We start from the raw sequence: 57,671 nt of genomic DNA on the forward strand, positions 1-57,671 counted from the left end.
CCATGACGTTGGCCTCGTGGACGAACTCATCGGCAAGTGCTGGCATGGCGAGGGCGGTGAGGATGAGCAGGCCGGCGATGAAGCGCATCTGTTCTTCTCCCTGTAGATTCGTGGTTTGAAGACTGTCTTTATGTAAACGTACTTGGCGAATGATGTCCCGGCTAGGGAATGTGCGTAGAGATGGGCTGTTTTTTAGGAAAAATAGCTTCTTCTTGATGGGTAGATGTGAGATGATGCTGTCGGTGGCAGGGTGGGGTGTTTTTGTGCGTTTAGAGAGATTGATGAGGCGGGCGTATCCGTCGGTTTGGGTCTGTTTGGCTTTGTGCCTGTAACTGGAAGGAGAATTGAGATGAAGACGCAGACGGTATCGGTGTTGGCTTTGCTGGCGGCGGCGGGTCAGGTTTCGGCGGCGGAGTTGTTTCGGGATGAGATGATCAATGGCGGGGGCTGGGGCGTGAACGCGACGGCGGATACGCAGACGACGTTTGGTTTTAATTACGGTGCCCAGGGGATTCCTGAGGCGCCGAGCAGTCTGGGTGGGGATGTGCCGACGGCGGGTTTGCGGCTGGCGGCGAATATCGTGACGCCTGCTGAGGCGGCGCTTATGTCGCTATATCCGTTGGGTCAGAACTTCACGGGTCAGTATCGGCTGCGGTTTGATGCGTGGATGAACTACGACGTGAACGAGCGGATCAATGGTGGAGCGATCGGCACGACGGAGTTTCTGGGTGGTGGCGTGGGGTATGACAACGCGTCGACCGATCTTGGCCCGGGTGCACAGCTGATCGCGACGGGTGAGGGCGGGTCGGGCTCGGACTGGCGGGCGTTTGATGAGGGGCTATTTCTTCCTACTGAGGCGATGAAGGCGGGTTCGCGGAATGGGTTTGTGCCGTATTACGCGGACTTTCTGCCGGGTGTGGTCCCGCCCGGGGGTCAGGCGCAGGATGCGTTCATTCCGGGTGTGGCTGGCAGCCCGGGTTTTCAGTGGATTACGTTTGAGTTCAACGTGACGGGTAGTGAGGTGACGGTGAACATCATCAAGCCGGGTGGGGATGTGCTGCCGATCGTGGATATCCCGACGGACAGTTCGGGGACGGACGGGAACATCATGCTGTTCTACGCGGACTTTTTCTCGTCGGTTTCGCCTGCTCCGGACCTGATGTTTGGGCTGATCGACAACGTGGTGGTGACGGATGTGATTCCGGAGCCGGCGTCGGTGGCGTTGTTGGGGATGGGCGGGTTGGCGCTGCTTCGGCGGCGTTGATCGGGTTGGATCTGGTTTACTGAGGACTTGCCAAGCAGAAAGCCCGGCCGTTGGTGGCCGGGCTTTTTTTATCCGCCATGCGGGCCCCGCTGGGTGTTGGCGGATGTGCAGCGGGGCCCGTTTCTCCCCCTCCTACCCCCTCCACTTTCCCACCCCGCCCCCTCTCTCCCTCTCCCTTTCTCCTCCTTCCACCACCCCCGCCCCCCTACGCCCCCGGTTCTCTCCCTCCCATCGAGGGGATGGTTCAGCGGCGAGTGAGGATGCCCGCGAGTCCGAGGGCGAGGAGTGTGAAGGTGGCGGGGTTGGGTATACAGAGGATGTCGAGGCCGACGTACTGGTCTTTGGTGGTGCCCGAGGCGAGACCGTTGCGCAGCCAGAGAGCGCTGAGCTCGTTGGTGCTGTCCATGAGGTCGGTGGAGAGTGTCCAGAGTTCCTGTTCGGCGATACCTGGGCCATCGGTGGTCCACTGCCAGCCGGGATTTGGCATCAGTTCGCCGAGGGGATCGAAACTGGTGATGTTGAGTCTCCAGTTGCCGGACGTGGGGGGCGTGATGAGTTCGGGATCGATGGTGAAGTTAATGGGGACATCGATGGGGAAGTACCAGATTTCGGTGATGAGGAAATCGGATGGCGGGTCGGAGAACTGGGCGTCTTGGATGACGCTTTTCTTCTTGCGGTTGACGGATTTGATGTAGCAGAGGGTTGAGACCTGAACCTGATTGATGACGGCTTTCTGGGAGCCGGACCCGGTGTTTTTGAGTTGGATCCATTCGCCATCGGGTTGCGGACTCAGGGTGAAGCGGTAATCGGTCTTGGTGTTGTTCTCGTAGGTGCCCTGTTTGATTTTCTGGCGCTGGCCGGGTGTCTTGACGAGTTTGGCGTTGGTGCCTGCGGCGGTGATGGCGTCGAGGCGGTTGAGGTTGTCGCCTTTGATATCGATGGTGACGGCTTTGAGTTTGTTGGCATCGGGGTTGTTGGTCGCTCCGAGCCAGATGGACTGGTCTTCCTGGAGGGTGAAGGAACTGGTGTTGAAGGTGTCCCAGTAGGGGTTGGCTGGGTCGGGCTTGGCATTGGGTGGCGCATCGGTGCCGAGGTGGTAGTAGATCTCCTTGGCAGCGAGGGCTGATGTGGCCGTGAAGGCGATGGTGATACAGGCGGCGAGGAGTATCTGGCAGACAGCGCGGGTGTTCATGGTGGCTCTCCCAGTTGGCTAGCCGTCTTGGCGGCGGCGGGTTGTTGAGATGGCGAGGAGTTTGGTCAGCAGCCAGGCGGTGGTGGTGGGTTCGGGGATGGGGGTGAGGGTGACATCGCTGAGGTAGGCGACTTTGCCGGCGGCGTGGTCGTCGAGGGTGAAGCGGAGCTGGGTGCTGGTGAGGTTGAGGCGTGCGGGCTGATCGATGGTGATCGTGCGGGTGACTAGTCCGGGGGTGGTGTTTGGGACGTGGTCGATCTGCTGGTTGTTGAGGTAGACCGTCAGGTCCTGGCCCCAGGTTTCGGACATGTCGACCTGGTAGGAGAAGATGAAGGGGCTGGCTGGGGTATCGAGTTGCTGGTGGAGGTGGATGGCGGAGCCGGTGGTGAGTTTGACCCGGTTGCGGCCGAGGTGGTGGGCGAGGGTGGCGGTTCCGCGGCCGGAGGCGTCCCATCCCTGGAGGGTGTTGAGGGCGCCGCCTATGAGTTTGTTGTCGTAGTCAGGGGTGATCTGGTTTAAGACATCACCTCGGCGGACGGGCCAGGGGATGTAGTTGCCGCCAAGGTCGCCGTAGTAGTGGACGCGGGTTTGTGTGGGTCCGGCGTAGGTGTAGTACCAGGTCTGGTTCGAATGGGCTCGGTCGCTGGCGTGCCAGTAGCCGGTGTTGGGGCTGATGTTGTGGAAGGGGCCGTTGTTGGAGAGGGCGGATGCGCCCTGGTGGTGGTTGCCGAGTGAGACTTCGAGGAGGGTTTCGACGTCGAGTTCGTAGGAGGCGTAGTGCTGGTGGGGGAGTCGCCAGTCGTCGAAGCCGGCGTAGACGAGGTTGTTGACGAAGGATCTGGCGGCGGCGAGGTGCATCTGGCCGTCGGCGTCGTAGCCGGAGGTTTGGGCGTAATTGGCGTCCTGGAGCCAGGTCAGCCCCGTGCCCGTGTCGTAGATGAGGCCGTGTCCGCGGTCGAGCAGGGCTGCGTGTGTCTGAGAGAGAGACCCTGCTGCGAGGAGCATGGCGGCGACGGCTTGTGTGCATCTACGGCTGGACCTGGTTCCCTTCTCCTGGGCACGGGGAGCGGACCTGGCGTTTGGTTGGGGTGGCGGGTTGTGGGTGTCGGCGGGCATGGTGGATCCCAAGCGGATGTCTTTGGGATAATTAAGTCTTTAGTTTAGGTGCGCGCCGGGGTGTGTCGATGCGGATTTATCCGTAAGTGGTTTGTTGTAGGGGGAGTTATGGATGCAAGGGAGTGGGAGGGGGTGGTGATTCGGGGGTGGTGGGGTGTTGGTTGGGTGGCGGGAGGTGGTTTGGAGTCAGAAGGTTGAACATATGGACTTGTTTTATTCGCTTTTGGTCAAGTCTTCCAAAACCGTCTCAATCAATTGAAGCCTACCATCAGTTAGGCCATCTATTTTTTTACGGTCAGCAATACATAGAGGTTTGATAAATCTGTCAAGCCACCACTTAAGATCATCACGGAAGAAGAATCGTGCTTCAGAATGATCAATTGTCTCTGCTAGCCACAATCTCGATATCTTCTCTAGGTGGCTAATGATTACTAGTGTTGAGTAAGAGGGAATATACTTTTCTGTATATGATGTGCCCTCTCTCTGTATAACCTCTATCATCTCGCTCTCCTGTTCAATCAATGGAATTGATCTACATGATTCCATGTGTGATCGAACCATCAATTGCGCAGACTGTATTCGGTGATCTGTCCATTCGTTGAAAACTTGGAGCAGAGTGCTGGTCTTCTGAAGACTCGAGCTTGTTTCAATCTGCTGACGTAGAGCTATCGCAGACTTCTCTGAGGATTTTGCATTGGCATTCAGCTCTTTTATCTGATTCTTTAGTTCGCGACTCTGGATGATGAGTGAGTACGCAACTAGTAGTAATGCCAATCCACCAAACAGCGCATTTGTAGCACCAAACTGATCACCGAAAGTACCTCGGTTGGATTCATCATCCCAGTAGTAGACTATGGCTGGGGTCAATAAAAAGAGACAACAGACTATGAGGAGCGTTGTTGTCAGCGCGACCCAAGTGCCAATCGACTTCATAAAAGCCTATGTAGCCGTTAAGCTCCATAGGCCTATTAGTGTGTTAATAATCCATGTCCATGTCGTCCATGCCGGCGGCGGGCTTCTTTTTCTCCTTGATTTCGGAGATGACGGCGTCGGTGGTCAGGAGGAGGCCGGCGATGGAGGCGGCGTTTTGGAGGGCGACGCGTTCGACCTTGGCGGGGACGAGGACGCCTGCCTTGAGGAGGTCGGTGTATTCGCCGTTGAGGGCGTTGAAGCCGTCGTTCTTGCCCTTGGCGTCTTCGACGTTCTTGCAGACGACGGAGCCGTCGTGTCCGGCGTTTTCGGCGATCTGCTTGATGGGCGCTGCGACGGCGCGTCGGATGATTTCGACGCCGATCTGCTCGTCGCCGACGAGGCCTTCGATCTTGTCGAGGGCTTTGCGGGCTCGGAGGATGGCGGAGCCGCCGCCTGGGAGGATGCCTTCTTCGACGGCGGCGCGGGAGGCGTGGAGGGCGTCTTCGACGCGTGCCTTCTTCTCCTTCATCTCGGATTCGGTGGCTGCACCGACGTTGACCTGGGCGACGCCACCGGCGAGCTTGGCGAGGCGTTCCTGGAGTTTTTCGGCGTCGTAGTCGGAGGTGGTGTTTTCGATCTGTGCCTTGATGGCGTCGATGCGGCCTTTGATGGCGGAGGACTTGCCGGCGCCTTCGATGATGGTGGTGTTGTCCTTATCGATGACGACCTTCTTGGCGCGGCCGAGGTCGGAGAGCTCGAGCTTTTCGAGGTCCATACCGAGTTCTTCCATGACGGCGTTGCCGGCGGTGAGGACGGCGATGTCATCGAGCATGGCCTTGCGCCGGTCGCCGAAGCCCGGGGCCTTGACGGCGACGACCTTGAGGATGCCGCGGAGCTTGTTGACGACGAGGGTGGCGAGGGCTTCACCATCGATGTCTTCGGCGACGATCAGGAGCTGCTTGCCGGCTTCGGCGACCTTGCCGAGGATGGGCACGAGGTCCTTGGCCGAGGAGATCTTCTTCTCGTGGATGAGGACGTAGGCGTCTTCGAGGACGGCTTCCATGCGGGCGGTGTCGGTGACGAAGTGGGGGCTGAGGTATCCCTTGTCGAACTGCATGCCTTCGACGAGGTCGACGGTGGTGTCGAGGGAGGAGCCTTCTTCGACGGTGATGACGCCGTCCTTGCCGACCTTGTCCATGGCTTCGGCGATGATCTTGCCGATCTGTGCGTCCTGGTTGGCGGAGCAGGTGCCGACCTGGGCAATTTCTTCGGAGGAGGTGACCTTCTTGGAGGCCTTGGCGAGCTCGGCGACGATGGCGTCGACGGCCTTATCGATGCCGCGCTTGATCTGGTTGGCGTTGGCGCCGGCGGTGATGTTCTTGAGGCCTTCGGTGAAGATGGCTTCGGCGTAGACGGTGGCGGTGGTGGTTCCGTCGCCGGCGTCCTTGGAGGCCTTGGAAGCGACTTCCTTGACCATTTGTGCGCCGATGTTTTCGACGGCGTCTTCGATCTCGATTTCCTTGGCGACGGTGACGCCGTCCTTGGTGACGGTGGGCGAGCCGAAGGATTTTTCGAGGATCACGACGCGGCCGGAGGGGCCGAGGGTGACTTTGACGGCTTTGGCGAGCTTGGCGACGCCTCGGCGGATGGCCTCGCGTGCGTCGGTATCGAACTTGATGGTTTTTGCAGCCATGGTGGTTGCTCCTTTGGTTTGGTTGGTGTGGGAACCCGGGCCGACACGGCCCGGCTCACCGGTTACTGATTGGTTGTGACTATCTGGCGGTCACGGATTGGTTTACTCGACGATGGCGAGGACTTCGGATTCGTCCATGACGAGGTAGTCTTCGCCTTCGATCTTGATTTCGGTACCGCCCCACTTGGAGAGGATGATGGTGTCGCCTTCCTTGACCTGGAAGGTGGACTTTTCGCCGTTGTCGAGGGTCTTGCCGGGTCCGATGCGGACGACCTTGGCCTGCTGGGGCTTTTCTTTGGCGGATTCGGGGAGGAAGATGCCGGAGGCGGTTTTTTCTTCGGCTTCTACGCGTTGGACGAGGATTTTGTCACCGAGGGGTCGAACTTTCATGGGTCTCTCCTGTTGAGAAGGTTGTTGGGAAGGTTTCTTCGTTACGAACGAATGGTTAGTTGTTCTGGAGTTCGGGCCAGTTGCCCTGGTAGCGTCGGTCGATGAGTTTGCGGATGACGGTGAGGAGGGCTTCGATGCGGACGGGGAAGTTGAGGACGGAGAAGGCGCCGAGTTGGAGGGCTGCGTTGACGTAGCGTTGGAAGGCGGCGGCGTCGAGTCGCTGGTTGTTGACGACGACGATGGGGGGTGCGTCGGGTCGTCGGTGGAGGACTTCGAGGAGCCAGAGCCCGCCAGACTCGGGGGAGGCGGTTCCGCCGGTGGGTCGTTTGTCGGGGTGTCGTGGGGTGGCGAGGTCGATGAGGGCGGCGTGGAGGGTCTGTTTTTCGGCGAGTTCGAGGGCCTGGTGGCCGGACTCGGCGTGGAGGGGGACGAATCCCTGGGGTTTGAGGAGTCGGGACAGAGGGGTGGCCCAGTCGGCGTCGGCCCGTTGGGGGTCTTCGGCGAGGAGGACGTTGAAGCGCGGACTGTCTGGGGAGGTCCCGAGCATGGTGAAGAGGCTGCAAGGGTGGTGCCAGTTGGCGGGCGGGGTGGGGGTGGATGTAAGTCATGATTTGGCATGAAGATGTGGTTTTAGTGGCGTTTGCGGCGATGCCTGTATATAGATGCGGGCTGCCGGAGGGTGTGGCGGGTGTGGCGGTGAGGTGTCGTTTTGGCAGCGGAGGCGGGGAGGCGTTTTGGTTCTGTGGGTCCTCCTTCGGCGGATGTGCCACACGCTTCACGGGCCCAGCTGGCTTGTGGACTGCTTTGTGTCGGTTGACGCGGGGGTGGGGGTGGGGATGATCTCTGGCGGCTGGGGTGTGACCGGCCGGGTTCGGGATTCAGGAGCTGTTTTGCTGAAGCTGAGCGTGATCATTCCGGTGTTCAATGAGGAGGCGACGATCCGCGAGCTGGTGGAGCGGGTGTGGGCGGTGGATCTGGGTGGTGTAGGTGATGGGGGTGTGTCGCTGGAGGTGATCGCGGTGGATGATGCATCGGGGGATGGGTCGGTTGGGTTGCTGGCTGCGCTCGAGGCGGAGGGGAAGTGTGTGGTGCATCGTCATCCGGTGAATCGGGGGAAGGGTGCGGCGATACGGACGGGGGTGTCGCGGGTGACGGGGGACTTTGTGGTGATTCAGGATGCGGACCTGGAGTATGACCCGGCGGAGTATCCGAAGCTGCTGGGGCCGGTGGTGTCGGGTGAGGCGGATGTGGTTTACGGGTCTCGTTTTCTGGGTCGGTCGGGGGAGGGGTTTTATGGTCGGTGGCATGCGTTTGGGAATCGGGTGCTGACGTGGACGTCGAATCGGTTTACGGGGCTGGGTCTGACGGACATGGAGACGTGTTACAAGCTGTTTCGTCGTGAGGTGCTTCAGGCGATCGACATCGAGGAGGATCGGTTCGGGTTTGAGCCGGAGATCACGGCGAAGGTGGCGAAGCTGGGTGTGAGGCTTGTGGAGGTGCCGGTGTCTTACGATGCGCGGTCGTACAGCGCGGGGAAGAAGATCGGTTGGATGGATGGGGTGGCGGCGCTTCGTTGCATTGCGAAGTACAGCTTGTCGCGTGGGTGAGTGAGTGGTTGTTTGAGGGGGTGTGTTTTTGCGAGGCGGTTTGTGCTGGCGTTGTTTGTCGGTGCGCACTAGACTCGGTGTTCGGAGTGCCCGGTGTTCTGGGTGGATGCTCCTTGTTTCATGTGTACCTTTCTTACTTGCATCAGGAGGTCGCGATGAGCGGCTATACGACGGCGGACATTCGTAATCTGGCTTTGGTGGGGCAGCAGGGATCTGGCAAGACGACGTTGGCGGAAGCGATTTTGTTTTCGGCGGGTGCGATCGGTCGTGCGGGGACGGTTGAAGACGGCTCGACGGTGAGTGATTTCACGGAGGAAGAGAAGCATCACGGTCACAGTCTTTTTGCGACGTTGGTGAGCGCGGACCATCACGGGGTGCACCTGAATCTGATTGATACGCCTGGGTCGCCTGACTTCATGGGCCAGGCGATTGGCGCGCTTCCGGCGGTGGACACGGCTGCGTTGGTGGTGGATGCGAGCAAGGGGCTGGGTTCGATGGGCCGTCGTCTGATGGCGACGGCCAGCGAGCAGCGGTTGTGTCGGATGATCATCGTGAACAAGATTGACGCGGAGGGTGTGGATCTGGCGGGGTTGGTTGAGCAGATCCAGAAGGTTTATGGCAAGCGTTGTCTGCCGGTGAATCTTCCGGCGGAGGGTGGGAAGAAGGTGGTGGATTGTTTTTTCCACACGGATGGGGAGAGCGATCTGGGGCCGGTGTCGGATGCTCACACGGCGATTATTGATCAGGTGGTGGAGGTGGATGAGGACCTGATGGCGACGTATCTGGAGAAGGGTTCGGTGGAGCCGGGTGAGCTTCACGAGGCTTTCGAGGAGGCGCTTCGTGAGGGTCATCTGATACCGGTTTGTTTTGTGGCGGCTCGTCCGCATGGGTCGCCCGATGAGCCGGTGGGGGTGAAGGAGCTTGTGGAGGTGCTGGAGAAGCTGGCACCGAATCCTGCGGAGGGGAACCCGCGGCCGTTTGTGCGTGGTGATGATCTGGATCATGAGATTCATGCGGACCCGGATCCGTCGAAGCACGTGCTGGCGCATGTGTTTCAGGTTCGGATCGATCCGTTTGTGGGGAAGATCTGTCTGTTCCGGGTGCATCAGGGGACGGTGACGCCTCAGAGTCAGGTGTTTATTGGTGATCCGAAGACGGGTGAGAGCAAGAAGCCGTTTCGCATCGCTCACCTGGTGAAGGTCCAGGGTGGCAAGCACAGCGAGGTGGAGGAGGCGATCCCGGGTGATCTGGTGGCGGTGACGAAGATTGAGGACGTGCACTTTGACGCGGTGCTTCACGATTCGCATGATGAGGATCGGATTCATCTGCGGCCGATCAAGTTCCCGGAGCCTTTGACGGGGTTGGCGGTGCTGCCCAAGAAGCGAGGGGATGAGCAGAAGATCGCGGATGCTCTCAGCAAGCTGCAGGAGGAAGACCCGACGTTTACGGTGACGCGGGACAGCGTGACGCATGAGACGGTGATTCATGGGTTGGGTGAGTTGCAGCTTCGGGTGGTGCTTGAGGAGCTGAAGAACCGTTACAAGGTGGAGGTGGAGACGAAGGTTCCCCGGGTGGCTTATCGTGAGACGATCACGAAGAAGGCTGAGGGGCATCATCGTCACAAGAAGCAGACGGGTGGTGCGGGGCAGTTTGGTGAGGTGTATCTGCGTGTTGAGCCGTTAGAGCCGGGTCAGGGGTTTGAGTTCGTGAACGACACGTTTGGGGGATCGATTCCTCATCAGCTGATTCCTGCGATCGAGAAGGGGGTTCGTCAGGCGTTGACGGAGGGCGTGATCGCGGGTTATCCGATGCAGGATCTGCGTGTGAGCGTGTATGACGGGAAGCATCACCCGGTGGATTCGAAGGAGATCGCGTTTATCACGGCGGGGCGCAGGGCGTTTGAGGATGCGGTGAACAAGGCGGGTCCGGTGTTGCTGGAGCCGTTGGTTGAGGTGGAGGTGGTGGTGCCGGATGCTCATCTCGGCGACATCACGAGTGATTTGTCGTCGAAGCGTGGTCGCGTTCAGGGCACGGACATGGTGGGTGTGGGTCAGATGTGTTTATCGGCGTTGGTTCCGTTGGCGGAGCTATCGAATTACCAGAGTGAGTTGCGGAGCGTGACGGGTGGTCAGGGCAGTTTCACGATGACGATGAGTCACTATGCCCCGATGCCTGCGCATGTGCAGGAGAAGGTCGCTGCGGAGAATCGCAGTGAGGTTGCGAGCGCGTCTTAGAGGTTTTGGACGCGCTTTTGAGCGCGCACATGTATTTTTGTGCGCTTGATCGCGTGGAATGCTCAAGCAATTGCGTGATCGCTGCCGATGTTTGAAGCGTGTTCGCATCGTGTTGGTGCGGACGTTACGAACAGACCCTGGCATCGTCTGACGAGCCGCACGAAAGGGACTTGCAATGGCTAAGAAAGCAGCCAAGAAGAAGGCCAAGAAAAAGGTCGCCAAGAAGAAGGTCGCGAAGCGCGTCGTGAAGAAGGCAGCCAAGAAGAAGGTTGCGAAGAAGAAGGTCGCGAAGAAGCGTGTCGCCAAGAAGAAGGTGGCTAAGAAGAAGGTCGCCAAGAAGAAGGTAGCGAAGAAGAAGGTCGCCAAGAAGAAGGTTGCTAAGAAGAAGGTCGCGAAGAAGAAAGTTGCCAAGAAGAAGGTAGCCAAGAAGAAGGTTGCTAAGAAGAAGGCGAAGAAGCGTACGGCGAAGCGTCGCTAAAGCCTTTGGCTCTGATGAGCCTGACTTGTTGATTTGATGCCTGGTAGGCCCTCGATTGGCGGGGGCGACTCGACAACCGAGCACCAGACGATGCCCGGCGGCCTCACAGGAGGCCGCCTTTTTTATGGGTTTTGGGGCTGTGGGCGGGGTTTTTCAGGCTCTAGGGGTGAGGTTATCGAGGACGGCGTCGGCGGCGAGTTCGGCGAAGGGGGTGTTGCCGAAGGCGTCCTTGATGCGTTGGTAGGTCTGGCGTTGCCGGGCGACGGCTTCGGGGTTTGAGAGCAGTTGGTTGACGGCGTTGGTGACGGGTTTGGGGTTGCCGAAGTGGGGGATGAACTCGTCGACGACGCGTTGTTGTCCGAGCCACTCGCTGATGAGGTTGGGGAGTGAGTAGGTGCGTGTGGTGGTCATGAACCGGCCGATAAAGAGCCACGTGAGATAGCGGACGTTGTAGAGGACCACGGTGGGGGTGTTGTGGGCGAGGGCTTCGAGGGTGGCGGTTCCGGAGACGATGAGTGCGGCATCGGCCCAGTCGAGGACTTCGTGGGTGTGTCCGACGATGAGGTCGGCGTAGCCGTCGAGGGCTTTGGTGCTGGGGTGGTTATTGAGCTCTTCGGCTCGGCGTTCGTCGCTGGCGGGGATGATGACGTGGAGATCGGGGTGTTGTTCGCGGATGGCCTGTGCAACCTCGGTCATGGTTTGCCAGTTGAAGGCGATTTCGGCGGCTCTTGAGCCGGGGAGCAGGGCGAGGTTCTTGGAGGCGGGTTTGTCGAGGGCGGGGTGGTGTTGGGGCGTGTGCTGGCGGGTGTTTTCGAAGAGGGGGTGTCCGACGTAGGTGGCGGGTACGCCACGGGCCTGGAACCAGTCGGGTTCGAAGGGCAGGAGGCAGAGGACCTGGTCGGTGAGTCGTCGGAGTTTTCGGATGCGCCACTGTCCCCAGGCCCAGAGTTGGGGGGCGACGAGGTGGATGATGCGTGCGTTGGGTTGGGTTTGTCGGGTGGCCTGGCAGATAGACCAGTTGGCGGCGGGGCTGTCGATGGGGATGACGGCGTCGACGTGGTTGTTTTCGAGCCAGGTTTTGAGTCGTTGGAGTCTGCGGCGGTGGTCGACGACCTTGCGTGCGGCATCGAGGAGCATGGCGGGGTCGTCGGAGGTGTTTTCGATGAGGTTGGCGCCGGCATGGGCGAGTTTTGGGCCGCCCAGGGCGTGGCACTGGATGTCTGGTTGTCGTTGTTTGAGGGCGGCGACGAGGCTCTGGCCGAGGTTGTCGCCTGAGGGCTCGAAGGCGGTGAGGAGGATGGATGGCGGTTGTGGCATGGGGGTTGTTTGGGTTGCCGTGCCTTTGGAATACCGGAGGTGGGACTCGAACCCACAAGGTGTTGCCACCAGCGGATTTTGAATCCGCCGCGTCTGCCAATTCCGCCACTCCGGCGCGGGTCTGGATTGTAACCGGGTGTGGGGGGAGGCGGGGCGTCTCGTGGCGGGGCTGGTTGGCTTAGACTGTGCGTCGATGTCGGGTTCGTTATCAGATTCTGGTTCTTCGGCTTCTTCGGGTCGTGACGCGGCGATGGAGGCTTTGCGGTCGTCGCCTTTGTGGCGGGTGCTGGGGGTAACGCGTCAGTTGCTGCTTCCGATTGATCTGGACACGGTGCTTCGTCAGGTGGTGGATGTGGCCTGCGGGGTGTTGGAGGCGGATCGGGCGACGGTGTTTCTTTATGACGATGGGGCGCGGGAGCTGTATGCGCGGGTGGCGAAGGGGGCGGATGAGATCCGTTTTTCGATCGATCAGGGGATTGCGGGGCATGCGCTTCGGGAGCGGGAGATCGTGAACGTGCCGGACTGCTATGCGGATCCGCGTTTCAATCAGGCGATCGACAAGGCGACGAACTACCGGACGCGGAGTTTGTTGACGGTGCCGCTGATTGCGGACGGGGATGTGCCGGTGGGGGTTTTGCAGGTGTTGAACAAGGAGGGCGGGCCGTTTCGGGAGTCGGATGAGGCGTTGGCGGAGATTTTGTCGACTCAGTGTGCGGCGGCGGTGCAGCGGGCGATGCTGATTGAGGATCGGGTGATGCGGGAGAAGCTGGAGCGCGATCTTTCGATCGCGAGTGACATCCAGCAGCGGACGATGCCTGAGGAGGTGCCTCAGATTGAAGGGTATGAGTTGTTGGGGTGGAGTCTGCCGGCGGAGCAGACGGGGGGTGATACGTATGACGTGGCGGTGCTGGATGCGAAGCGGATGACGCTTTTGTTGGGGGATGCGACGGGTCATGGGATCGGGCCGGCGCTGAGCGTGACGCAGGTGCGGAGCATGTTGCGGCTGGCGCTTCGGCTGGATGCGGATCTGGATACGTTGGTTCGTGAGATCAACGCGCAGGTGTTGGAGGATCTGCCCGATGAGCGGTTTGTGACGGCGTTTTTCGGGGTGTTGGATTCGGAGCGGCATTGTGTGCGGTATCACGCTCCGGGTCAGGCTCCGATACTGCATTACAAGGCGGCGGAGGATGCGTTTGTGCGGCTGGACGCGACGACGTTCCCGCTGGGGATCCTGGATGAGATTGCGTTGGAGGATGCGGGGTTGATCGAGATGGCTGAGGGGGATGTGCTGGCGGTGATCAGCGATGGTGTGTTTGAGTATCAGGATGCTTCGGACAAGCACTTCGGGACGGATCGGACGGAGGCGGCGATTCGGAAGGGGTATGTCGGTGGGTGTGCGGGGATGCTGGCGGCGATTCGGGAGGACGTGGCGGCTTATGCGGATGGGGCGGTGCAGAACGATGACATGACGGTTTTGCTGGTTCGTCGGCAGCTGGCTGGTGAGGGTGATCTGTCGTGAGCGGTGAGGGGCCTTATCTGTCGGCGGTGGTGCCGTTTGGTTATTCGGATTTCACGGGTGAGGGGTTGTTGCGGCTATACAAGCAGATGGGTTGTCGGACGATTCAGGTGCAGCGTCATCCGGAGGCGACGCCTGGGGCGAAGGATCTGAAGCGGAAGGTGGAGGATGCTGGGCTGGTGGTGGACTCGCTGCATGGTCGGTTTGGGCGTGATTTGGATCCGTCTTCGGCTTCGGCGGCGGTGCGTGCGGAGACGATACGCGTGGCGATTGCGGACGCGGCGTACATGGCGGAGTTGGGAGGCGGGTTTGTGGTGCTGCATCCGTCGACCACTGGGGAGACGACTGATGTTGTAGAGCGTCGGGGGCGGCTGGTGGATTTTTTGAACGAACTGGCGGGTCCGGCGTCGGATTACGGGGTTCGGTTTGTGTTGGAGAATCTGCCGCCTGAGTATCCGTTGGGCGGGGATGCGTTGGATTTGGTGGAGGTGCTGCGGCGGGTGGATCGGGAGGTGTTCGGTCTGATTCTGGATACGGGTCATGCGAACATGGCTGCGGATGTGGCGGGGCAGTTTCGGTTGATGATGGAGGAAGGGTTGTCGGCGATGCATGTGCATGACAACCTTGGTTCGCTGGACAACCATCTGTGGCCGGGTGAGGGTTCGCTTGACTGGGGGCTGGTGTCGGATCGGGTGGGTGTGTTGGGGGCGATTCCGTTGGCGGTGGAGTTGTTTCCGACGGAGCGGGAGCTTGCGGAGCGGGTTGGTCGTGGGGAGGGAGAGGCTGTTAAGCGTTTGCTGGGGCTGGGTTTTTAGCGTTTCTATCTATTTGCGAGGGGGTTATGCTTGTTATGATTATGGCCATGGCGTGTATGGGTCGTGGTGTTCCTTCGTGGATGGACTCGGTATGGGGCGCGTGACAACAAAATGGCGTGGTGGGGTTGTGGCGGGGCTGCTGGGTCTGTCGCTGGCCTGTGGTGGCAGCGTGGCGTTTGCGGAGAGGGGCGAAGCGCTTCAGTTGGCGGTGGCGACGGCGGCGGATGGGCCTGCTTATCCGGTGAGTCGCGTGGAGGTGGTGTATGAGGCGGCGCACCCGCAGCATCCGGGTTTGGAGGTGGTGTTGGGTGCGGAGGTTCGGTTGACGCCGACGCCGACGGGGTATGTGGCGGAGCGTCCGGATGATCTGGTAGACGTTTTGACCCTGGGCGAGTTGGGTGGGGCTCGTGGGGTGTCACTTCATGCGTCGGCGATTCTGATGATCAGCCGGACGATCGCGGAGAGCCTGAATGATGTTGGGTTGGTGGGGGTGTATGTGGCGCCGGATGAGGCGCAGTTTGATCTTTTTGGGCGGGACCTTCGGGGCGAGGGTGATGTGTCGCTTCGGATGGTGGTGTCGACGAGTGTGGCGGGATCGTTCATCACGGTGGCGACGGATCAGGATGGTGAGAACAGGCGAGAGAATGCGGAAGAACATGCTTGGATTCCGGCTGGTTCGCCGGTGCGGCCTTGGGATGGTGAGGGTGAGCGGTCGGATTTGCTGTGGGTGAATCGGCTGGAGGATTACGGGTTTCGCTTGAATCGGCAGGGTGGGCGTCGGGTGGATGTGGCGGTGACGGCGATTGAGGATGATGAGGGTGAGCCGGGGGTGGAGCTTGAGTATCTGATCACGGAGGCGAAGCCGTGGCGGGTGTTTGCGCAGGCGGCGAACACGGGGACGGAGCAGACGGATGAGTGGCGAGAGACGTTCGGGTTTTTTCACAATCAGCTGACGGGTCGTGACGATCAGTTGTCGCTGACGTACTCGACGGCGGGTTTTGATGAGAGCCATACGTTGACGGGTTCGTATGCGGCGCCGTTTGAGCGGGGGAGTCTGTGGGGGTATCGGGGGACGGTGCTGTACAGTGTGTATGACGCATCGGAAGTGGGTCTGAGCGGGGCGAATTTTTCGGGTGAGACGATCAGCGGTTCGGGCGAGGCGTCGCGTCAGATTTTTCAGCGGCGGGATTTTTTCGTTGATGCGTTCGGGGGGGTTAGTCTGCAGTCGCAGGAGACGGAGAACGAGCTGGCGGCGACGGATATTCAGGAGCTGTTTCTGATTCCGGAGGTTGGTTTGCGGGCGGAGGCTCGTCGGCAGACGGAGTCGATTTTCGGGCAGGTGAGTCTGGGGTGGAATGTGCCGGGTGTGAATGGGGAGGATCTGGATAATTTTGGTCGGACAGGGGCGGATGACGCGTGGGCGTTGGTGCGTTGGAGCGGGTTTGCGAGTTTTTACCTGGAGCCGTTGCTGGACCGGGCTGCGTGGGAGGATCCGTCGACGCCTGAGACCTCGACGCTGGCTCACGAGGTGGTGGTGCGTTTTGATGGTCAGCACGCGATGGGCTACCGTCTGATCCCTCAGCAGCAGATGACGGTGGGGGGCATGAACACTGTTCGCGGCTATCCGGAATCGACGATTGCGGGTGATACGGTGGTTTTCGGGTCGGTGGAGTATCGTTTGCACACGCCACGATTGCTTGCCGTGTCTTCCGATCCTGCCCAGCTTCCCATTTTGGGGCAGCCGTTTCGGCTGGCCCCGCCTCGGGTTTACGGGTATCCCGACTGGGACCTGGTTTTTAAGACATTTCTTGACGCAGGCGCTACTTATAACTCCGAGACAGCAGGATCGGACGGTGGTGACAGTCTTTTAGGGACTGGGATTGGCGTTGAGTTATCTGTGAAGCAGACTTTACAGGTGCGGGTGGATTGGGGGATTGGCCTGAAGGACGTGGATTCGGCGGGCTATTCGGCGGGCAGCAATCGATTTCATATCCAGGCTGGTGTCGTTTATTGAGCATTGCTGCGTAGCCAGTTGTTGGAAGGAAGTGTTTTATGAGCCGACCGCGACTGAGTGAGGGGCTTATCTGGCGTTATGTCTCCCGACGGGTGCCGTTTGCTGTGGCTATGGCTGTGGCGGCGGGTGTGGGCGGGTCGGAGGCTGTGGCTTCGCCTGAGGTGAATCAGGTGGTGGCGGGGAATGTGTCGGTGGCTCAGCAGGGGGCGTTGACGGAGATCACGGCTAGCAACAACAGCATCATCAACTACAACAGCTTCAACATCGCGGTGGATGAGACGGTTCGGTTTGTGCAGCCGAACGCGCAGGCGCGGGTGTTTAACCGGGTGGTAGGGCCTGGTGCCTCGCAGATCGATGGTCGGTTGGAGGGGAACGGTCGGGTCTACCTGGTGAACCCGAACGGGATTTTCTTTGGCAGTCAGGCGGTGGTGAATGTTGGGGAGTTGCACGCGGCGGCGGGGCGGATGACGAATCAGGATTTCCTCAACGGCGTGGAGAGCTTCACCGCGTTGGGCGGGGTGGTCCGGAATGAGGGGATGATTCAGGCGGATGTGGTGAGTCTGCTGGGTCGGCGGGTGGAGAACCTTGGGACGATTGTCGCGCCGCAGGGGACGATCACGATGGCGGCGGGTGACAGCGTGCTGATTACGCGGCTGGGCAGCACGGTGATGGCGAAGATCGACGCGAGCGCGGTGAGCGCAGCGCAGGATGCGGCGGTGCTGAATGAGGGGACGCTGGAGGCGCAGGGCGGTATGGTGCGGATGGGGGCCGGGGATGTGTTTGCGCTGGCCGTGCGTCAGAACGGGGTGGTGAAGGCGTCGGAGGTGGTGGTTGAGGGCGAGGGGCGTGTGGAACTGGATGGAGAGGTGCTGACGGATGGGGGATCGTTTGTGGCGACGGGGAGGACGCTTTCGGGGTCGGGCCTGGTGGATACGACGGGTGTTGAGGGTGACGGGCTGGCCATTTTTGCGGCGACGGACGGGACGCTGACGCTGCCGGAGGTGGTGGCGGGTGACGTCGGTGTGGAATCGGACGTGGAGGTGATTCAGGATCAGGTGCTGACGGCGAGCGGCTTGGTGCGGCTGACGCAGACGGATCCGACGGGGCGCGGGGTTCGGATTCAGGCGGGGCTGGAGGCGTCGGGGCTGGTGGTGGATTCGGCGACGAATCTGCAGGTGTCTGCGGCGGTGGCGACGGATGGTGGGGTGTTGGACCTGCGTGCGGGCGAGGTGCTGGGTCTGACGGCGGGGCTGTCGTCGAATGGCGGGGACATCTTGCTGACGGGTGGCAGTTTCGCGGATACGGGGCTGGGCTCGATCGATGGTCGGGGTGCGTCGGGTGATGGTCGGGTTGGTATCGAGATGGAGCAGTTCGCGAGTCTGCCGACGACGTTTTCGGGTGACTTGCAGGTGGTGTCGGATCGGATCACGGTTGGGCGTTCGGTGGTGGCGAACGGGTCGGTGGACCTGACGGGGGATCAGGGTTTAACGGTGACGGGGCTGGGTTCGATCGTCTCCACGGGTGAGGCAGGCGTGAATCTGTTGACCGACGGGACGCTGGTGGTTCGCGGTCTGGTTCGGAGTGATGGTGGGGTGTTGATGGGGGCTCGGGCTTATCAGTTTTCGGGTGGCGGGCTGATTGATGCGGGTGATGGGTCGGTCGCGGTGGTGGGTTTGGATACGGGTGTGCTGCGGGTGGGTGACGGTCTGGCGTCGTCGGGTGAGGGGGACGTGGTTTTCGGGACGCAGGCACTGGAGCGGGTGTCGGCGGGTCGGCTGGTGGTGGGCAGTTCGTACACGTTGACGCGGGTGGGGCATTTGGTTGATGGTGAGACGGGTGAGGGTTTGGCGGCGGGTACGGATCTCGTGTTGTGGGGTCGGGAGGTTGAGGTGGCGGGATTGGCTGGTGGGGGGATCGATCTCGGGTCGGGGGTGCTTGAGATTGAGGGTGTGGATTCGGTGGAGGTGTTGGCCTCGCTGCGGGCGGAAGAGGTGAGCCTCGCCGGTGATGCGGTGGGTGTGTCGGCGGGGGTGGTGGGTTCGGTTGTGTCGGTGGATGCGGGCGTGCTGACGATGCGGGATGGCGGGAGCCTGGGTGAAGCGGGCACGACGCTGGTTGGTGTAGAGGCCGATCGTCTGGCGCTCCTGAATGGTGTGGTGGCGGCGCCTCCTTTGGTTGAGGCGGATTCGGTGATTACGCCTGCGGTGTTTACGGGTGATGTGGTTGCGTTGTCGCCTGTGGCGGGCGGGGCGATCGCGTTGGATGAGTTTGTGTCTGGGGATGGGTTCGGGGTGGATCAGGCGCTGCTTGACCGGATCGATGCGCGGGAGCTTCGGATCGGTCGGACGGACAGTGGGGCGTTGACGCTTGGCGCGGTCACCGTGCATCCTGAGACGGCGCTGGTGCTGCGGACGGGTGGTTCGATCGAGGTGGGGGATACGCCTGCTGCGGTGAACGTGGCGGGGGCATCGTCGCTGGTGATGGAGGCGGTGAGCGGGATTGGTTCGGAGCTGGCGGTGACGACGGATGTGTCTGATCTGACGGCGCGTACGTTGGCGGGTGGGATACGGATTGAGAATCTGCAGACGCTGACGGCGCTGGATCTGGATGCGGGGTTGAGTGATATCTCGCTGAACGTGGCTGGGGATGTGCTAGATGGTGACTTGTTTGTGGATCTTCGTGGCGGTGTCGCTGAGCTGACGGCGGGGACGATTGATCTGCTGCAGACGCGGGTGTCGACGCTTCGTTACAACGGCGTGGACCAGGGGGTGACGGGTACGGGTGGTCGGCTGAGTGTGGTGGGTGATATCACGGGGTTTGCGTTTGCTTCGACGTTGGAAGCTGCGCTTATTGAGGCGACGGGATCGATCTTTGATCTGGTGCTGGAGGTGCCCGAGGCTCGGGTGTTTGCGGGTGGCGACATCGTGAGCAGTCGGATCGATGCGACGGGGCTGATTGAGTTGATTGCGGGTGGTGACATTGATTTTGTGGAGGCGGCGGCGGGGACTCGGCTGATCGCGCGGGCTGGTGGCCAGATCATCAACTCGCGGCTGACGGCGGGTGAATCGATGCATCTGGAGGCGGATTCGATCGGGACGCCCTTTACGCCACTGATCGTGGACACGCCTGTTTTGACGGGTGAATCGCGGAACAGCTGGGCGCATTTTGAGACGCCTGGGTATGGGGGTGCTGCTTCGGACGGGATGTTGTCGGTGGCGTTCAAGGCGATGGAGACGATGCGTGTGCTGACGGAGATGTCGGTCATGCAGTCGGGGGACTGGGTGGCGGACACGGTGGAGATCGATGCGGCGGGCGGGCTGACGATGAATGGGTTGGTGTCGGCGAGTGGGTCGAACACGATCCTGCTGTCGACCGAGGGCGTGATGACGCTGACGGGTGATGCGGTGCTGGATTCGGCGTTGGCCGGTGGGGACATTGTGATGATGGCGTCGGGGATGGAGATCGAGCCGGGTGCTAGGTTGATGGCGGGTGAGGGTCGGGTGGCGATGATCCCGATGGCCGGGATGGGTGTGACGTTGGGTGCGGACGCGGAGGGGAGTGAGTTCCAGGTGGGGCAGGGTGAGCTGGACATGGTGGAGTCGGCGTCTGAGATTCTGGTCGGGTCGATGGACAGTGTGTGGATGCGCGTGGGGTCGGTGGATACGGGTGAGATCGATCTGATGCTTGAGAGTGGCGGGGTGATCGATGAGATCGTGGATGACAACAGTGTGAAGCTGCGGACAGCGGGTCGGCTGACGATGGTGGCGGGTGCGGAGATCGGCCGGGATCCGGAGGGGGATGGTTCGACGTATGAGGAAGCGGATAGTTACGAATCGGGTGTGTCGGCTTATGAGGCACTGGATATTGAGGTGGCGCGGCTGGATGTGTTTGTGACGGGTTCGGGTAAGGTGAGTCTTGAGGATGTGGGCGGGTTGACGGTGGAGGAGATCTACACGACGAGCGGGGATATCTACCTGGTTTCGACGGGAGAGATTGTGGCGTTGGACGTGACGGCGAACAGTGACATTCAGTTCACGTCGCAGACGGGCGGGATTGCGGTGGGTCGGATGCAGGCGTCGGAGGGTGTGAATCTTTCGGCGGTGAACGGGAACATCGTGGCGGCGGCGGGTGTGCCGGTGCAGCAGATCGTAGCGCCGACGACGTCGATGACGGCGCGGAGTGTGGGTACGGCGGCGACGCCGGTGCAGACGGCGGTGGGGCAGATGTCGGTGACGACGACGGGCAATCAGAATCTAGCGCAGACGGGTTCGCTGAATGGGCTCAATCTGAATGCGGGCGGCGGTTCGGTGAATCTGAATGTGGCGGGTTCGGTGCTGGATGGGGACCCGGGCGTAGACCTGAGTGGTCGTTCGATCAGCGTGACGGCGGATGCGTTTGGTGCGCCGAGTCAGCCGTTGCAGGTGAACGGGACGACGCTTGAGGTGGACACGTCGGCGTCGAACGGGTGGGTGAGTGTTCAGGATGTGGGTGGGAATCTGCGGAGTGCGAATCTGAAGTCGGGCAGTGGTGGGATTCAGGTGGAGACGAATTCGCCTGGGGCTCGGATCACGACGGATGGTGGCGGGCCGGTGTCGCTGGATCAGCCGTTGGATGTGGGTGATGACCTGCCTGACGAGGCGACGGCGGAGGAGCCGGATGGTCCGGGGATTGATTTTGATGAGCCGTTGTGGGTGGTGGGTGACTTTGCGGAGCGTGAGGGTTGGCTGGCGGATCACGAGCTGCTGCGTGATCTGAGCGAGGCGTGGGGTGAGCGGCTGGCGTTTTACATTGAGCAGGCGCTACAGGCTCGGGGTGAGCGGACGGCGGGGGTGAGTGAAGAGGTGAGTGACGCGGAGATGCGGACGCTGATTGCTCAGGGTCTGGAGTTCTTCTGCCAGGGATTGCTGGAGCGGTTGGAGCTTGAGGAGGGGGCAGGCGGCGAGCCGATTGCGAAGCTGACGCTGGTTTACGAGCTGCAGAAGAACGTGTCGAACCATCTGACGCTGGTGCAGAAGAAGCGGCTGCGGACGCGGAATGGGTCGGAGCCGATGATCACGGCGGAGGATCTGGATGATCTGCTGCAGCTAGCGGCGGAGCGGATTGTGGATCGGATCATTGATGATGCGCCGACGGGGATGATGGGTGTTCGGGGGTAGGGGTTAGTTGCTGGAAAATTCATCTGTGATTCTTTGACGCCGTGCGACTTCCTGTTTTCGCCAGTACTCGTCGGTGAGGTTCCCGCGTAGTTCCGGGTGCAGGAGGCGGAAGACGATGTCTTCGTCACGGCTCCAGTTATCGCCAGTCTGGGTACCACCGTCATCGACCCTGTTTGACCCGATGCTATAGATGCTGACGCGGCTATCGAGCTTACTGTAAAGCACTGGTTGGTCAGAACTCGCGTAAGGATCTCGTGGGATCGGCAAGTCAAGATCAGCAAGCGAAGACGGCCAGCGGCCGGTTCGTAGTCTGTAGCGTTCGACCTGTAGTGCGGTTTCTGTCGTGACCTGTAATGCAAGCCATTGTTGGAGGGTTCGTACGAATGCGTGAAATGTTTGTCGATTATCTGATATCTGCGTGTGATAGAGATCAATCAGTTCGTAGGCAGAACCAGCTTGAAGGCAGACATCGTATTCTGACAAGTGTGTTTTTGCGGTCTCTGCGAGGTGAGCAGTAAGTCTGCCGGGAGCAAGCGTGTTCCAGGTTAACTGTGGTCTGGTTTGCCAAGCAAGTCTACTGGTGAATGCGTCGTCGCCAAACTGAGCCGACATTTCTGTGTTGATACTGAGTGATACGAGGTGCTCGTTAGCAGCGTAGAGATCTGGTGACCTTTCCCCCTGAACCTTGTCCGGATGTTGTGGGAGGCTTCCCACGTTCTGGACGCCATCAGGAAGGAAAGATCGATGAGCAGGAAGCGTCATTCGGCGGAGGAGATCGTGAACAAGCTGCGTGAGGCCGATGTGCTGCTGGGCCAGGGCCGAACGGTGGCTCAGGCGTGCAAGCAGCTGGGCGTGGGCGAGCAGACGTACTACCCCTGGCGTCGGGAGTACGGGGGGATGAAGGTCGACCAGGCCAGGAAGTTCAAGGATCTGGAACGCGAGAACGCACGACTCAAGAAGCTGCTGGCCGAGTCGGAACTGGACAAGGCGATTCTGCGTGAGGCCGCGGCGCTAAAACGCTGAGCCCGACGCGTCGTCGCCGGGTGGTCAGCGAAGTGATCGATCACCTGAAGGTGTCGGAGCGTCGGGCGTGCAGGGTCTTGAGGCAGCAACGGGCGGTGCAGCGTTACCTGCCCATCGAGCGGGATGACGAGGGTCCGCTGACGCGGCGGATCGTCGCGTTAGCGGCCATGTATGGACGGTACGGCACGCCGAGGATCACGGCGTTACTGAGAGAAGAGGGCTGGCACGTGAACCACAAGAGAGTTGAGCGCATCTGGCGTCAGGAGGGTCTGAAAGTCCCGAAAAGACAACCTAAACGTGGCCGGTTGTGGCTCAATGATGGATCGTGTGTGAGGCTACGACCAACGCACAAGGACCATGTCTGGGCGTACGACTTCGTCCAGACGAGAACGCACGACGGACGCCCATTCCGGGTGCTGGCGATTGTGGATGAATACACCCGCGAATGCCTGGCATTGGACGTGGATCGACAGCTCAAGAGTGACGATGTCCTTGAGCGGTTGGCGTGGCTCATGGCGACGCGGAGCGTCCCTGAGCACATCCGCTCAGATAACGGCCCGGAATTTACTGCGAAGGCCGTGCGGGGCTGGCTTGAGCGTGTGGGTGTCCAAACACTCTTCATCGAACCAGGGTCGCCTTGGGAAAACGGCTACGTGGAGAGCTTCAACGGCAAGCTGCGTGACGAACTGCTCAACGGCGAGCACTTCTACACGCTCAAGGAAGCGAAGGTCCTGATCGAGCAGTGGCGGCGACATTACAACACCCGTAGGCCCCACTCGGCCCTGGGCTATCGCCCGCCAGCACCCCAAACCATCACTGCAGAGCCGGGCTCCGCTACGCTCCGCCCGGCTCTGCAAACAAGCCTCGGTCTACCGTAGACTGTGGGCTGAATCGTGGGGGAAGGTCAGTCGCTCGTGTTCGGCCGTGGGTCTTTGTCCGAGTAAGGGCAATGATCCGCTAATAGCCGGCACTGATTTGAATGTTGGGTCGTTCTTCCACGCTTCGATGATCGCTCCGGCGGCTTCAAGCCATAGCGTTCATTTTTGAACGTATATGTCTATTTCATCTTCCCCTGAGTCGGGGGGTGGCTCTCTGGGCGTGAACTGCTGATTAAAGTCAACGTCGGTGGCCCAGGAGTAAAGGCTCTGGATCGGCTTGATCTCTCGTTCTGCCATCATGTCTGTGATCTGCTGGGCAGCGGCCTTGCCACGCCAATTCAGCCATGCGGCGTAGGTGAGCGGGAGGATCAATGTGAGAATCAGCAGAGCCGTGACCGTCCTGAGGCTCCATCTGATGAAGGTCCCAAGTCGGGTACGGCGTCGTCGAGGGAATGTAGAGGCGAAGTCGGGCATGCGGGCTCCCTTCGGAAGTATCACCAGCGTAGCTTGAGGGCTCCCTGGAAGCCATGGATCGGTATGCTTTGGTTATGGCTAAACGGCGAGCGCGGATTCAGAGTGGGCGGGCCTGGGGGACGTTTGTGGTGTCGGTGTTGGTGGGGTTGTTGGTGGTGGGGGTGGATGTGGTGGATGAGCGGTTCTGGGGGCCGTTGGAGCGGTACAACTATGATTTGTTGTTGCAGATGCGGGGTGAGGTGCCGGCGGTGGATGATCGGCTGGTGCTGCTGGGGTTGGACAATCGGATCGAGGCGTTTTTCGAGGGGGTGCGGGAGAACTGGGAGGATGAGGACTACGCGGGGTTGCTTGGGGTGGATGAGCCGCCTGCGGATGATGCTCAGTTGTTGCGGTTGGCGCATGGGTATCTGATGGAGACGCTTGGCGATCTCGGGGCGTCGGCGGTGGTGTGGGATGTGGCGTTTGATCGGTTGACGGGGCGGACGGAGCGGGGGCTGGAGGCGGCGTCGGCGGCGGATGGGGTGATGGCTCGGGGGCTGGCGGCGGTGCCGAGTTATCTGGCGGTGGAGGGGCGGCTGGTTTCGGAGCGGGAGGATGCGCTCATTGCTCGGTTGGGGCGTGCGACGGCTGGGGTGAGGAACCCGTCGCTGGAGCGGTTGGCGTTGATTGAGCAGATGGCGGTGGGGTCGCAGGCGGACGTGGCGGATGTTTGGCCGGTGCCGTTTTTTCGGATTGGTGATCTGCGGCCTCATCCGTTTTTTGCGGAGCGCGCTGATGGTGGTGGGCACGTGGCTTACACGCTTGAGCCGGACGGGGTGGTTCGGCGTACGCCTGTGTTGACGTTTGCGAACAACAGGCTGTTTCCGTCGCTTCCGTTTGCGGCGGTGCTGCGGGCGCTGGATCCGACGGGTGAGGGGTTGTTGAAGCGTCGGATTCGGTTGAGTGATGACGGGTATGTGCTGCCTATTGGGGCCGATCGGGAGGTTGTGATCCCGGTGGATCACGAGGGGCGGATGTGGATCAACCTGATTCCGGACTGGCTGGAGCGGGTGCAGTATCAGTCGTACTACACGACTTGGGAGTCGCTGGCGCAGTTTCCGGAGGACTTTGAGGAGACGTTTCGGGGGAAGATTGTTTTGATCGGTGAGACGGCGACGTTCACGAATGATCTGGTGACGACGCCACTGGACTTTGATCTGCCGGGTGCGATGGTGCTTTACAACGTGATGAACACGGTGCTGACGGAGCAGTTCATTTCGCCGGTGCCGCGATGGGTGGTGACGGGGCTGACGGTGTCGCTGACGTTGCTGTTGGGGGGCGTGTATCTGCTGCGGAGCGCGTGGTTGTCGATTGTGGTGACGGCGACGGTGATGGTGGGTTTGTTGGTGGCCTCACCTGCTCTGTTTTATGTGGGTTCGACGGTGTTTCTGCCGGTGGCGTTGCCGTTGCTGGCGGTGGTGTTGGCGGCGTCGGTGGCGACTCTGGCGGCGCTGGGTCGGGCTTATCGTTGGGCGACGCGTTTGTCGACGATTCTGAGTCGGTTTGTGTCGCCGGCGTTGCTGGAGGAGTTGTATCGGCATGGGGTGACGCGTCAGTCGTTGGCTCCGGTACGTGAGGAGATCACGATTCTGTTTGTGGATATCGCGGGGTTTACGTCCTTGACGGACGTGACGGAGCCGGAGGAGATTTCGGAGTTTCTGACGGTCTGGTACGAGGAGGCGATGGCGATACTGGTGGAGAATCACGGGACGCTTGACAAGTTTCTGGGGGATGGGGTGCTGGCTTATTTCGGGGCTCCGGAGCCGTTGGAAGACAAGGCGGTCTGGGCGGTTCGGGCGGCTTTGGCGCTTCAGGCAAGGTTCGATGAGATTTCCGGGAAGCTGTCGCGGTCGCGGAAGCGGCTGAAGATACGTGCCGGTTTGTGCACGGGTTACGCGACGATCGGGTATCTGGGTGGGGATCGGTTTGCGGCTTATACGATCCTGGGTCGTCCGGTGAACATGGCGGCTCGGCTGGAGCAGAACTGCCGGCCGGGGAGCGTGACGATCGAGAAGAAGACGTGGGCGCACGTGGATGGGCGGTTCGAGATGGAGGAGCTCGAGCCGATCCATGCGAAGGGGATCGAGCGTCCTATTGAGGCGTGGAAGGTCGTTCGTGAACTTGGTCCGGATGAGCGGTTTGGTGAAGATCTCGGCGACGAATCTTAAGCAGATTCGCTAGGATTCCCGATCGTATTTCGTATGGTTCTGGTCGGCAGGGTGGTGGAACACCTGCCTGTTTGTTGAGCGTGAGAGGAGCGTGCGGTTTTCCGCACAGGAGAAAGTCATGCTGAATCAGGAAGGTATCGGTGCGCGCGTCGCGCCTGGGTCGCTGGAGCGTCTTGAGGAAAGGATGTTGTTTTCGGCGTCGCCTGTTGATGGGATGGAGATGGGCGGGCATGGGCCGACGTGTGGTTGTTGCGGGTGTGGGGGGCTTGGCGGTGCGGCTACGGTTCATCACATGGGGGATGGTCATGGTCACAGCCATGATGAGGTGATCCGGACGGCGAATGGGTTTGAGGTGTTTATGGACGAGGCGGTGCCGGAGGACGTGCTGTCTGCGTACCTGGCGTCGGTGGGTGCGGATGGTTCGACGAGCGCGGGCGGGGAGACGTTGTTTGGTCTGGATGAGGTGCCGGTGCTGAGCAGCCTGCCGTCGTCGAACATGACGATCTACCTGGATTTCAATGGGCATACGACGTCGGGGACGGAGTGGAACAGCTCGTTCAATGGTGGTTCGGCGTTTACGACGCCGGCGTACTCGGTGGACGATGATGTGACGACGTTTAGTGAGCTGGAGCTGGATCGGATCAGGGATATCTGGGCGCGGGTGGCGGAGGACTTTTCGCCTTTTGATGTGAACGTGACGACGGCCCCCCCCGCATTGGATGATCTGCGATTAAGTGGTGCGGGCGATCAGGCGTGGGGGGTGCGTGTGGTGATTGGAGGGGACAGTCACGACTGGTATCGGAATACTGGGCAGAGTGCGGCGGGTGGTGTGGCGATTGTGGGGTCTTTCAACTGGCGGACGGATACGCCTACGTATGTGTTTGAGGACAATCTGGGGAATGGGGTGGAGAAGTTTGTGGCGGAGGCGGTGTCGCATGAGATTGGGCACACGCTTGGGCTGCGGCATCACGGGCAGGTGGGCAATGAGTATTACGGCGGGCATGGGAACTGGGCTCCGATCATGGGGAACAGCTACTACGAGTCGGTGACGCAGTGGAGTGCGGGGGAGTTTGCGAATGCGAATCGGTCGACGCAGTACGACGTGGATCTGATTGGCAGTGGGCGTGAGGGGGTATTTTTCAGGGCTGACGATCACGGGAATGATTTCAACTCGGCGACGCATCTGGGGACGGGTGTGATCGATGTGAGCGGTGTGATTTCGAACCGTGATGATGTGGATGTGTTCGGGTTTGTGACGGATGCGGGGGTGTTGAACTTCACGGTGGACGCGTTGGGTGAGGAGGCGAACTTGGATGTTGGTGCCTGGCTGTTTGATGTGAGTGGCGAGGTGCTGGGTGTCTGGAACGATCCGAGTTCGATGGATGCGGAGATCGAGATCGAGGTGGCGGGCGGGCAGTTGTACCTGGTGGTGGATGGTGTGGGGACGGGTGATGGTCGCGAGGGGTATACGGATTACGGGAGTATCGGGAGCTATCGGATTTCGGCGGAGGTGACGACGCCTGCGAGTTTGTTCGGGGATCTCAGTGGTGACCTGATGGTTGATGCGATGGATGTGGATCTGTTGTCGGAGGTCATTCGTGAGGGTCTTGAGGTGGAGGGTTCTGATCTGAATGGGGACGGGGCGACGGATCAGAAGGATCTTGAGTTCATGGTGACGCAGTTGATGGGCTCGCTGGTGGGTGATGCGAACCTGGATGGTTGGGTGAACATCCTGGATTTGTCGATTCTGGGCGATCGGTTTGGGGAGTCGGTGGGTGGCTGGTCGGAGGGGGATTTCAATTCTGACGGGGTGGTGGATCTGGAAGACCTGTCGTCACTGGCTTTGTTCTACAACAAGACAGCAGAGAGTCATGGTTTGGGAGCGGCGATGGCGGCGGCGATGTCGGACCCGGTGTGGTCGGGGATGAACGGGCCGGTGATCGCGTCTGCGATGGAGACTCCTGCGCAGGAGGCCGGGGTGGTGGTGCAGACGCAGGTGGTTCAGGAGCAGGTGGCGGATCAGCGGGTGCAGGCGGTTTCGGCGTGGGCGACGCAGCGGGCGGAGCTGGCCGCGGATGTGCAGCGGCTGAGTCTGTCGGCGGACTGGCTGGAAGCGGATGAGGATGTGGAGGAGGTGTTTGGGTTGTGGGGGCTTGCGGCCTGAGTGGGTGAAGGGGGTTTGACGGGTGGCTGGGGTGGGGCGTAGCCTCCGGGCCGTTTGGTTCGGAGGCTTTGATTTCAAGAGGTTCGGTTATGTCGTTGATTGATGCTCCTCGTTTTCGTTTGGCTCATCTGCCAACGCCTTTGGTTGCTGCGAGGCGTTTGAGTGAGGCGTTGGGTGGTCCGGAGGTGTGGCTGAAGCGTGACGATCTGACGGGGCTGGCGGGTGGGGGGAACAAGACGCGGAAGCTGGAGTACAGCGTGGGTCGGGCGTTGGCGGAGGGGTGTACGGATCTGGTGACGGAGGGGTCGATCCATTCGAATCACTGTCGTCAGACGGCGTCGGCGGCGGCGAGGGCGGGGCTGGGTTGCCATCTGGTGTTGAATGCTGAGACGGTGCCGGAGTTGCCTCAGGGGAATCTGCTGCGGGATCGGTTGTTCGGGGCGGGGTGTCATTTTGTGGGTACTGGCTCTGAGCGTGCGTCGAAGGTGCATGAGGTGGCGGCGTCGTTGAAGCAGGCGGGTCGGAAGGTGCTGGTGATTCCGACGGGGGCTTCGGACGAGACGGGTTGTCTGGGGTATGCGTCGGCGGCGTTGGAGTTGCAGCATCAGTTGTGGTCGCAGGAACTGGACGCGGACTGGGTTTATACGGGGTCGTGCAGCGGGGGGACGCATGCGGGCTTGATGCTGGGGCAGTGCTGGTATGGGCTGGAGGTGCCGGTGCGGGCCGTGCTGGCGGCGGGGGTGGCGGAGGAGGAGCGGGAGCTTGTGCATGGCCTGGCGACGCGGGCGGGTGAGGCGGCGGGGCGGGCGATTGCGCTGGATCGGGAGATGGTGATCTGTGATGACAGCCAGGTGGGGCAGGGGTATGGGATCGCGACGGAGGCGTGTCTGGAGGCGATCGGGCTGGTGGCGAAGACGGAGGGGGTGCTGCTGGACCCGGTTTACAGCGGGAAGGCGATGGCGGGGCTGGTGGCGGATGTGCGTTCGGGGCGTTTGTCGGTGGGTGAGCGAGTGGTGTTCATTCACACGGGCGGGCAGGCGTCGCTGGATGGGAAGGTGGATCAGTTGCTGCCCTTGTTGGGGGATTAGGGTTCGCTGGTTTTAGGGTTGGCTGGGGGTTTTCGAGCCTTGTTGGGGTTGGGGCCGATATCTCGTACAGCGTACGGAGCATCGGCATGTCGCAGACGGCTGACAAGGCCCCGATAGTGGGCGATGAGGCTCGTGTGGCTGAACTGCTTGAGGCGGGGGAGGCGGTGGGTGCGGCTGAGGTGCTGGATGGTTTCGAGCGCGTGGAGGAGGGGCTGGGGCGGCGGGTGCTGGATGGTTTGATACGGGGTGCGGCGTGGGAGCGGGCGGCGGGGTTGCATGAGCGGTTGGGGGTGGTGTCGGATGAAGATCGGCTGAGCCTGAATCTGTGCCGGAACCTGGCGATGCTGCAGCGCTGCCGGGCGGGGGTGTATCGGCGGGTGTTCCGGACGGCGGCGAGGACGGTGTGTCGGCTGGTCGCTGGTGCTGATGGGGTGCGGTCGGTGGAGCAGCTGGATCTGGTGGGGCAGCGGGTGTTGCTGGGGGCGGAGGCTGATCCGTTGGGGGAGGTGGCGAAGGTGGTGCCGGTGATTGAGCCGGCGCTGGCGGAGGACAAGCCGCTGATGGTGCTGGGGATGCGGGATGGGCATGTGCTGGACTGGGTGGCGAAGCGGCTGGCCGGGGCGGGGAGCGGGTCGTCCTCGGCGGTGCGGGCGGTGTCGCCTGTCTACGTGCTGGATGTGCATCCTGAGTTGCTGATTCAGGTGTTGATGTTGCATGACTGGTCGGTTGAGGGATCGCCTTTAACGGCGGCGAATTTCCATTGGTTGGTGGGGATGGACTCGGCGGAGCAGTATCGGCGGCTGCTGGATCGGCGGCCGAGTCTGCCGGTGAGCCGGTCGGTGTTGTGTTTGTCGCCTCTGATGGAGGATCAGCGGGTTTTGGTTGAGGCTGTGAACCGGGGGATCGCGGATGAGATCGATGCGATGGAGTCGGGGGTGAAGGCGTTGGCGGCTTCGCGGACGCGTGAGCATCTGCTGGATGTGTTGGGGGAGAGGCCTTCGCGTCGGCCTAGGGTGCTGGTGATGGCGTCGCTGTTCACGACGGTGCTTCGTCATTCGGCGGCGGATGTGGCGGCGGGGTTTGAGGCGCTGGGCTGGGAGGTGGAGACGTTCATCGAGGGCTCGGTGGATGAGCGTTTTGGGTATCGGGGTTTGTGGCGACGGCTGCTGGCTTTTGAACCGGATGTTGTGTTTGTGATCGATCGGAATCGGGCGGAGTTTGGGGATCTGCTGCCTGAGCCCTTGCCGGTGGTGAACTGGGTGCAGGATCATCTGGCGCATCTGTGTAACCAGCAGGCGGGTCGGGGAGTGGGGCTGCGGGATTTCGTGCTGCTGGCGAGTCGGCCGACGTTTGTAGAACGGTATGGGTATCCGGAGCGGCAGTGCATCGATCTTGGGAAGCTTAGTCGGGTGCCGGCGCTGCCTGAGCGGTGGTCAAGTGATGGGGCGGATCTGGTTTATGTCTCGAATGCGTCGCGGGCGGGTGAGGGTTTGATTGAGACGCTGCGGGAGCAGTTGGGGGAGGCGGAGGCTTTGTTGGCGGTGGCGGAGTCGACGGCGCGGGCGATGATGGCGGTGTATGTGGCGGGGATGTCGATCGACAGCACGCGGGTGGTGATGGCGATGCTGGACGAGCAGGCTGAGCTGGCGGGATTGCACTGGCCGAATGCGGAGGCGCGGCTGGTGGTGCGGGATCTGCTGTGGCTGCCTGTGAACGATGCGTTGTATCGTCAACAGGGGCTGGGCTGGGCGGCGGACGTGGCGGAGGCGGAGGGGCTGCGGCTGGAGATTTATGGCGAGGGTTGGGAGGCGCACCCGCGTTTTGGCAAGTATGCGCAGGGCCCGATCGGGTATGGGGAGGCGCTTGAAGTGCTAACGCGTGGGGCGAAGATAAATCTGCGGCTGGAGCCTTATCCGGCGCTGGCGCATCAGCGGATGATTGATGGGTTGTTTGCGGGCGGGTTTTACCTGAGTCGGTCGTTTGGGCCGGAGCGGTTGTTTACCGCGTTGCTGGGGCTCGTGGATGCCGAAGCGGGCGAGGGAGTGGGGACGCTGGCTGAGGCGCGTGAGCGTGTGGGTGGTGAGGTTGCGGAGCGGCTGGAGCGGTTGGTCGCTGGGTGCCGGGCTTGCTACGACGAGGCGCCGGGTTGGGATCCGGTGGCGGCGGGTCGGATCAGTGAGCGCCTGGGCGTGTTGCGATCGGGGGAGGCGGCGCTGCCTGGGTTGGAGGCGGTGAGTTTTGTGGATGAGGTTTCGCTGGCGGAGCGGCTGCGTCGGTTTGTGGGGGATGCGGATGAGCGGGGGCGGGTGTTGGAGCGGCAGCGGGCGGTGGCGGTGGAGCAGTTTGGCTACGTGGGCGGGCTGAAGCGGGTGCTTGGTGAGATACGGGAGCGGGTGGCGGGAGAAGCTGTGCTTGATGAGAGGCGCTGCGCATGAAGATCAGTTATGTGATTGTGACCTACAACCGGATTGATGCGCTGCGGCGGACGCTCAAGCGGCTGCACGCGTTGGTGGCTTCGGGTGAGGCCCAGGACATCTGGGTGATCGACAATGCGTCGGAGGATGGGACGGCGGAGGCGGTGGCGGCGGCGTTTCCGGATGTGCATCTGATTGCGCGGGCGTCGAATGGTGGTGCGTGTGCGCGGACGGATGCGGTGGGGCGTGCGACAGGTGATTTGCTGGTGTTTCTGGATGACGACAGTTATCCGTTGCCGGGTGTGGTTGAGGCGGCGGTGGAGCGGTTTTTGCGTCAGCCGAGTCTGGGGTTGCTGGGCGGGGCGATCGAGCTGCCGGACGGGTCGGGCGAGGCTTCGGCGTTGCCGGTGGTGCCGGTGGCGTGCGGGATGGTGGCTCGTCATGCGGCGCTTCAGGAGGTGGGCGGGTTTGATCGGTGGATGAGTCGTCAGGCGGAGGAGTTTGATCTGGCGATGCGGTTGCTGCAGGCGGGCTGGGGCGTGGAGCGGGATGCGTCGCTGGTGTTTCGTCACGACAAGCCGGCGGGTCAGCGGGCCTCGGCGGCAATCTGCAAGCTGGATCTGCGGAATAACCTGGTGGTGGCGGGGCGGTATCTGCCTGCTGATCTGGCGGCGGCGTATCGGCGGGACTGGGTGCAGCGTTACAGCCTGATCGCTGAGAGCCTTGATCTTGAGGTCTCGATGGACGCGGCGGTCGCTGAGGCGGATGAGAAGCTGGCGGCGGAATCGCGATTGGTGCGGCAGCCGCTTAGTGCGGCGGCGATCGAGAGGGTGTTTGGGCTGGAGGCCCAGGCGCGGGCGGTGGCGGCCTGGAGTCGTCGGGTGGAGCCGAGGCGGGTGGCGATCGCGGATTTCGGGAAGAACCTGTTTGCTACGTATGAGGCTTGTCGTCGGTCGGGGTTGGAGGTGGTGGCGGTGACGGAGCGTAACCCGGCGTTTGTCGGGCGGTTCTACCGGGAGGTGCCGATCTGTGCGGAGGATGATGCGTTGGTGATGGGGGCGGATGGAGTGGTGCTGTCGACGCTGCATCCGGCGACGATTGATGATCGGGTGAAGGCCTTGCAGGGGATGTATGCGGCGCCGATTCTGGATTTTGGGAGCCACGAAGAGGATGCTGCGATGGGTTGGCAGACGCAGCGGGGAGCGGCCTGATGGTTGCTGAAGGTCTGAGGGTTCGGTTGAGTCGCTGGTTGCTGCCGAAGTTGAGTCCGGTGCGGGTGCCGCGGCCGGTGCCGGGGTGGTATCTGGGTTTTGGGGAGTGTCGTCGGGATGCGGTGCATCGTGTGCGTCGGGGGCTCTTGCGTTCGTTCAAGCAGACGGCTCGTCTGACGTGGATCGATGGTTTGCAGGTGGTGGCTTATCCGTACAACGAGGTGACGCGGTCGCTGATGATGACGGGTTTGTACGACCCGACGGAGTTGTTTTATCTGCGGCGGACGCTGAAGCCGGGGATGACCTTTATCGATGCGGGGGCGAATCTGGGGTTGTACAGCCTGGTGGCCTCGCGGTGTGTGGGGGCATCGGGTCGGGTGGTGGCGCTGGAGCCGAGTGGGCGGGAGTTTGATCGGCTGTGTCGTCATGTGGAGATCAATGGGCTTGAGAATGTGGAGCCGCTTCGGTTGGCGGTGTCGGACAGTGAGGACCGGATCGGGCTGAAGGTCGCGGATGAGAAGCATGCGGGTCACAACACGCTGGGCGGGTTTGCGTATGAAGCGACGCAGCTGGATCGGGTGGAGTCGGTGGGGAGCACGACGATCGACGGGTTGGTGACGGGGTTGGGTTTGTCGCGGGTGGACTTGATCAAGCTGGATATCGAGGGTGCGGAGTTGGCGGCGCTTCGCGGCGCGGTGATGACGCTGAAGCGTTTTCGGCCTGCGATCCTGCTTGAGTTTGCGGAGAAGAGTCTGGAGGCGCAGGGGGCGAGTTCGGCGGCGGTGTGGGATCTGCTAGCGGCGCATGGGTACGCGATGGCATCGATCGACAATGTGCGGGGCGAACCGATGGTGGTGAAGCGGCGGGATCGGTACGACGTGTCGGTGAATTTGCTGGCGCGGCCGCGGGAGTTGGCGGTGCGTTGTGCGGCCTGAGTTGTCGCCTAGACCCGGTCCGGTGTGGGATGATCCTCCGGGTCTGGCGGGGGCGAGGCCGTTGTCGCTGGCGGTGGTGATCCCGAGTTTGAATCGGGCAGCGTATCTGCGGGCGGCGATCGATTCGGTGTTGATGCAGGATCATCCGTCGCTTCGGTGTCTGGTGGTGGATGGGGGGTCGACGGATGGTTCGTTGGAAGTGTTGCGGTCGTATGGCGATCGGATTGACTGGGTCAGTGAGCCGGACGGGGGGCATGCGGATGCGATTAATAAGGGTTGGCTGCGGACCGAGTCGGAGGTGGTGGCGTGGCTGAATGCGGATGACCTGTGGGCGTCGGCGGATGCGGCGCGGCTGGCTTGTCAGTACCTGGCGGCGCGGGCGGAGACGGACATTGTTTACGGGGACTGCGACTGGGTGGATGAAGCGGGGCATTCGGCGGGGCGGTCGTATGTGCGGGCTTGGTCGCTTGACTTTGCGGTGGTGACGGCGGATCACTGCATCCCGCAGCCGGCGGCGTTTATTCGGAGGTCGCTGGTCGATCGGGTGGGGATGCTGCGGACGGATGTGTTTACCAAGGATCGGGAGTTCTGGATAAGGGCGGGGTTGTCGGGGCGGGTTGATTACTGGCCGCGGCTGCTGGCGTGTCAGCGGAATGACGAAGGGATCAGTTATCTAGGGCGAAAGGTGGCCCCGGCGATTGTGGAGGTGACGCGGGCTTTCTATGAGCTTGAGGGCGTGCCGGACCGGTTGCTGGCTGTGCGGGGTAGGGCGATGAGCAATGCGCATTTGCGGGCGGCGTATTACGCGTGGGCGGGTGGGCGTCACTGGGATCTGTATGGGTATCACCTGCTGCGGGCGTTGCTGGCGGATGTGGGGAATGTGGCGCGGGTGCGGTGGCACGTGCGTCGGTATGTCGGTGAGGCGTTTGGATGGGCGCGTCCACGGGCGGTGATGCCTGCTTAAGGAAGAGGTGCGGTGATGAGCCAGGCGAGCGGTGGTTTTGAGTCGGTTCCGATTGAGGAGGTGCGTCGTTTCTGGAACGCGCGGCCGTGTAATCTGAGGCACTCGCCTGAGCCGGTGGGGACACGGGCTTATTTCGAGCAGGTTGCGGAGCGGAAGTACCGGGTGGAACCGCATATCCCGGGATTTGCAGCGTTCGAGAGGTGGAAGGGCAAGCGGGTGCTGGAGGTGGGATGCGGGATCGGGACGGACACGATGCGTTTTGCGCAGGCGGGTGCGGAGGTGACGGCGGTGGATCTGTCGGAGGCGTCGCTGAATCTGACCAGGCAGCGGGCGGAGGTGTTCGGGGTGCGGGACCGTGTGCGGACGGTGCATGCGAATGCTGAGCAACTCGATGAGGTGCTGGAGGTGGAGCCTTACGATCTGATTTATTCGTTCGGGGTGATTCACCACACGCCTCGGCCGGACGTGGCGTTGGCGACGCTGCGGCGGTTTGCGGGGCCGGAGACGCAGATCAAGCTGATGGTTTATTACCGGTATGCGTGGAAGGTGCTGGCGATTGTGCTGGGTAAGGGGTATGGGCGGTTCTGGCAGCTGGATGATCTGGTGGCGCGGTCGTCGGAGGCACAGAGCGGGTGCCCGGTGACGTATACGTATACGCGGCGGACAGCGGAGGCGTGGCTGGAGCGGTGCGGGTTTCGGTCAACCGGGATGGTGGTGGATCATATTTTTCCGTATCGGATTTCGGATTACCGCGAGTATCGGTACGTGATGAGTTGGTATTTCCGGGTGCTGCCGAGGCCGGTGTTTCGGATGCTGGAGCGTCGGATGGGTTGGCATCTTTGTATTGACGCGGTACCTGCGGAGAAGGGGTGATCGTTGCGGCTGGCTTTCTTTACGACGCCTAAGGCCTTTGAGGGGCACGCGGGGGTGATCCAGCGGAACGCGCTGCGGTCGTGGTCGCTGCTGGATCCGAAGCCGGAATTGATTCTGCTGGATGATGAGGCGGGGACGGCGGAACTGGCGGAGGTGTTGGGGGCGAAGCATCTGCCGGAGGTGCCGAAGGACGGGGAGGGGATGCCTTACCTAGATGGGCTGTTTCGGTTGGCGGAGGCGGCGACGGACGCGACGCACTTGATGTTTATCAATGCGGACATTCTGCTGACGGGCGCGTTCTGGCCGGCGGTGAGGGCGGCGACGCGGGCGCATCGACGGCTGCTGATGGTGGGGCAGCGCTACGACATTCGGATTGATGAGCCGATGGCGTTTGAGGCGGGGTGGGGTGAGCGGTTGACGGAGTGGGCGCGGGCGGAGGGGGCGTTGGGTGGACCGGTGTTTATTGACTATTTTTTGTATCAGCGGGGGATGTGGGGGCGGATCCCGTCTTTTTCGATTGCCAGGTACTCGTGGGACAACTGGATGATCTACCGGGCGCGGCAGCTTCGGGTGCCGGTGGTTGACGCGACGCGGGGGTTGACAGTGGTGCATCAGAACCACGAGCCGTCGGCGGTGAATCGGAGGAAGCAGGGGGTTCGGCTGAGCCCGGGGGCGCGGCGAAATCTGGAATTGGCGGGTGGGAAGCGGTGTCTGTACACGATCTGGGATTCCAGTCATGTGCTGACGGAGGGGCTTGAGGTGGAGCGGCGGCGGGGGTCGGGGCTGGGTGGGGGGATCTGGTCTTACCGGCGGTCGGTGCGTGCGGCGGGGTGATCTGGTGGTCGATTCAGAAGGCGGGATGGGGGTCTGACCGACGTTAGCGATATGGCAGATTGCATCGAGTCGATTGCGATGGTGGGGCTTGGGCGGCTGGGGTGCCCGATTGCGGCTTGTCTGGCGGCGAAGGGGCTGCGGGTGGTGGGGGTGGATGTGAATCCGGCGACGGTGGCGGCGGTGAATCGTGGGGAGGCGCCGGTGTATGAGCCGGGTCTGGTGGAGATGCTCGGGGCGGCGGGCGATCGGTTGACGGCGACGGGGGACATGGTTGAGGCGATTGCGCAGGCGGAGGCGAGTTTTGTGCTGGTGCCGACGCCTAGTGAGGCGGATGGGGCGTTCGGGTTGGATTATGTGCTGGCCGCGTGCGAGCAGATCGGTCGGGCGCTGGCGTCGAAGGATACGTGGCATCTGGTGACGATCGTGAGCACGGTGATGCCGGGGGATACGGAGGGGCCGATTCGGCAGACGCTGGAGCGGGCGTCGGGCAAGCGGTGTGGTGAGAGTTTCGGGTTGTGCTACAGCCCGGAGTTTGTGGCGCTGGGTTCGGTGATTCGGGATTATCTGCACCCGGACATGCTGCTGGTCGGCGCGTCGGATGAGCGGAGTGGAGAGGCGCTGGCGGGGATTCATCGGCGGGTGGTGGCGACGGACCCGCCTGTCGCTCGGATGTCGTTTGTGAATGCGGAGTTGGCGAAGATCTCGGTGAATTCATACGTGACGACGAAGATCACGTTTGCGAATACGTTGGCGGGGATCTGCGAGCGCTTGGTGGGGGCGGATGTGGATGCGGTGACGGAGGCGATCGGTCTGGATTCGCGGATCGGCCGGAAGTACCTGCGGGGTGGGGTGGGGTATGGGGGGCCGTGTTTCCCGCGGGATAATGCGGCGCTGGCGCGGGTGGCTGCTTCGGTGGGGGCTGAGCGGGCGCTGCCTGAGACGGTGGACGGGGTGAATCGTCGGCAGGTGGATCGTTTGTTTGAACGGGTGGCTGCCTTGCTGGAGCCGGGGGCGCGGGTGGCGGTGCTGGGTTTGTCTTACAAGCCTGAGAGTGACGTGGTAGAGCAGTCGCAATCGGTCTGGCTGGCGGAGCGGCTGGCTGGTGCGGGGTATGGGGTGGTGGCGTTTGATCCGGCGGCGCGGCCGGAGATGGCGGGGGTGGCTTTGGCGGGATCGGTCGAGGCGGCGATGGCAGAGTCTGAGGCGGTGGTGCTGGCGACGGTGTGGCCGGGGATGGCGGAGGCGGTGGTCGCGATGGCTGAGCGCCGCGGGGTGGTGGTTTTTGATCCGTGGCGGGTGCTGGTGGATCGGGTGTGGCCGGCGGGGACGACGTATGTGCCGGGTGGGAAGCACATCGACTTGGCGGAGGGCGTGGAGCGTGTGATTGGGCGGGTTGAGGCGGGCGGCGGTTTGGCGGAGGCGGGATGAGACGAGGGTGCGCTGATGTCGGTGCGTGAGAAGATCTGCCCGCTAGATCGGGTCGGTGAAAGGGCGGCGGGTTGGCGAGCGGGTGGGCGGACGGTGGCGCTGTGTCATGGGTGCTTTGATCTCGTGCATCCGGGGCATCTGCGTTACCTGGAGTTTGCGCGTCGGCAGGCGGATGTGCTGGTGGTGTCGCTGACGGGTGACGATGCGATTGAGAAGGCAGACGGGACGCGGCCTTACATTCCGCAGGAGCTGCGGGCGGAGAATCTGGCGGCGATCGAGTTTGTGGATGCGGTGGTGATCGTGGATGGGGATACGGGTGAGCCGATGATCGAGGCGCTTCGTCCTGATGTGTACATCAAGGGCAAGGAGTATGAGGTTTCGGATCACGCGGGGTTTGAGGCGGAGCGTCGGCTGGTGGAGGGGTTGGGGGGGCGGGTGATTTTTTCGTCGGGTGAGGTGGTGTTTTCGTCGACGCGGCTGATCGATGAGCAGCGGGATCTGCTGGAGGCGTCGGGGTATGGGGAGGCGGATCTGGTGCGGGCGTCGTGTCAGCGGTGGGGAATCGATCAGGCGCTTCTTGGTGGGTTGATTCATCGGGGGTTCAAGGGGTTGCGGGTGGGTGTGATCGGTGATGTGCTGGTGGATCGGTATGCGTTCTGCGATCGGGGGCGGACAACGGATGAGGCACCGATGATCACGGCGCGGCCTAGGGAGGAGCGTCGGTATCTGGGGGGTGCGGGGATTATTGCGGCACACGTCCGAGCACTTGGCGGGGAGCCGGTGTTGCTGACGAGTCTGGCTGAGGATGAGGAGGGGGAGCGGCTGGCGGTTGATCTGGGGGAGCGTGGGATTGAGGTGTGCGGGGTGGCGGGGCGGAAGCAGACGGCGAGCAAGCTGCGTTATCTGGTGGATGAGCAGAAGGTGTTTCGGGTGGAGCAGGGGGGTGAGGAGCCTTTGGACTCTGCGGCGCAGCGGCGGCTGGTAGAGATGGCGCTTGGGGTGGCGGAGGGTCTGGACGCGGTGGTGTTTGCGGATTTTGGGTTGGGGGTGGTAAGTCCTTCGCTGCTGGAGCGGTTGGTGCCGGTGTTGCGGGAGAAGGTGGGGACGATCACGGGGGATGTGAGTGGGGTGCGGCGGGGTTTGCTGGCGATGCGTGGGTTTGATCTGCTGACGCCTAATGAGGCGGAGGCTCGGGGTGCGGTGGGTGATTTTGAGTCGAGTCTGCCGACGCTGGCGGGGACGCTGATGCGTGAGAATCGGCTGGCAAATCTGGTGGTGACGCTTGGGCGGCGGGGCTCGCTGCTGTTTCGGCCGAGGGAGTTGGATCCTGCGGATTGGTACAAGAATCGTTTGCGTTGTGATTATCTGCCGACGCTGGCGGGTCCGGCGGTGGATGCGTTGGGGGCCGGGGATGCGCTGCTGGCGGTGGCGTCGATGTCGCTGGCGGCGGGTCAGTCGCTGGCGGTGGCGGGGTACCTGGGATCGGCGGCGGCGGCGGTGGCGGTGTCGCGGATGGGGAATGAGCCGGTGCGGCCGGTGGCGTTGCTGCGGCTGCTGGAGCAGCGTCCGGAGTTGCAGGCTTTGGGTTCGGGGTCGGTGCCGATTCAGCGGGCGGTTTAGGCGGTTTTTTATGTGGGGTTCTGTGGCGTCTCTGGTTCCTTTCTTTCGATGCTTCGGAGCAGTTCGAAGTCGATGAGGGTGTAGACGAGTTCGCCGTGTCGCTGGAGGAGTGTTTTGCCGTCGTGTCTTCGGCGGAGGATGTAGTGCTTGGGTTTGTTGTCGAGGACGTAGAAGCCTGCGGCGTCGAGTTCGTGCTGGACGCGGTCGCTGAGTTCGAGGAGGGTTTTCTCGGAGATGATGCCTTGTGAGTAGAGGTCTTCGGCGTCGTCGCCTTTGACCCATTCGTAGAGGACGATGTAGTCGCGGTCGATTTCGAGTTTGATTTTGCCGGGCTGGGTGGATTTGGCCTGGTCGCGGTCGACGGCGTTTTCGTGGCGGATGAAGCGTGATCGTGTGCGGTCGAGCTGCCAGATGGGGAAGCGGCGGCCCGGGGTGTAGATGGCGAGGGCTCGGCCGGTGCGGATGCGTCGGCCGTCCTGGTCGGCCTGGGCTCTTCGGAGTGAGACGAGGCTGCCGAATTCTTCGAAGGGGTTGTTGAATCGGGCATTCTCGACCCAGTCGGTCTGGACGGTTTTGAGGATGTGGGTGGCGATAAAGAGGGGGACTTTCTGGGCGAAGCGAGAGAACTTGACGACCATGTCGAAGTGCTTGCCGGTGACGCCTAGGGCGGGCATGCGGAAGACCGATCCTGTGCCGCCGGCGAGTTTCTGGCCTTCGGTGCGGTAGCGTTTGGGGTGGTACCAGGCGTCGGGTTTGAGGTCGGGGAGGACGCGGTAGCCGTAGCGGGTGACGTAGAGCTGTCCGCCGTCGGGTTCGTCGAAGCGGAGGTAGTCGACGCCAAAGGCGCTGCAGCGGGTGCCTCGGGCGTCGTTGTTGAAGATGGCGCGGTCGCGGGCTTCGACGTCGGCGAGGTGCTTTTCGATGGGGGTGCGCATCGGGGTTTCTCGGATTCGTTGAGCCGTGGTGGCTGAATCAGCCTACAAAAGAAGTGATGAACAAGTCTTCCAAAGAGCCTGCGGCGGTGCATGTGATTCTTGGGAACCAGCTTTTTCCTGCCAAGCTGTTGGCGGACGAGGCAGGCCTGAGTTACTTCATGGCTGAGGATGTGGGGTTGTGCACCTATGTTCGGCATCACAAGAAGAAGATCCTGCTGTTTCTGGCGGCGATGCGGTGTTACGCGGAGGAACTGGAAGAGCGTGGGCTGGATTTGCGGTATGAACGGCTGGCGGTTTCCGGGAAGAAGGATGCGTCTTACGAGGAGAAGCTCGCGGCCGAGGTGAAGCGGCGGAAGGCCGAGCGGCTGGTGATCTGGGAGATCGAGGACAAGTTTTTTGAGCAGCGGATCGAAGCGTTTGCGGAGGAGCACGGGCTGGAGCTGGAGGTTCGTGAGAGCCCGATGTTTGTGACGACTCGTGAGCAGTTTGCTGAGTATGCGGAGGGTGTGAAGAAGCCGTTCATGGCGACGTTTTATCAGCGGCAGCGCAAGCGGCTGGATGTGCTGATGGATGATTCTGGCAAGCCGGAAGGGGGGCAGTGGAGTTTTGACGCGGAGAATCGGAAGAAGCTGCCGAAGGGGGTCGAGCTGCCGGAGATATCGACGCCTGACGAGAAGCAGCACGTGACCGATGTGCGTGAGCTGGTGAAGCAGCGGTTTGCGGATCACCCGGGTGATGATGGGGAACTGATGTTTCCGGTGACCCGTCGTCAGGCGCTGGCCTGGCTGGATAAGTTTCTGGAGGAGCGGTTTGAGTTATTTGGGGATTACGAGGATGCGTTGTCGACACGTGGCGATGTGCTGTTTCACAGTGTGTTGTCCCCGATGATGAACCTGGGTTTATTGACGCCTAAGGAGATCCTGGAGCGGGCGCTTGCGGCGGCGGATGAGCGGGGGACGCCGATGAACGCGGTGGAGGGGTTTGTGCGTCAGGTGATTGGCTGGCGGGAGTTCATACGGGGGATTTATCAGCGGCACAGCGAGGAGCAGGAGAAGGCGAATTTCTTCGATCATCGACGGAAGCTGACGGAGCATTGGTATGAAGGGGATACGGGGATACCGCCTCTGGACGATGCGATCAAGAAAGCCTGGCGGCTGGGGTGGTGTCACCACATCGAGCGGCTGATGGTGCTTTCGAATCTGATGAATCTGTGTCAGATCGAGCCGAAGGAAGCGCATCGGTGGTTCATGGAGATGTTTGTGGATTCATCGGACTGGGTGATGGGGCCGAATGTGTATGGGATGGGGCTGTTTTCGGATGGCGGGATTTTTTCGACCAAGCCGTATGTGTGCGGATCGAACTACCTGCTGAAGATGAGTGATTACGGCAAGGGAGATTGGTGCGATGTGGTGGATGGGCTTTACTGGGGGTTCATCGATCGGCATCGGGATTACTTTTCGGGGAATCCGCGTTTGTCGGTGATGACGCGGAGCCTCGACAAGCTCAAGGGCGAGCGGAAGGAGCGGATCTACTCGGCGGCGGAGCGGTTTATGAAGCGGTGTACGAAGAAGGGGTGAGGCGTTGGGAGGTCAGACGAACAACTCACATCTGCCGAGCAAGGCCTGTCAGCAGTGCGGGCGGCCGTTTAGTTGGCGGAAGAAGTGGGAGCGGGATTGGGATCGGGTGTTGTATTGCTCGAAGGCCTGCACGGCGGCGGCGAAGCGGGAGCGGAAGGCGGGGGAGCGGGATCAGGGATCCAGTTCTGAGAGTCGTTGAGCGGCGCGTTGGCCGGCGTCGGCGTTGGGGGCGATGCGGACGGCTTCGCGGAAGGCGTCACGGGCTTCGTCGGGCTGATCGAGTTCGAGGCGGAGAGCGCCGTAGGCTTCGAGAATGAGAGCGCGGACGGCGGGGGTCCAGCGGTTGGGGGCGTCTTCGGCTTTGACGAGTTCGCGGGCGAGGGTGATTTCGTCGCGGGCTCGGGTGGCCTGGTCCATCCAGTCGGGGAGGTTCTGGACGGAGACGCCAGCGAGGGCGTGTAATTCGGCGTTGTCGGGGTCGGCCTGGATGGCTTGTTCGAGGAGGTCCCCGCCTTCGCGAACGAGTTTGCCCTTGGTCATGAACCACCAGACCCGTTGCGCGCGGAGCATTTTGGCGCTGCCGAGGTAGGCCTTGATGATGGGGTCGTCGGGGTATTGCTTGGCGAGGGTCTGGAGGCGTTCGAGGGCGGCCTGGGCGAGTTTGCGGTCGCCTGCGGCTCCGATGAGGTGTTCGATGCGGGCGCGTTCGAAGCTGAGGGCGTCGGATTCGCCATGCTCGGCGGCGTGTTGGATGATGGTCTGGCGCTGGTCGGTGAAGGGGGTATCTGTGGGCCAGGGGAGTTCCTGGACGGCGATGTGATCGAGGGTTTGGGCGGCCGCCTGGGTGCTGGAGATCAGCAGGAGGGCGGAGATGAGGGCCAGCAGGGCGGCAAGCGGCCGTATGTGGCGGGGGCTGAGGGTTTGGTGGTGCGGGATCACCCTCTCAGGGTACGGCCTAATCAGGGTGGGTGCACGTGAATTCGGGACGGCCACGGGGTGCGGCGAGCGCCTAAACTTGCCCACGATGCAACCCCAGGCCTGAGGGCCGTTTGAGGCAGACCATGACAGCAGCGATTGCAGGTAAGCAGCGGCGGGTGACCATCATCGGTGCGGGGCCGGGCGGGCTGGCGACGGCGATGTTGCTAGCGGCCCAAGGGTTGAAGGTCACGGTGTTGGACCGGCTGGATCGGGTGGGGGGGCGGACATCGACGCTGGAGCACGACGGGTTTCGGTTCGATATGGGGCCGACGTTCTTCCTGTACCCGCAGATTTTGAGAGAGATCTTCTCGGCGTGCGGGCTGCGGCTGGAGGATGAGGTGGATATGATCCGGCTGGACCCGCAGTACCACCTGATCTTTGAGGAGGGGGGCGATCTGCGGGCGACGCCGGATGTGGCTCGGATGCAGGCCGAGATCGCGAAGGTGAGTCCTGGGGATGCCGAGCGGTTCCCGGCGTTTATGGCGGACAACCGAAAGAAATTCTCGCGGTTTGCGCCGATTCTGCAGAAGCCCTTCGGTTCGCTGATGGACTATCTGAGTCCGACGCTCCTCAAGGCGGGGCCGCTGGTGCGTCCCTGGGCGAGTGTGGACAGCGACCTGCGTCGGTTTTTCAGTGACGAGCGGATCCGGCTGGCGTTTTCGTTTCAGTCGAAGTACCTGGGCATGTCGCCTTTCCAGTGCCCGAGTCTGTTCACGATTTTGTCTTACCTCGAGTATGACTACGGCGTGTTTCATCCGCGTGGCGGTTGCGGGGCGGTGTCGCGTGGCATGGCGCGGGCGGCGGAGCGGCTGGGGGCCGAGATCAGGCTGAATGAGCCGGTGGAGGAGATCTTGTTCGAGGGTCGTCGGGCGAAGGGGGTGCGGACCACGGAGGGGACGTATGAATCGGACGCGCTGGTGGTGAACGCGGACTTCGCGGATGCGATCACGCGTCTGGTGCCGGAGCGTCTGCGGCGGAAGTACACGGACAAGAAGGTGGCGTCGAAGAAGTATTCGTGCTCTACGTTCATGATGTATCTGGGTATCGAGGGTCGGTATGACGACCTCGAGCACCATACGATTTTCCTGTCGGATGATTACCAGAACAATCTCGCGCAGATCGAGAAGCGCTTCGAGGTGCCGACGAATCCTTCGGTGTATGTGCAGAACGCGGGGGTGACGGACCCGACGCTGGCTCCGGATGGGTGTTCGACGCTTTATGTGCTGGCACCGGTTTCGCACCAGAACGAGAAGATCGACTGGTCGGTGCATGCCGAGCCGTTCCGGAGGCGGGTGCTGGAGCAGATGGCGAAGTTCGGGTTGGGGGATGTGGAGGAGCGGATTCGTTTCGAGAAGGTGTTGACGCCAGTCGGCTGGCAGCAGGACATGCATATCTACAAGGGTGCGACGTTCAATCTGGCGCACAACCTGACGCAGATGTTGCACATGCGGCCGAACAACCGTTTTGAGGAGTTCGAGGGGGTGTATCTGACGGGTGGGGGTACGCATCCGGGTTCGGGGTTGCCGGTGATTTACGAGTCGTCGCGGATTTCGGCGCGGTTGCTGCTTGAGGACCTGGGTCTGGAGGTGGGCTGGCCCGATCCATCGAAGCAGCCGTTGGAGCCGCCACTGCCTTTTGCGGGGCTGACCCCGGCTGGATCCTGATGTGATATCTCCTGTGGACGCCACGAGTTTGCCTGCTTCGCCGACTCAGCCGCTGGGTGAGCCCTGTGTAGACTGGTCGTCGTTGCCGCTTCGTCGGCGGCTGGGGGTGATTCGTCGGTTCCGGTATCACTTGGTTAGGCATCAGGCGGACTGGGTGGAGACGGCGACGCCTGAGTGGCGGATCGATCCGGTGCAGACGCTGGCGGCGGAGGTGATCCCGCTGGCGGACGCGTGTCGTTTCCTGGAGAAGGAAGCGGGTCGTTGGCTGAAGCCGAAACGGCTGGGGCGTGATGGTCGTCCGGTCTGGCTGGCGGGAACGGCGGCGGAGGTGCATCGCGAGCCGTTGGGTTGGGTGATGATTCTGGCGCCGTCGAATTATCCGCTGATGCTGCCTGGGGTTCAGGTGTTGCAGGCGTTGGCGGCGGGGAACTCGGTGGCGCTGAAGCCTTCGCCGTTGGCGTTGCCAGCGGCGCAGAAGCTGGTGGCGACGCTGCATGACTGCGGGGTGCCGATGTCGGCGCTGAGGCTGCTGGATACCGATCCGGCGTCGGCCCGGGCGTTGTATGGGCAGATCGACAAGCTGGTGCTGACCGGCAGCCGGGCGACGGGCCTGGCGGTGCAGCGGGATCTCGCGGAATACGGGGTGCCGAGTGTGATGGAGTTGTCGGGGGTGGATGCGATGGTCGTGCTGCCGGGCGCGAATCTTGAATTGGTAACGCGTGCTATTGGTTTTGGGCTGGGTTACAACGCTTCGGCGACGTGTATAGCGCCGCGTCGGATCATGGTGGTGGGTGACAGTGCCCGGCTCGTGGAGCGGCTGCCGAAGCTGCTGGGGGAGTTGCCATCGACGCCGCTGCATCCGGGTGGGTCGGCTCCGCTGAAGCGTTTGATCGAGAAGGCGCGGGAGCTGGGCGGTGAGGTGATCGGGGACGCGAAGCGGTTTGATGTGACGCGCCCGCTCGTGGTGACGGGGGTGCCTCAGGATCATGGTCTGTTCGACGAGGACCTGATGGCACCGGTGGCGGTGGTGACGGAGGTGGGGTCGGTCATGGAGGCGGTGGCGGCGGTGAACAGGTCGTCCTACGGGCTGGGGGCCTCGGTGTTCGGGCCGATGGAGCGGGCGCAGGCGGTGGCCGCGCGGCTGGATGTAGGGGTGGTGACGGTGAACGATGTGATCGTGCCGACCGCTGATCCGCGGTTGCCGTTTTCGGGACGGCGTGACAGCGGGTTTGGGGTCACGCGTGGTGGGGAGGGTTTGCTGGAGATGACGCGGGTGAAGGTGGTCACGCGTCGGGGTGGACGGAAGGTGCCGATTTATCTGGATCCCGGGGCGGGGAATCCTGCGGCCGCGTTGCCGGCCTTGTTTGACTTTAGCCATGGCCCAACCTGGCGCCATCGACTGGCGGGACTGCTTCGGCTGATCCGCTCGGGTCGTGGCGGGGGCGGGTCATCAGATGATGGAGATGCTTCGCGATGATTCAATCTGCCAATCGTTCTTCGGATGACCGTGTGGTTGTGATCGGTGCGGGTCTTGGGGGGCTGGCCTCGGCCTGCACGCTGGCTGCACGCGGTTACCGAGTGACGCTTGTTGAGCGCAACGAGCATCTGGGTGGCAAGGCGGCGGTGCTGAACGACCAGGGGTTTCGGTTCGACATGGGGCCGACGATCCTGACGCTTCCCGAGGTGCTGGAGCGGATCGCGGGTGAGGCCGGGCAGAAGCTGTCGGACCTGATGGATATCGTGAAGCTGGAGCCGCAGTGGCGGTGTTTCTTTGATGAATCGGCCGGGGGCGGGGTGCTGGACCTCTTTGGTTCGAATGAGAAGACGGCGGAGCAGATCCGGGAGCTGGTGCCGGGCGAGCAGGCCGAGCGGATCATCAATGGCTATGAGGGGTTCATCGATTACAGCCGGCGGCTTCGGAGCATCAGCGACAAGTTCTTCTTCTGGAAGCCGATTGGTGGGCTGATGGACATGTTCGATGCGCGGAACATGTTCGACTTCCGGACGCTTGGCGAGGTGTTCGACATCCGGATGGGTCGTTCGGTGGCGGGGATGATTCGTCAGCACATCAGCGATGAGCGAGTCTCGCAGATGCTGGATCACTACACGCAGTACGTTGGGTCGTCGCCTTTTGGCTCGCCGGCTGTGTTGTGCGGGATTGCGGCGATGCAGGCGGATGGCGGGATCTGGTATCCGATGGGTGGGACCGGTGCGGTGCCCAAGGCACTGGCTGCGTTGGCTGAGCGGCTGGGTGTTGAGGCGATGACGGGTGTCGAGGTCAAGCAGATTCTTGTGGAAGGTGGTCGTGCGGCCGGTGTGGAGTTGAGCAACGGCGAGACGGTGAAGGCGGCGGCGGTGGTCTCGAACATGGACAGCGTGCGGACCCACCGGGAGCTGATTGGCGGGGATGTTGCCCGGAAGTTCCTGAACCGTCGGAATTACGAGCCGGCGTGCTCGGGCGTGGTGCTTTACCTCGGGCTTGATCGGGCTTACGAGCATCTGGCTCATCACAACTTCGTGTTCTCACGGAATGCGGAGGAGGAGTTCGATGCGATCTATCACCAGGGTCAGCCGGCTCCCGATCCGACGTGTTATCTGGCGGCTCCGGCGCGGACCGAGCCGGCGGTGGCACCGGAGGGTGGCGAGGCGCTTTATGTGCTGGTGCATGCTCCCTATGTGCGAAAGAGCCACGACTGGCGCAGGGATGGCGAGCTGTGGACGAGCTATCGGGAGACGATCCTGAAGAAGCTGGAGACGACAGGGGCGATGCCTGACATCCGTGAGCGGATTGTGGTGGAGCACGCGTTGTCGCCTCAGGACATCCACGATCGGTACCACGTGCTGAATGGCGCGATCTATGGGCTGGCTTCGCACGGCAAGTATCTCGGGGCGTTCAAGCCTTCGAATCGGTCGCCTGACATCAAGGGGTTGTATCTGGCGGGCGGGGCGGCGCACCCGGGTCCGGGGATGCCGATGGTGTTGATGTCGGGTTGGATCGCGGCGGACGCGCTGGATCAGGATGCGGCGGCCCCGAAGGGCGATGTGCGGCCTGAGTTGGCGGGAGCGGGTGTGTGACCGCGAGCGGCGAGGCCAAACCGGGGTGGTCGGTGGAGCAGCGGTCGGCCTGGATGGTCGGCAAGTTTGCGGCGACCTCGGTTCATTTGGTAGCGCGGACGTTTCGCTGCGTGTCGGTGTTGGATCGGCCAACTGATGTTGACGCTGACCGGCCGCTGATTATTGCGTCGAATCATCCGTCGTGGTGGGACCCGATGGTGGGGCTGGTGTCGCTGCAGCGGTACATGCCTGACCGTCCGGCGTTCGTGCCGATCGATCCGGTGGGCTACGAGGCCCATGGGGTGTTTGCGAAGGTGGGTTTCTTTCCGGTTGAGCCGAATACGCGCCGGGGCGGGGTGGCGTTGCTGAACTACGGGCAGCAGGCTTTGGGGGTGCCGGGGGGCTTGGTCTGGATCACGCCTGAGGGTCGGTTTGTGGACCCGCGGGTGCGGCCGGTGGTGTTGAAGCCGGGCGCGAGTCTGCTGGCGAGCCGGGTAGCAGGGTGTCAGGTGCTGCCGGCTGCGATCGAGTACCGGTTTGGGGGTGAGCCCAAGCCGGAGGCGATTCTGAGTTTCGGTGAGGTGATCGAGACGGATGGGTTGTCGGCCGGGGCGATCGGTGAAGCGCTGACGGCGGGTTTGACGGCGACCATGGACCGGCTGGCCGAGGTCGTTCAGACGGGCCAGGTTGATGAGGGTGGAGATGGTCCGACCAAGATTCTGGAAGGGAGCCCGAAGTTGGTGTCTTCCCTGATGAAGCTGATGCGTGCCTACCGGTCTGGGCCGAGGGCCTATGATCCACGACACCTCGATCGGAGTGACTGACTGTGTGGGACATCCTTGCCATCGTGATTCTGGTTCTTACGGCGATTCCTGCGGGGATGACGCTGACGAATCTACTGTTGTACCGTCAGCCGGAGACTGGGGAGGCGTCATTGCCGGCGGTTTCGGTGCTGATTCCCGCGCGGGATGAGGAACGTGCGATCGTTCCGGCGGTGCGATCTGTGCTGGAGAGCGAGGCCGGTTCGGGTCTCGATTTTGAGGTGGTGGTGATGGACGACCATTCCTCGGACGCGACCGCTGAGCGTGTGCTCGAACTGGCGGAGGAAGACCCGAGGGTTCGTTTGGTTGAGGCCCCGGCGCTGCCGGCGGGGTGGTTTGGCAAGCCGCATGCCTGTCAACGGTTGGCGGAGGCGGCAAAACATGATGTGCTGCTGTGGATGGATGCGGACGTGCGGATCGAGAAGGGCGGGCTGCGGGCGCTTGTGGCGGGGCTTGAGCGATCGGATGCGGGGCTGGTGTCGACGGTGCCGAGGCAGGTCACGGATGGCCTGATGGAGAAGCTGGTGATCCATCAGATTTTGTACGTGCTGCTGGGTTATCTGCCGATGCTGCGGATGAAACAGTCGACGTCGCCAGCGTATGGCGCTGCTTGCGGGCAGTTGATGGTGGCGCGCCGGGGGGATTACGTAAAAGCTGGGGGGCATGCGGTGGTGCGTGGGGTGATGCACGAGTCGCTGGCGTTGTCGCGGGCATTTCGGAAGGCGGGGATCAAGACCGATCTGGTGGACGGGACGGCGCTGGCTCGGTGCAAGATGTATGAGACGGCGGGGCAGGTCTGGCACGGGTTTGCCAAGAACGCTCACGAGGGCATGGGGTCGCCTGGGGCGATCGTGCCGTGGACGGTGTTTCTGCTCGGGGGTCAGGTGCTGCCCTGGCTGATTGGTCTGGCCTGGGGTCTGGGGTGGATCGAGGTGTCGCTGCTATCGGGTCAGATGATCGGGGCTTCGATGGGGGCCGCGTTGTTCACGTCGCTGCTGCTTGCCTGGAAGTTCAGGCAGGGTGTGCTGGCTGGCCTGTTGCGGCCGTTGGGCATGGTGGTGCTGGTCGCGATCCAGTGGTACGCGATGGTGCGCTCGCTACGTGGTCGGCCTGTGACCTGGCGCGGTCGGGCGTACGCCGGGGCGAACTGATTTGGGTTGATAGGGGTCAGGGGGCCAGGCGTTCGATGAGCCAGCCGTTGTTATCTCGGCGGTAGCGGAGTCGGTCGTGGAGTCGACCGGTGCGGCCCTGCCAGAACTCGACGGTTTGTGGGCTCAGGATGTAGCCGCCCCAGTGGTCGGGGAGGGGGACTTCGGTGTTGGCGTAGCGGGCCTCGGCTTCGGCGTAGCTGGCCTCGAGTTCGTCGCGGCCTGAGACAACACTGCTCTGGGCTGAGGCCCAGGCTCCGAGTTGGCTGCCACGCGGGCGGCTGTGGAAGTAGGTTTCGGTTTCGGTGCGGGGCATCTCGGCGACGGTGCCGGTGATGCGGACCTGTCGGTGCTGGCGATCCCAGTAGAAGGTGAGGGCGGCGTGGTTGTGCTGGGCGAGTTGGCGGGCTTTGTCGCCGGTTCGGTTGGTGTAGAAGGCGAAGCCGCGGTCGTCGAGGCCTTTGAGCAGGACCACGCGTGCGGCGGGGTGGCCATTGGCGTCGACGGTGGCGAGGGTCATGGCGTTGGGTTCGTAGATCGAGCCGTCGCAGGCCTGGTCGAACCAGGTCTTGAATTGGGCGATGGGATCGGGGTTGGCGTCGGACTCGAGCAGGGGGGTGTCGCCGTAGTCTTTGCGCATCGCGTCGATGCTCATGGCGTTACTCCTGATTCGGTTTGAGGCCGACGGCGCGGTGGAGTTTGTGGATTTCGGTGCTGGTCAGCAGGCGCCAGTTGCCGACGCTGAGGCCTTTGAGCCGGAGTGGGCCGAGGCCGACGCGTTTGAGTCGGCGGACCTTGAGGCCGACGCGGACCATGAGTCGACGGATCTCGCGGTTCTGGCCTTCGCTGAGGGTGATGCCTAGGAGGGTTCGATCGCCTCGGGCGCGGTCGACTTCGTGGCGGATGATGGTGACCTCATCGACGGAGGCGCGTTTGGGCCTGGCGGTGCCGGCACTGGTTTTATGTTTCTGGTCGGCGAGGTAGAGGCCTTTGCGGAGCTTGTTGAGGTCGGCGTCTTCGAGGCGTCCACGTACCGAGACGATGTAGCGTTTCTGGACGCCATAGCTCGGGTGGGTGAGCCGGTGGGTGAGTTCGCCGTCGTCGGTGAGGAGGATGAGGCCGGTTGAGTCGGCGTCGAGTCGGCCGACGGGGTAGAGGCGTTTGGCCAGGCCGGGGTCGATGAGATCGACGACGCGGGTTCGGCCTTCGGGGTCTTCGTTGGTGGAGATGACGTTGCGAGGTTTGTGCAGGAGGACGTAGGTGTGGCCGAAGCCGACGCCTGCTTTCCTGGGTCGGCGGCGGGGACGAGCGATGGTTTCGCCATCGACCTGGATGCGGTCCTGCGTGGGGTCGACCCAGGCCGGGAGGGTGTCAACAACCTGGCCGTTGACCATGACGCGGCCGGCTTCGATGAGTTCTTCGCAGTCGCGTCGGGAGGCGATGCCGGCGTTGGCGAGGGCCTTCTGCAGGCGGATGCCACGGCTGGCGTCGCGGAGCGGATCGCCCGTGGGATTGGAGGGAGCCGAGGGGTTCATGGGGTGGGGGTGCTCAGTTCGGGCGGGTTGAGGCCGGGCTCTTCGTCGAATTCGTCGCCCTTGAACATCGAGCCGAGGTAGCTGTCGCGGACGGCCTCGTTGTTGATGAGTTCGCGTGGGGTGCCTTCGGCGAGGAGTTTGCCGTCGGCGAGGACGTAGGCGCGGTCGACGATCTCGAGGGTTCGCTGGACGTTGTGATCGGTGATGAGGATGGAGATGTCTCGCTGCGAGCGTAGCCGGCGGACTTCGATCTGGAGGTCTTCGACGGCCTTGGGGTCGACCCCGCTAAAAGGCTCGTCGAGGAGGATGAGGGTGGGTTCGGAGATGAGGGCGCGGGCGATTTCGAGCTTGCGGCGCTCGCCGCCCGAGAGGGTCCTGGCGGGCTGCTTGCGGAGCTTGGTGAGGCCGAACTGGGCCATGAGTTCTTCGCAGCGATCGCGTCGTTCGGGGCGGCTGAGCGGGCGGGTTTCGAGGATGGCCTTGAGGTTCTGTTCGACGGTGAGCCGCTGAAAGATGCTGGGTTCCTGGGCGAGGTAGCCCATGCCGAGCTGGGCCCTGCGGTACATGGGAGTTTTGGAGACGTCCTTCTCGTGGAAGAGGACGCTGCCTTTGTCGGGGCGGATCATGCCCATGGTCATGCGGAAGCTGGTGGTCTTGCCGGCGCCGTTGCGGCCGAGGAGGCCGACGATCTCGCCTTCGCCGACGCGGAAGGAGACGTCGGAGACCACGGGGCGAGAGCCAAAAGTCTTGTGCAGGCCTTGTACGTTCAGCAGGGACATGTCGTTAGGATAGCCGGTGCGGCGGGTGGCTGGCTTGCGGGTCGTCTGACGAGCATCGGAGGTTTGATGCGACTGGTGGCATCCTGGTTCTGGCAGCTGATTCCCGGCAACCCGATGCTGCAGCGGATTGTCTTTACATCCTCCCGGCGGATGCCGCATTTCTGGCTCCGGCTGGGGTTTCTGGGGGCATTGATCGTCCTGCTGCTGGTGGCCTTGTTTGCCGGCGGGGCGTTTTTCACGACCGGTGATGCCGGGCAGCTGGCGGCGGCCGGTTCGCAGCTGTTTGCAACGATTGCTTACGGGCAGCTGGTGCTGCTGTGTCTGTTGACGCCTGTGTTTCTGGGGGCGGCTTTGGTGAGTGAGCGGTCCGGGCGGACGATGGAGGTGCTTCTGACGACGCCGATGAGCAGCCTGCAGATCGTGCTAGGTTCGCTGCTGGGGCGGCTCTTCTTTCTGTTTGCGTTGCTGATCAGCAGCCTGCCTTTGATGGCGCTGGTTCGTCTGTTGGGCGGGGTGCGGGGCGAGTCGATGTTCGTGGCTTATGCGGTGGCCGCGTTGCTGCTGTTTTTTCTTGGGGCGGTGGCGGTTGCTTTGTCGAGCTGGCGGGTTGGCGGTCGGAGTGCTGTGCTGTTTTTCGTGATTGGTGTGGGCGGGTATCTGTTGCTGGTCTACGGCATCGATTTTCTGCTGCTACGGGCGCTTGATCCCGGGCGATCGACCTGGCTGACGCCGCTGCACCCGATGCTGGTTCTAGATGCTTCGGTGAATCCTGCGTCGTACCGGCCGCCGACGATGCCGGAGCTGGATGGGTATCCCTGGCTGCTGGCGTGGTATCGGGCGCATCCGTTGCCCGTGTTTTCGCTGGCGACCCTGGGACTGGGATCCCTGTTGCTGTTGCTATCGACCCTGACGATGCGAAGCGGTTTGACCGAGCGGGTTTCGCGGTCACGCGAGCCGGCGGCGAGGCGGTCGTCCGAGGTCTGGTCGAATCCGGTGGCTTGGCGGGCCTGTCAGCGGCTGGGTCGTGGCTGGCTTGCCTGGGGCGTGCGGTTGCTGCTGCCGTTGGGCTCGGTGTTGATTGTGTCTCTGGTGCTGGTGCTGCATGCGTATGACCAGCTGCAGCCATCGCTGGGTGTTTCCTCGCGGGTGCGGCTGACCTCGTACGATCTAGTGCACACGCTGGTGCTGCTTCTGGTTGGGTTGCAGATGAGTCTGGGGCTGCTCATTGGCTTGTTTTACGCTTCTTCGACGGTGGCTCGTGAGCGGGAGGATGGGACGCTGGACCTGCTGCTTACAACGCCGATCGGCGCTAAGGCTTATCTGTGGGGCAAGGTGAGAGGACTGCTGAGTGGGCTGCTGCCGATGGCCGGAGGTGCTATTGCGACGCTGGCGGTGCCAGCGTTGTACAGCCTGATTGGCGGGTGGAGCGGCTGGGCGTCGGCGACCTACACGTTCACCAGCACGGTCGGGGCTGGGGGCTCGTTCACGCGAGAGGTTCCCTTGGTGCTGCCTGAGGCCCCGCTCTGGTTGGCGTTGACTTACGTCCCGATGCTCGCTGCGGCGATCACGATCGGTCTGGGGCGGTCGATCACGGCGAAGAGTGTGCTGCTGGCGCTGGTTCCGACGCTTCTGATCTGCCTGGGGCTGCTGGGTTTGTCGGCGGTGATCGGTATCTCTGCGGGTCAGTCGATTTCGCAGTTCGGGCTGGTGATCAACAGCCTGAATCCGTTCACGCACCTCGTGTTTGTGACGATGCCCTGGGAACTCGCGGCCGATTTCGCGGCGTATCCGGTCACGGGTCGGGTCTCGCTGGGGATGGGTTCGCTGCTGGCGGCGCTGGCCTTTGGAGCGTTTGTGTATGGGCGGATGGCCCTGACGATCAGCGGGTTCGACCATGCGGTTCGCAAGGCGGATACTTAGCCTGAGAGGCTGGCTGCTTGCTACTGAACAAAGGGGCTGGTGCGGACCTTGTCGAGTAGGCGGCTGAGCGCGCCTGCGATGAGGATGCCGAAGAGGGCGCCTTCCGGGCTTTGGGTCCATGTCAGGCCGATGATGGCGCCTGAGCCTGTGATGGCTGCTGCGATCACTCTGCCGGTGAGGCTGATGGGCATGCCATGCTCGGCGTGCACGAGGAGGATCAGCAGGAGAGGGGTGCTGAGCAGGACGTAGCTGATCCAGGTGGAGAAGGCGAGGGAACCGACGGGCATGAAGGCTTCCAGGACGGTCCAGGGCTCACCCTCGCTGGGCCAGATCGCGGCGGTGATGCCAGCGGCGAGGAGGCCGTAGGTGGGCACCCGCCAGGAGAGGATGCGGCCACGCAGCAGGAAGGCGCCGCAGAGCAGCAGGCAGGGAAGGCTGACCAGCCCCAGCCAGGCCGGCTCGTGATTCCAGATGACTTGGGTGAGTGGTGGCAGCTGCTGGTGCGAGATGAGCTGCGGCCACTGCTTCGGGTCCTGTGTCACGGTTTGCCAGTGGTCGGTCACCGCGGTGGCGAGTCGGCTTGTTTGTGGGCTTGCTGCGTTCGAGCTGGTTTCGTGCAAGGGTTGTGGCCATGCGGGGATGCTGGTGGTCTGCCAGTTGCCAGGTTGCTTGTTTGCCTGGCTGGTTGGGGCGTCGGGTGCGGCCAGGAGCGGCCAGGTCAGGAGTGCGGCAAGGATGGCGGGGTGGATGCGGATGGGAGAGGAGCGGCCGAGCCAGAGGGAGACGGTGCCGGTGATGAGGCCGGTGGCGAGGGCTCGGAGCAGGGCATCCTCAGGGCGGAGGATGAGCGATGTGGCGAGTCCGAGCGTGATGAGGTAGATCAGTCGGGGCTGGACGCTGAGCCAGCATCGGTTGCATGCCAGGGCTGCGGCGACATAGCCAGCGGCGACGGTTGCTGCGGTGCATGTGAGCGAGAGGATCAGGGCCCACGGGCCGACGGCCAGCGTTGCCATCAGGACGAGCCCGCCCATGCCGATCATGGCCTGGCGGTCGTAGCCGGCGGTGTCGAACCGGGGCCTGAGCCAGGGACGCCCGCAGATGGATAGGCTCTGGCTCACGGCCCGGGCTCCTCGCAGGCATCGGCGCCATGGCGTGATCGGAGCGGGGTCGCGAGGTCGATACCCGAGGGGCAGACCTGGGTGCAGAGGCCACAATCGAGACACCAGTCGAGGCCGGGGTCTTTGAGCTGGCCGTTCTCGACGCGTTTGACCAGTTCGAGGGGTCGTAGGTGCGTTGGGCAGACGTCGGCGCACCAGCCGCAGCTGATGCAGGGCTCGGGCGTCGGACGGGTTTTCTCCGGTGGGGCTCGGAAGACGGCTTCAGCACCGGGTGCCAGGCCTTGGGCTGGGCTCATGCTGACGCCTGAGAGAGGGTCACCCATCACGAGCTGGTGTTCGGGTCCGCTCAGGGCCTGCGGGATCTGGCCGGGCATGAGCCACTGGATCTGGCCGTCGGTATCTTCGGCTCTTTGTGCCAGCCAGACGGGGCGTGCGCGGTCGAGCCGCTGATGCTTGATCCAGCGTCCCAGGCGTGCGCAGATCCAGGGATCGACCAGGATCAGCCCGATCTCGACGGGGTTCTGGCCCGGCTTGAGTCTTCTGCGTCCGGCGGTGGCGGCGTGCCAGGCGACGAGTGTCGGGTCGCCGGCCGGGTAGACGAGGTCCTGATGGAGAATACCCGTGTTGCGTTCGCGGGCGATGCGACGATTGGCCCTCAGGCCTTTGGTGGCCTTGGGCAGCAGCATCAGTTTCTGCCCGGCGTTGGTGATGCGCGCGATGAGATCAAGGCCGTCGGCGATCTCGCGTGGGTAAGTACGCAGGAGAGCCGTCCGGATGGCAAAGGGCGGGTAGCGGTCGAGTCCGACCATGACGACCATCGCGACAGGCTCTTTGGCAGCCCGGAGCTGCTGGTCGAGGTCAGGAAGCTTGTGTAGGTCCCAGCCGGTGGTCTGGTTGATGGCCGTGCGCCAGGCGGCGATATCTCCGGGGTCTGGCGGGCGTTGCGCGTCCTCCGACCCCACCGAGGGTGGGTCTGGGACCAGCAGGGTGCAGCCCCTGCGAAACTCCATGCCGCCGCATCGTCGATCCATGCCCGTATCCTAGCTTCACAGCGCCTGTTGCCGGCTTTGGGGCTCGACCGTATTGCGGGGCTTGCCTAGAGTATGGATTCTGACTGGTCCGATTCCTGAGCACGGAGCGATGTTCGATGCAGCTTTGGCAGCCGCCTCTGGCCCCGAAATACACCCAGGCGTCCGACGAGGAGCTTGCGTCGGCGATCCGCGCCCGCAAGGCCGAACTTGGGTCGTCTGTGGTGATCCTCGGGCATCATTACCAGCAGGACGAGGTGATTCAGTTCGCCGATTTCACGGGCGACTCTTTTAAGCTCTCGCAGCTGGCGGCGGAGCGGGTGACTGAAGTGGGTGCCAAAGCGGTGATCTTCGCGGGCGTGCACTTCATGGCCGAGTCGGCAGACATCCTGACGCCCGACGACGTGTCGGTGATCCTGCCGGACCTGTCTGCGGGCTGTTCGATGGCGGACATGGCCGACCTTGAGGACGTGACGGACGCCTGGGAGCAGATGCATGAGGTGCTGCCCGATGACGTTCGGGTGATCCCGATCACGTATATGAACTCGACCGCGGCGATCAAAGCCTTCTGCGGGGAGCATGGCGGGGCGGTCTGTACCTCCTCGAACGCGCGGGCCATTCTCGAGTGGGCGTTGCGTGGCGGGGATACGCCGGTCGCTGAGGGCGAGCGGATCAAGATCATCTTCCTGCCCGACCAGCATCTGGGGCGGAATACGGCCGTTGACCTTGGCTACGACATCGAGAAGGACACCTGCCTGTGGGACCCGCGGCATCCTGAGGGGCTTGGCGGGAACGATGAAGATACGCTCGATCGGGTGACGTTCATGCTCTGGCGTGGGCACTGCTCGGTGCACAAGCTGTTTCGGCCGGAGCACGTGGATCAGATCCGCGAGCAGTGGCCGGATGTGACGGTGGTCGTGCATCCCGAGTGCGAGCACGACGTGGTGAAGAAGGCCGACCTCTCGGGCTCGACCGAGAAGATCATCCAGCTGATCGAGCAGGCCGAACCCGGCACGCGTTGGGCGATCGGTACCGAGGTGCACTTGGTAAAGCGGCTGAGCGAGGCGGCGGCCAGGCGTGGTGTGACCGCACGGATCCTCTCGGACTGTCAGTGCCTCTGCACGACGATGTATCGGATCGATATGCCGCACCTGCTCTACAGCCTGGACGAGTTGGCTGCGGGCCGGATCCCGAATCGTGTGAAGGTGGATGAGAGCACGCGGCACTGGTCGCTTCGTGCGTTGGACCGGATGCTTGAGATTACGGGGGCTCCGCCTCTCAAGGCGGCTGCGGCTGA

Annotated in this window: 45 protein-coding genes, 1 tRNA gene and 1 pseudogene (2 of these 47 running past the window's edge); 29 read left to right on the top strand and 18 right to left on the bottom strand. The window is 62.6% G+C overall.

The annotated features are described in order from the left end of the window. Positions 1-88, bottom strand: the beginning of a protein-coding gene (locus ACQZAB_RS08650) for a hypothetical protein (RefSeq protein ID WP_428388938.1). Its footprint begins 557 nt before the window's first position; only the first 88 of its 645 coding nucleotides appear in the window; it begins with the start codon at positions 86-88; the stop codon falls past the left edge of the window. A 261-nt stretch (positions 89-349) separates the two neighbouring features. Between ACQZAB_RS08650 and ACQZAB_RS08655 the strand changes: the two genes are divergently transcribed. After that, complete coding sequence (locus tag ACQZAB_RS08655; RefSeq protein WP_428388940.1) at positions 350-1,264, top strand: PEP-CTERM sorting domain-containing protein; 915 nt, start codon at positions 350-352, stop codon at positions 1,262-1,264. A 244-nt stretch (positions 1,265-1,508) separates the two neighbouring features. Here ACQZAB_RS08655 and ACQZAB_RS08660 read toward each other — a convergent pair whose 3' ends face one another. The 6 genes from ACQZAB_RS08660 to ACQZAB_RS08685 form a co-directional block, all read right to left on the bottom strand. Then, positions 1,509-2,456 carry a hypothetical protein gene (locus tag ACQZAB_RS08660; RefSeq protein ID WP_428388942.1) on the bottom strand — a complete coding sequence of 316 codons (948 nt, stop codon included), beginning with the start codon at positions 2,454-2,456 and terminating at the stop codon, positions 1,509-1,511. Positions 2,457-2,474: 18 nt separating this feature from the next. Further along, on the bottom strand, positions 2,475-3,461 hold the full coding sequence (locus ACQZAB_RS08665; RefSeq protein WP_428388944.1) for a DUF1566 domain-containing protein: 987 nt from the start codon (positions 3,459-3,461) through the stop codon (positions 2,475-2,477). Between the two features lie 324 nt (positions 3,462-3,785). After that, positions 3,786-4,505: a hypothetical protein gene (locus ACQZAB_RS08670; RefSeq protein WP_428388946.1), complete on the bottom strand. Its 720-nt coding sequence runs from the start codon at positions 4,503-4,505 to the stop codon at positions 3,786-3,788. Between the two features lie 43 nt (positions 4,506-4,548). Continuing rightward, positions 4,549-6,177 (bottom strand): chaperonin GroEL, encoded by a 1,629-nt coding sequence (groL, locus tag ACQZAB_RS08675; RefSeq protein ID WP_428388948.1) that lies wholly within the window; start codon positions 6,175-6,177, stop codon positions 4,549-4,551. Between the two features lie 102 nt (positions 6,178-6,279). Continuing rightward, positions 6,280-6,567 carry a co-chaperone GroES gene (gene groES / locus ACQZAB_RS08680; protein ID WP_428388950.1) on the bottom strand — a complete coding sequence of 96 codons (288 nt, stop codon included), beginning with the start codon at positions 6,565-6,567 and terminating at the stop codon, positions 6,280-6,282. 55 nt (positions 6,568-6,622) lie between these two features. After that, positions 6,623-7,114, bottom strand: coding sequence for a response regulator (locus tag ACQZAB_RS08685; protein WP_428388952.1), 492 nt, complete (start codon positions 7,112-7,114; stop codon positions 6,623-6,625). 259 nt (positions 7,115-7,373) lie between these two features. Here ACQZAB_RS08685 and ACQZAB_RS08690 point away from each other — a divergent pair, with 259 nt between their 5' ends. The 3 genes and pseudogenes from ACQZAB_RS08690 to ACQZAB_RS08700 form a co-directional block, all read left to right on the top strand. Then, entirely contained in the window at positions 7,374-8,174 is an 801-nt protein-coding gene (locus ACQZAB_RS08690; RefSeq protein WP_428388954.1) for a glycosyltransferase family 2 protein, read from the top strand. A gap of 155 nt (positions 8,175-8,329) precedes the next feature. After that, positions 8,330-10,408 (top strand): elongation factor G, encoded by a 2,079-nt coding sequence (gene fusA / locus ACQZAB_RS08695; RefSeq protein ID WP_428388956.1) that lies wholly within the window; start codon positions 8,330-8,332, stop codon positions 10,406-10,408. A 313-nt stretch (positions 10,409-10,721) separates the two neighbouring features. Then, positions 10,722-10,796: pseudogene (locus ACQZAB_RS08700) on the top strand (histidine biosynthesis protein HisIE); the annotation flags it as partial. 243 nt (positions 10,797-11,039) lie between these two features. On the opposite strand, the gene lpxB reads toward ACQZAB_RS08700, so the two are convergent. Both lpxB and ACQZAB_RS08710 read right to left on the bottom strand, forming a co-directional pair. Beyond that, positions 11,040-12,203: a lipid-A-disaccharide synthase gene (lpxB, locus tag ACQZAB_RS08705; RefSeq protein WP_428388958.1), complete on the bottom strand. Its 1,164-nt coding sequence runs from the start codon at positions 12,201-12,203 to the stop codon at positions 11,040-11,042. A 31-nt stretch (positions 12,204-12,234) separates the two neighbouring features. Further along, positions 12,235-12,318 (bottom strand) — tRNA-Leu (locus ACQZAB_RS08710). A gap of 78 nt (positions 12,319-12,396) precedes the next feature. On the opposite strand from ACQZAB_RS08710, the gene ACQZAB_RS08715 reads away from it, so the two are divergent. The 4 genes from ACQZAB_RS08715 (at position 12,397) to ACQZAB_RS08730 (ending at position 21,704) form a co-directional block, all read left to right on the top strand. Next, entirely contained in the window at positions 12,397-13,722 is a 1,326-nt protein-coding gene (locus ACQZAB_RS08715; protein ID WP_428388959.1) for a PP2C family protein-serine/threonine phosphatase, read from the top strand. Then, on the top strand, positions 13,719-14,534 hold the full coding sequence (locus tag ACQZAB_RS08720) for a sugar phosphate isomerase/epimerase family protein (protein WP_428388961.1): 816 nt from the start codon (positions 13,719-13,721) through the stop codon (positions 14,532-14,534). Before ACQZAB_RS08715 ends, ACQZAB_RS08720 begins: the two co-directional genes overlap by 4 nt. 91 nt (positions 14,535-14,625) lie before the next feature. Beyond that, positions 14,626-16,548: a ShlB/FhaC/HecB family hemolysin secretion/activation protein gene (locus ACQZAB_RS08725; RefSeq protein WP_428388962.1), complete on the top strand. Its 1,923-nt coding sequence runs from the start codon at positions 14,626-14,628 to the stop codon at positions 16,546-16,548. A 38-nt stretch (positions 16,549-16,586) separates the two neighbouring features. Then, a complete protein-coding gene (locus tag ACQZAB_RS08730; RefSeq protein ID WP_428388964.1) occupies positions 16,587-21,704 on the top strand; it encodes a filamentous hemagglutinin N-terminal domain-containing protein in 5,118 nt (1,705 codons plus the stop codon). 3 nt (positions 21,705-21,707) lie between these two features. Here the strand turns inward: ACQZAB_RS08730 and ACQZAB_RS08735 are convergent, their stop codons facing one another. Then, a complete protein-coding gene (locus ACQZAB_RS08735) occupies positions 21,708-22,316 on the bottom strand; it encodes a hypothetical protein (protein ID WP_428388966.1) in 609 nt (202 codons plus the stop codon). 132 nt (positions 22,317-22,448) lie between these two features. Between ACQZAB_RS08735 and ACQZAB_RS08740 the strand changes: the two genes are divergently transcribed. After that, positions 22,449-23,605 (top strand): IS3 family transposase gene (locus tag ACQZAB_RS08740; protein ID WP_428388968.1). Its coding sequence is split into 2 segments (ribosomal slippage): positions 22,449-22,713 and positions 22,713-23,605, totalling 1,158 coding nucleotides; the frame shifts between segments, so codons are not numbered across the junction. A gap of 159 nt (positions 23,606-23,764) precedes the next feature. Here the strand turns inward: ACQZAB_RS08740 and ACQZAB_RS08745 are convergent. Next, positions 23,765-24,079: a hypothetical protein gene (locus ACQZAB_RS08745; protein WP_428388970.1), complete on the bottom strand. Its 315-nt coding sequence runs from the start codon at positions 24,077-24,079 to the stop codon at positions 23,765-23,767. 74 nt (positions 24,080-24,153) lie between these two features. Between ACQZAB_RS08745 and ACQZAB_RS08750 the strand changes: the two genes are divergently transcribed. The 11 genes from ACQZAB_RS08750 (at position 24,154) to ACQZAB_RS08800 (ending at position 39,817) form a co-directional block, all read left to right on the top strand. After that, positions 24,154-26,286 carry a CHASE2 domain-containing protein gene (locus tag ACQZAB_RS08750; RefSeq protein ID WP_428388972.1) on the top strand — a complete coding sequence of 711 codons (2,133 nt, stop codon included), beginning with the start codon at positions 24,154-24,156 and terminating at the stop codon, positions 26,284-26,286. 118 nt (positions 26,287-26,404) lie between these two features. Beyond that, positions 26,405-28,450, top strand: a complete 2,046-nt coding sequence (locus ACQZAB_RS08755) for a hypothetical protein (RefSeq protein ID WP_428388974.1) — start codon at positions 26,405-26,407, stop codon at positions 28,448-28,450. Between the two features lie 89 nt (positions 28,451-28,539). Beyond that, positions 28,540-29,538: a D-cysteine desulfhydrase family protein gene (locus tag ACQZAB_RS08760; RefSeq protein WP_428388976.1), complete on the top strand. Its 999-nt coding sequence runs from the start codon at positions 28,540-28,542 to the stop codon at positions 29,536-29,538. 86 nt (positions 29,539-29,624) lie between these two features. Next, positions 29,625-31,973: a hypothetical protein gene (locus tag ACQZAB_RS08765; RefSeq protein WP_428388978.1), complete on the top strand. Its 2,349-nt coding sequence runs from the start codon at positions 29,625-29,627 to the stop codon at positions 31,971-31,973. Further along, entirely contained in the window at positions 31,970-33,163 is a 1,194-nt protein-coding gene (locus ACQZAB_RS08770) for a glycosyltransferase family 2 protein (RefSeq protein WP_428388981.1), read from the top strand. Before ACQZAB_RS08765 ends, ACQZAB_RS08770 begins: the two co-directional genes overlap by 4 nt. Beyond that, positions 33,163-34,098 carry an FkbM family methyltransferase gene (locus ACQZAB_RS08775; RefSeq protein WP_428388983.1) on the top strand — a complete coding sequence of 312 codons (936 nt, stop codon included), beginning with the start codon at positions 33,163-33,165 and terminating at the stop codon, positions 34,096-34,098. Before ACQZAB_RS08770 ends, ACQZAB_RS08775 begins: the two co-directional genes overlap by 1 nt. Positions 34,099-34,120: 22 nt before the next feature. Next, positions 34,121-35,062, top strand: coding sequence for a glycosyltransferase family 2 protein (locus ACQZAB_RS08780; RefSeq protein WP_428388985.1), 942 nt, complete (start codon positions 34,121-34,123; stop codon positions 35,060-35,062). 15 nt (positions 35,063-35,077) lie between these two features. Then, positions 35,078-35,935 (top strand): class I SAM-dependent methyltransferase, encoded by an 858-nt coding sequence (locus ACQZAB_RS08785; RefSeq protein WP_428388987.1) that lies wholly within the window; start codon positions 35,078-35,080, stop codon positions 35,933-35,935. Positions 35,936-35,938: 3 nt separating this feature from the next. Then, positions 35,939-36,769, top strand: coding sequence for a hypothetical protein (locus ACQZAB_RS08790; protein WP_428388989.1), 831 nt, complete (start codon positions 35,939-35,941; stop codon positions 36,767-36,769). A 51-nt stretch (positions 36,770-36,820) separates the two neighbouring features. Beyond that, positions 36,821-38,197 carry a UDP-glucose dehydrogenase family protein gene (locus tag ACQZAB_RS08795; protein WP_428388991.1) on the top strand — a complete coding sequence of 459 codons (1,377 nt, stop codon included), beginning with the start codon at positions 36,821-36,823 and terminating at the stop codon, positions 38,195-38,197. A gap of 15 nt (positions 38,198-38,212) precedes the next feature. Then, positions 38,213-39,817 (top strand): PfkB family carbohydrate kinase, encoded by a 1,605-nt coding sequence (locus ACQZAB_RS08800; protein WP_428388993.1) that lies wholly within the window; start codon positions 38,213-38,215, stop codon positions 39,815-39,817. A gap of 8 nt (positions 39,818-39,825) precedes the next feature. On the opposite strand, the gene ACQZAB_RS08805 is transcribed toward ACQZAB_RS08800, so the two are convergent. Beyond that, positions 39,826-40,752 carry a hypothetical protein gene (locus ACQZAB_RS08805; RefSeq protein WP_428388995.1) on the bottom strand — a complete coding sequence of 309 codons (927 nt, stop codon included), beginning with the start codon at positions 40,750-40,752 and terminating at the stop codon, positions 39,826-39,828. A gap of 56 nt (positions 40,753-40,808) precedes the next feature. On the opposite strand from ACQZAB_RS08805, the gene ACQZAB_RS08810 reads away from it, so the two are divergent. Together ACQZAB_RS08810 and ACQZAB_RS08815 are read left to right on the top strand one after the other, a co-directional pair. Then, positions 40,809-42,329 (top strand): cryptochrome/photolyase family protein, encoded by a 1,521-nt coding sequence (locus ACQZAB_RS08810; RefSeq protein WP_428388997.1) that lies wholly within the window; start codon positions 40,809-40,811, stop codon positions 42,327-42,329. Positions 42,330-42,333: 4 nt separating this feature from the next. Next, positions 42,334-42,528, top strand: coding sequence for a DUF2256 domain-containing protein (locus ACQZAB_RS08815; RefSeq protein ID WP_428388999.1), 195 nt, complete (start codon positions 42,334-42,336; stop codon positions 42,526-42,528). On the opposite strand, the gene ACQZAB_RS08820 is transcribed toward ACQZAB_RS08815, so the two are convergent. After that, complete coding sequence (locus ACQZAB_RS08820; RefSeq protein WP_428389001.1) at positions 42,501-43,268, bottom strand: hypothetical protein; 768 nt, start codon at positions 43,266-43,268, stop codon at positions 42,501-42,503. The two genes, ACQZAB_RS08815 and ACQZAB_RS08820, sit on opposite strands and share 28 nt — an antisense overlap. A 122-nt stretch (positions 43,269-43,390) precedes the next feature. Between ACQZAB_RS08820 and crtI the strand changes: the two genes are divergently transcribed. The 5 genes from crtI to ACQZAB_RS08845 are packed head-to-tail and all read left to right on the top strand — an operon-like array spanning position 43,391 to position 49,997. Beyond that, positions 43,391-44,971: a phytoene desaturase family protein gene (gene crtI / locus ACQZAB_RS08825; RefSeq protein WP_428389003.1), complete on the top strand. Its 1,581-nt coding sequence runs from the start codon at positions 43,391-43,393 to the stop codon at positions 44,969-44,971. Between the two features lie 13 nt (positions 44,972-44,984). Next, on the top strand, positions 44,985-46,448 hold the full coding sequence (locus tag ACQZAB_RS08830; protein WP_428389005.1) for an aldehyde dehydrogenase family protein: 1,464 nt from the start codon (positions 44,985-44,987) through the stop codon (positions 46,446-46,448). Beyond that, positions 46,445-48,046: a phytoene desaturase family protein gene (locus ACQZAB_RS08835; protein WP_428389007.1), complete on the top strand. Its 1,602-nt coding sequence runs from the start codon at positions 46,445-46,447 to the stop codon at positions 48,044-48,046. The genes ACQZAB_RS08830 and ACQZAB_RS08835 overlap by 4 nt, the downstream gene beginning before the upstream one ends. Further along, on the top strand, positions 48,043-48,849 hold the full coding sequence (locus ACQZAB_RS08840; protein WP_428389009.1) for a lysophospholipid acyltransferase family protein: 807 nt from the start codon (positions 48,043-48,045) through the stop codon (positions 48,847-48,849). The genes ACQZAB_RS08835 and ACQZAB_RS08840 overlap by 4 nt, the downstream gene beginning before the upstream one ends. 2 nt (positions 48,850-48,851) lie before the next feature. Next, positions 48,852-49,997, top strand: coding sequence for a glycosyltransferase (locus tag ACQZAB_RS08845; protein ID WP_428389011.1), 1,146 nt, complete (start codon positions 48,852-48,854; stop codon positions 49,995-49,997). A 16-nt stretch (positions 49,998-50,013) separates the two neighbouring features. Here ACQZAB_RS08845 and pdxH read toward each other — a convergent pair whose 3' ends face one another. The 3 genes from pdxH to lptB are packed head-to-tail and all read right to left on the bottom strand — an operon-like array spanning position 50,014 to position 52,308. Beyond that, entirely contained in the window at positions 50,014-50,649 is a 636-nt protein-coding gene (gene pdxH, locus ACQZAB_RS08850; protein WP_428389013.1) for a pyridoxamine 5'-phosphate oxidase, read from the bottom strand. 4 nt (positions 50,650-50,653) lie between these two features. Further along, complete coding sequence (locus ACQZAB_RS08855) at positions 50,654-51,529, bottom strand: pseudouridine synthase (protein ID WP_428389015.1); 876 nt, start codon at positions 51,527-51,529, stop codon at positions 50,654-50,656. Beyond that, positions 51,526-52,308, bottom strand: a complete 783-nt coding sequence (lptB, locus tag ACQZAB_RS08860; RefSeq protein ID WP_428389017.1) for an LPS export ABC transporter ATP-binding protein — start codon at positions 52,306-52,308, stop codon at positions 51,526-51,528. Before lptB ends, ACQZAB_RS08855 begins: the two co-directional genes overlap by 4 nt. A 66-nt stretch (positions 52,309-52,374) precedes the next feature. On the opposite strand from lptB, the gene ACQZAB_RS08865 reads away from it, so the two are divergent. Then, positions 52,375-54,228, top strand: coding sequence for a hypothetical protein (locus ACQZAB_RS08865; protein WP_428389020.1), 1,854 nt, complete (start codon positions 52,375-52,377; stop codon positions 54,226-54,228). A 20-nt stretch (positions 54,229-54,248) separates the two neighbouring features. Here the strand turns inward: ACQZAB_RS08865 and ACQZAB_RS08870 are convergent, their stop codons facing one another. Together ACQZAB_RS08870 and ACQZAB_RS08875 are read right to left on the bottom strand one after the other, a co-directional pair. Then, the gene (locus ACQZAB_RS08870) at positions 54,249-55,346 is read right to left on the bottom strand and encodes an RnfABCDGE type electron transport complex subunit D (protein ID WP_428389023.1); all 1,098 of its coding nucleotides are present in this window, start codon (positions 55,344-55,346) and stop codon (positions 54,249-54,251) included. After that, positions 55,343-56,377, bottom strand: a complete 1,035-nt coding sequence (locus ACQZAB_RS08875; RefSeq protein WP_428389025.1) for a 4Fe-4S dicluster domain-containing protein — start codon at positions 56,375-56,377, stop codon at positions 55,343-55,345. The genes ACQZAB_RS08870 and ACQZAB_RS08875 overlap by 4 nt, the downstream gene beginning before the upstream one ends. 116 nt (positions 56,378-56,493) lie before the next feature. Here ACQZAB_RS08875 and nadA point away from each other — a divergent pair, with 116 nt between their 5' ends. Further along, positions 56,494-57,671, top strand: partial view of a quinolinate synthase NadA gene (nadA, locus tag ACQZAB_RS08880; RefSeq protein WP_428389027.1) — the 5' portion only. The gene runs 16 nt beyond the window's last position; 1,178 of the gene's 1,194 nt are visible here — the first part of the coding sequence; the start codon lies at positions 56,494-56,496; its stop codon lies off the right edge, out of view.

The sequence above is a fragment of the Mucisphaera sp. genome, from assembly GCF_965279675.1.
GTDB lineage: Bacteria > Planctomycetota > Phycisphaerae > Phycisphaerales > Phycisphaeraceae > Mucisphaera.

What these genes read in the sequence shown, in the direction of transcription:
- ACQZAB_RS08765 (WP_428388978.1), top strand. Translation starts at nt 29,625, where the DNA reads ATGTCGCAGACGGCTGACAAGGCCCCGATAGTGGGCGATGAGGCTCGT.
- lptB (WP_428389017.1), bottom strand. Translation starts at nt 52,308, where the DNA reads ATGTCCCTGCTGAACGTACAAGGCCTGCACAAGACTTTTGGCTCTCGC.
- ACQZAB_RS08800 (WP_428388993.1), top strand. Translation starts at nt 38,213, where the DNA reads ATGTCGGTGCGTGAGAAGATCTGCCCGCTAGATCGGGTCGGTGAAAGG.
- crtI (WP_428389003.1), top strand. Translation starts at nt 43,391, where the DNA reads ATGACAGCAGCGATTGCAGGTAAGCAGCGGCGGGTGACCATCATCGGT.
- ACQZAB_RS08730 (WP_428388964.1), top strand. Translation starts at nt 16,587, where the DNA reads ATGAGCCGACCGCGACTGAGTGAGGGGCTTATCTGGCGTTATGTCTCC.
- ACQZAB_RS08865 (WP_428389020.1), top strand. Translation starts at nt 52,375, where the DNA reads ATGCGACTGGTGGCATCCTGGTTCTGGCAGCTGATTCCCGGCAACCCG.
- ACQZAB_RS08805 (WP_428388995.1), bottom strand. Translation starts at nt 40,752, where the DNA reads ATGCGCACCCCCATCGAAAAGCACCTCGCCGACGTCGAAGCCCGCGAC.
- ACQZAB_RS08750 (WP_428388972.1), top strand. Translation starts at nt 24,154, where the DNA reads ATGGCTAAACGGCGAGCGCGGATTCAGAGTGGGCGGGCCTGGGGGACG.
- ACQZAB_RS08875 (WP_428389025.1), bottom strand. Translation starts at nt 56,377, where the DNA reads ATGGATCGACGATGCGGCGGCATGGAGTTTCGCAGGGGCTGCACCCTG.
- ACQZAB_RS08775 (WP_428388983.1), top strand. Translation starts at nt 33,163, where the DNA reads ATGGTTGCTGAAGGTCTGAGGGTTCGGTTGAGTCGCTGGTTGCTGCCG.
- ACQZAB_RS08770 (WP_428388981.1), top strand. Translation starts at nt 31,970, where the DNA reads ATGAAGATCAGTTATGTGATTGTGACCTACAACCGGATTGATGCGCTG.
- groL (WP_428388948.1), bottom strand. Translation starts at nt 6,177, where the DNA reads ATGGCTGCAAAAACCATCAAGTTCGATACCGACGCACGCGAGGCCATC.
- ACQZAB_RS08785 (WP_428388987.1), top strand. Translation starts at nt 35,078, where the DNA reads ATGAGCCAGGCGAGCGGTGGTTTTGAGTCGGTTCCGATTGAGGAGGTG.
- groES (WP_428388950.1), bottom strand. Translation starts at nt 6,567, where the DNA reads ATGAAAGTTCGACCCCTCGGTGACAAAATCCTCGTCCAACGCGTAGAA.
- ACQZAB_RS08810 (WP_428388997.1), top strand. Translation starts at nt 40,809, where the DNA reads ATGAACAAGTCTTCCAAAGAGCCTGCGGCGGTGCATGTGATTCTTGGG.
- fusA (WP_428388956.1), top strand. Translation starts at nt 8,330, where the DNA reads ATGAGCGGCTATACGACGGCGGACATTCGTAATCTGGCTTTGGTGGGG.
- ACQZAB_RS08685 (WP_428388952.1), bottom strand. Translation starts at nt 7,114, where the DNA reads ATGCTCGGGACCTCCCCAGACAGTCCGCGCTTCAACGTCCTCCTCGCC.
- ACQZAB_RS08715 (WP_428388959.1), top strand. Translation starts at nt 12,397, where the DNA reads ATGTCGGGTTCGTTATCAGATTCTGGTTCTTCGGCTTCTTCGGGTCGT.
- ACQZAB_RS08735 (WP_428388966.1), bottom strand. Translation starts at nt 22,316, where the DNA reads ATGTCGGCTCAGTTTGGCGACGACGCATTCACCAGTAGACTTGCTTGG.
- pdxH (WP_428389013.1), bottom strand. Translation starts at nt 50,649, where the DNA reads ATGAGCATCGACGCGATGCGCAAAGACTACGGCGACACCCCCCTGCTC.
- ACQZAB_RS08760 (WP_428388976.1), top strand. Translation starts at nt 28,540, where the DNA reads ATGTCGTTGATTGATGCTCCTCGTTTTCGTTTGGCTCATCTGCCAACG.
- ACQZAB_RS08855 (WP_428389015.1), bottom strand. Translation starts at nt 51,529, where the DNA reads ATGAACCCCTCGGCTCCCTCCAATCCCACGGGCGATCCGCTCCGCGAC.
- ACQZAB_RS08655 (WP_428388940.1), top strand. Translation starts at nt 350, where the DNA reads ATGAAGACGCAGACGGTATCGGTGTTGGCTTTGCTGGCGGCGGCGGGT.
- ACQZAB_RS08835 (WP_428389007.1), top strand. Translation starts at nt 46,445, where the DNA reads ATGATTCAATCTGCCAATCGTTCTTCGGATGACCGTGTGGTTGTGATC.
- ACQZAB_RS08670 (WP_428388946.1), bottom strand. Translation starts at nt 4,505, where the DNA reads ATGAAGTCGATTGGCACTTGGGTCGCGCTGACAACAACGCTCCTCATA.
- ACQZAB_RS08665 (WP_428388944.1), bottom strand. Translation starts at nt 3,461, where the DNA reads ATGCTCCTCGCAGCAGGGTCTCTCTCTCAGACACACGCAGCCCTGCTC.
- ACQZAB_RS08725 (WP_428388962.1), top strand. Translation starts at nt 14,626, where the DNA reads ATGGGGCGCGTGACAACAAAATGGCGTGGTGGGGTTGTGGCGGGGCTG.
- ACQZAB_RS08795 (WP_428388991.1), top strand. Translation starts at nt 36,821, where the DNA reads ATGGCAGATTGCATCGAGTCGATTGCGATGGTGGGGCTTGGGCGGCTG.
- ACQZAB_RS08660 (WP_428388942.1), bottom strand. Translation starts at nt 2,456, where the DNA reads ATGAACACCCGCGCTGTCTGCCAGATACTCCTCGCCGCCTGTATCACC.
- ACQZAB_RS08755 (WP_428388974.1), top strand. Translation starts at nt 26,405, where the DNA reads ATGCTGAATCAGGAAGGTATCGGTGCGCGCGTCGCGCCTGGGTCGCTG.
- lpxB (WP_428388958.1), bottom strand. Translation starts at nt 12,203, where the DNA reads ATGCCACAACCGCCATCCATCCTCCTCACCGCCTTCGAGCCCTCAGGC.
- ACQZAB_RS08745 (WP_428388970.1), bottom strand. Translation starts at nt 24,079, where the DNA reads ATGCCCGACTTCGCCTCTACATTCCCTCGACGACGCCGTACCCGACTT.